50 protein-coding genes and 2 tRNA genes (2 of these 52 running past the window's edge) are annotated in these 57,671 nt (G+C 45.9%); 34 read left to right on the top strand and 18 right to left on the bottom strand.

The features are described 5' to 3' along the window. On the top strand, positions 1-525 hold the end of the coding sequence (locus ACHZA1_RS11890; protein WP_320052099.1) for an InlB B-repeat-containing protein. Its footprint begins 669 nt before the window's first position; the window shows 525 of its 1,194 coding nt (coding positions 670-1,194); its start codon lies beyond the left edge, outside the window; its stop codon occupies positions 523-525. A 110-nt stretch (positions 526-635) separates the two neighbouring features. Here ACHZA1_RS11890 and ACHZA1_RS11885 read toward each other — a convergent pair whose 3' ends face one another. From ACHZA1_RS11885 to ACHZA1_RS11865, 5 genes are read right to left on the bottom strand one after another with little or no spacing between them, the layout of a single operon-like run. Beyond that, positions 636-1,412 (bottom strand): ABC transporter permease, encoded by a 777-nt coding sequence (locus tag ACHZA1_RS11885; protein WP_320052098.1) that lies wholly within the window; start codon positions 1,410-1,412, stop codon positions 636-638. Between the two features lie 3 nt (positions 1,413-1,415). Then, complete coding sequence (locus ACHZA1_RS11880) at positions 1,416-2,036, bottom strand: ATP-binding cassette domain-containing protein (RefSeq protein ID WP_320052097.1); 621 nt, start codon at positions 2,034-2,036, stop codon at positions 1,416-1,418. A 28-nt stretch (positions 2,037-2,064) separates the two neighbouring features. Further along, complete coding sequence (locus ACHZA1_RS11875; protein WP_320052096.1) at positions 2,065-2,739, bottom strand: CAP domain-containing protein; 675 nt, start codon at positions 2,737-2,739, stop codon at positions 2,065-2,067. A 51-nt stretch (positions 2,740-2,790) separates the two neighbouring features. Continuing rightward, a complete protein-coding gene (locus ACHZA1_RS11870) occupies positions 2,791-3,582 on the bottom strand; it encodes a glycosyltransferase family 2 protein (RefSeq protein WP_320052095.1) in 792 nt (263 codons plus the stop codon). Between the two features lie 24 nt (positions 3,583-3,606). Next, on the bottom strand, positions 3,607-4,407 hold the full coding sequence (locus tag ACHZA1_RS11865; RefSeq protein ID WP_320052094.1) for a DUF5672 family protein: 801 nt from the start codon (positions 4,405-4,407) through the stop codon (positions 3,607-3,609). 266 nt (positions 4,408-4,673) lie between these two features. Between ACHZA1_RS11865 and gpmI the strand changes: the two genes are divergently transcribed. Both gpmI and ACHZA1_RS11855 read left to right on the top strand, forming a co-directional pair. After that, positions 4,674-6,191: a 2,3-bisphosphoglycerate-independent phosphoglycerate mutase gene (gene gpmI / locus ACHZA1_RS11860; RefSeq protein WP_320052093.1), complete on the top strand. Its 1,518-nt coding sequence runs from the start codon at positions 4,674-4,676 to the stop codon at positions 6,189-6,191. Between the two features lie 166 nt (positions 6,192-6,357). Continuing rightward, positions 6,358-6,624: a hypothetical protein gene (locus ACHZA1_RS11855; protein WP_320052092.1), complete on the top strand. Its 267-nt coding sequence runs from the start codon at positions 6,358-6,360 to the stop codon at positions 6,622-6,624. Between the two features lie 143 nt (positions 6,625-6,767). On the opposite strand, the gene ACHZA1_RS11850 is transcribed toward ACHZA1_RS11855, so the two are convergent. After that, the gene (locus ACHZA1_RS11850) at positions 6,768-7,496 is read right to left on the bottom strand and encodes a DUF6261 family protein (RefSeq protein WP_320052091.1); all 729 of its coding nucleotides are present in this window, start codon (positions 7,494-7,496) and stop codon (positions 6,768-6,770) included. 972 nt (positions 7,497-8,468) lie between these two features. On the opposite strand from ACHZA1_RS11850, the gene ACHZA1_RS11845 reads away from it, so the two are divergent. Genes ACHZA1_RS11845 through ACHZA1_RS11830 form a run of 4 tightly spaced genes read left to right on the top strand, consistent with a single transcriptional unit; the run spans position 8,469 to position 11,467 of the window. Then, positions 8,469-9,044, top strand: a complete 576-nt coding sequence (locus ACHZA1_RS11845) for an energy transducer TonB (protein WP_320052090.1) — start codon at positions 8,469-8,471, stop codon at positions 9,042-9,044. 9 nt (positions 9,045-9,053) lie between these two features. After that, positions 9,054-9,743: an energy transducer TonB gene (locus ACHZA1_RS11840; RefSeq protein ID WP_320052089.1), complete on the top strand. Its 690-nt coding sequence runs from the start codon at positions 9,054-9,056 to the stop codon at positions 9,741-9,743. Then, entirely contained in the window at positions 9,743-10,450 is a 708-nt protein-coding gene (locus ACHZA1_RS11835; RefSeq protein WP_320052088.1) for an energy transducer TonB, read from the top strand. Before ACHZA1_RS11840 ends, ACHZA1_RS11835 begins: the two co-directional genes overlap by 1 nt. Positions 10,451-10,453: 3 nt before the next feature. Beyond that, positions 10,454-11,467 (top strand): radical SAM/SPASM domain-containing protein, encoded by a 1,014-nt coding sequence (locus ACHZA1_RS11830; RefSeq protein WP_320052087.1) that lies wholly within the window; start codon positions 10,454-10,456, stop codon positions 11,465-11,467. A 66-nt stretch (positions 11,468-11,533) separates the two neighbouring features. Here ACHZA1_RS11830 and ACHZA1_RS11825 read toward each other — a convergent pair whose 3' ends face one another. From ACHZA1_RS11825 to ACHZA1_RS11810, 4 genes are all read right to left on the bottom strand, one after another. Next, positions 11,534-12,226 carry a hypothetical protein gene (locus tag ACHZA1_RS11825; protein WP_320052086.1) on the bottom strand — a complete coding sequence of 231 codons (693 nt, stop codon included), beginning with the start codon at positions 12,224-12,226 and terminating at the stop codon, positions 11,534-11,536. Positions 12,227-12,557: 331 nt separating this feature from the next. After that, entirely contained in the window at positions 12,558-13,214 is a 657-nt protein-coding gene (locus ACHZA1_RS11820) for a CAP domain-containing protein (RefSeq protein WP_320052085.1), read from the bottom strand. A gap of 209 nt (positions 13,215-13,423) precedes the next feature. Further along, positions 13,424-15,610, bottom strand: a complete 2,187-nt coding sequence (locus ACHZA1_RS11815; RefSeq protein ID WP_320052084.1) for a glutamine synthetase III — start codon at positions 15,608-15,610, stop codon at positions 13,424-13,426. 390 nt (positions 15,611-16,000) lie between these two features. Further along, a complete protein-coding gene (locus tag ACHZA1_RS11810; protein ID WP_320052083.1) occupies positions 16,001-16,453 on the bottom strand; it encodes a hypothetical protein in 453 nt (150 codons plus the stop codon). Between the two features lie 476 nt (positions 16,454-16,929). Between ACHZA1_RS11810 and ACHZA1_RS11805 the strand changes: the two genes are divergently transcribed. Both ACHZA1_RS11805 and ACHZA1_RS11800 read left to right on the top strand, forming a co-directional pair. After that, a complete protein-coding gene (locus tag ACHZA1_RS11805) occupies positions 16,930-18,129 on the top strand; it encodes a DUF4105 domain-containing protein (RefSeq protein WP_320052082.1) in 1,200 nt (399 codons plus the stop codon). Between the two features lie 69 nt (positions 18,130-18,198). Beyond that, on the top strand, positions 18,199-20,178 hold the full coding sequence (locus ACHZA1_RS11800; RefSeq protein WP_320052081.1) for an OmpA family protein: 1,980 nt from the start codon (positions 18,199-18,201) through the stop codon (positions 20,176-20,178). A gap of 706 nt (positions 20,179-20,884) precedes the next feature. On the opposite strand, the gene ACHZA1_RS11795 is transcribed toward ACHZA1_RS11800, so the two are convergent. From ACHZA1_RS11795 to ACHZA1_RS11785, 3 genes are all read right to left on the bottom strand, one after another. After that, positions 20,885-21,694, bottom strand: coding sequence for a M48 family metallopeptidase (locus ACHZA1_RS11795; protein ID WP_320052080.1), 810 nt, complete (start codon positions 21,692-21,694; stop codon positions 20,885-20,887). Positions 21,695-21,816: 122 nt separating this feature from the next. Then, positions 21,817-21,889: transfer RNA gene (locus tag ACHZA1_RS11790), tRNA-Phe, on the bottom strand. Between the two features lie 77 nt (positions 21,890-21,966). After that, positions 21,967-22,042, bottom strand: a tRNA-Phe gene (locus ACHZA1_RS11785). A gap of 218 nt (positions 22,043-22,260) precedes the next feature. On the opposite strand from ACHZA1_RS11785, the gene ACHZA1_RS11780 reads away from it, so the two are divergent. The 3 genes from ACHZA1_RS11780 to ACHZA1_RS11770 all read left to right on the top strand — a co-directional run bounded on the left by ACHZA1_RS11780 (position 22,261) and on the right by ACHZA1_RS11770 (position 25,203). After that, positions 22,261-23,481 carry a pitrilysin family protein gene (locus tag ACHZA1_RS11780; protein WP_320052079.1) on the top strand — a complete coding sequence of 407 codons (1,221 nt, stop codon included), beginning with the start codon at positions 22,261-22,263 and terminating at the stop codon, positions 23,479-23,481. Between the two features lies 1 nt (position 23,482). Next, positions 23,483-24,124: an O-methyltransferase gene (locus ACHZA1_RS11775; protein ID WP_320052078.1), complete on the top strand. Its 642-nt coding sequence runs from the start codon at positions 23,483-23,485 to the stop codon at positions 24,122-24,124. Positions 24,125-24,696: 572 nt separating this feature from the next. Further along, a complete protein-coding gene (locus ACHZA1_RS11770; RefSeq protein ID WP_320052077.1) occupies positions 24,697-25,203 on the top strand; it encodes an RNA polymerase sigma factor in 507 nt (168 codons plus the stop codon). Between the two features lie 200 nt (positions 25,204-25,403). On the opposite strand, the gene ACHZA1_RS11765 is transcribed toward ACHZA1_RS11770, so the two are convergent. The 4 genes from ACHZA1_RS11765 to ACHZA1_RS11750 all read right to left on the bottom strand — a co-directional run bounded on the left by ACHZA1_RS11765 (position 25,404) and on the right by ACHZA1_RS11750 (position 36,959). Beyond that, positions 25,404-26,510 carry a DUF4861 family protein gene (locus tag ACHZA1_RS11765; RefSeq protein WP_320052076.1) on the bottom strand — a complete coding sequence of 369 codons (1,107 nt, stop codon included), beginning with the start codon at positions 26,508-26,510 and terminating at the stop codon, positions 25,404-25,406. 1,979 nt (positions 26,511-28,489) lie between these two features. After that, entirely contained in the window at positions 28,490-29,014 is a 525-nt protein-coding gene (locus ACHZA1_RS11760) for a hypothetical protein (RefSeq protein WP_320052075.1), read from the bottom strand. Further along, on the bottom strand, positions 29,011-32,724 hold the full coding sequence (locus ACHZA1_RS11755; protein WP_320052074.1) for a DUF6443 domain-containing protein: 3,714 nt from the start codon (positions 32,722-32,724) through the stop codon (positions 29,011-29,013). Before ACHZA1_RS11755 ends, ACHZA1_RS11760 begins: the two co-directional genes overlap by 4 nt. Before the next feature lie 14 nt (positions 32,725-32,738). Further along, complete coding sequence (locus ACHZA1_RS11750) at positions 32,739-36,959, bottom strand: DUF5977 domain-containing protein (protein WP_320052073.1); 4,221 nt, start codon at positions 36,957-36,959, stop codon at positions 32,739-32,741. A 441-nt stretch (positions 36,960-37,400) separates the two neighbouring features. Between ACHZA1_RS11750 and ACHZA1_RS11745 the strand changes: the two genes are divergently transcribed. The 22 genes from ACHZA1_RS11745 (at position 37,401) to ACHZA1_RS11640 (ending at position 56,813) form a co-directional block, all read left to right on the top strand. Further along, complete coding sequence (locus ACHZA1_RS11745; RefSeq protein ID WP_320052072.1) at positions 37,401-37,802, top strand: type II secretion system protein; 402 nt, start codon at positions 37,401-37,403, stop codon at positions 37,800-37,802. Between the two features lies 1 nt (position 37,803). Next, entirely contained in the window at positions 37,804-38,253 is a 450-nt protein-coding gene (locus ACHZA1_RS11740; RefSeq protein ID WP_320052071.1) for a prepilin peptidase, read from the top strand. Further along, on the top strand, positions 38,247-39,680 hold the full coding sequence (locus ACHZA1_RS11735; protein ID WP_320052070.1) for a GspE/PulE family protein: 1,434 nt from the start codon (positions 38,247-38,249) through the stop codon (positions 39,678-39,680). The genes ACHZA1_RS11740 and ACHZA1_RS11735 overlap by 7 nt, the downstream gene beginning before the upstream one ends. A 2-nt stretch (positions 39,681-39,682) precedes the next feature. After that, the gene (locus ACHZA1_RS11730; RefSeq protein ID WP_320052069.1) at positions 39,683-41,563 is read left to right on the top strand and encodes a type II secretion system protein GspD; all 1,881 of its coding nucleotides are present in this window, start codon (positions 39,683-39,685) and stop codon (positions 41,561-41,563) included. Between the two features lie 3 nt (positions 41,564-41,566). Further along, entirely contained in the window at positions 41,567-42,694 is a 1,128-nt protein-coding gene (locus tag ACHZA1_RS11725; protein ID WP_320052068.1) for a hypothetical protein, read from the top strand. Between the two features lie 6 nt (positions 42,695-42,700). Next, positions 42,701-43,210, top strand: coding sequence for a hypothetical protein (locus tag ACHZA1_RS11720; RefSeq protein ID WP_320052067.1), 510 nt, complete (start codon positions 42,701-42,703; stop codon positions 43,208-43,210). Positions 43,211-43,237: 27 nt separating this feature from the next. Continuing rightward, positions 43,238-44,224 carry a hypothetical protein gene (locus ACHZA1_RS11715; RefSeq protein ID WP_320052066.1) on the top strand — a complete coding sequence of 329 codons (987 nt, stop codon included), beginning with the start codon at positions 43,238-43,240 and terminating at the stop codon, positions 44,222-44,224. Between the two features lie 12 nt (positions 44,225-44,236). Next, positions 44,237-44,731, top strand: a complete 495-nt coding sequence (locus ACHZA1_RS11710) for a hypothetical protein (protein WP_320052065.1) — start codon at positions 44,237-44,239, stop codon at positions 44,729-44,731. Positions 44,732-44,747: 16 nt separating this feature from the next. Next, on the top strand, positions 44,748-45,257 hold the full coding sequence (locus ACHZA1_RS11705) for a hypothetical protein (RefSeq protein ID WP_320052064.1): 510 nt from the start codon (positions 44,748-44,750) through the stop codon (positions 45,255-45,257). Beyond that, positions 45,238-46,455, top strand: a complete 1,218-nt coding sequence (locus ACHZA1_RS11700; RefSeq protein WP_320052063.1) for a hypothetical protein — start codon at positions 45,238-45,240, stop codon at positions 46,453-46,455. Before ACHZA1_RS11705 ends, ACHZA1_RS11700 begins: the two co-directional genes overlap by 20 nt. After that, positions 46,452-46,805, top strand: coding sequence for a hypothetical protein (locus ACHZA1_RS11695; protein WP_320052062.1), 354 nt, complete (start codon positions 46,452-46,454; stop codon positions 46,803-46,805). The genes ACHZA1_RS11700 and ACHZA1_RS11695 overlap by 4 nt, the downstream gene beginning before the upstream one ends. Further along, a complete protein-coding gene (locus ACHZA1_RS11690) occupies positions 46,795-47,304 on the top strand; it encodes a hypothetical protein (RefSeq protein WP_320052061.1) in 510 nt (169 codons plus the stop codon). Before ACHZA1_RS11695 ends, ACHZA1_RS11690 begins: the two co-directional genes overlap by 11 nt. Further along, the gene (locus tag ACHZA1_RS11685) at positions 47,280-48,416 is read left to right on the top strand and encodes a type II secretion system F family protein (protein ID WP_320052060.1); all 1,137 of its coding nucleotides are present in this window, start codon (positions 47,280-47,282) and stop codon (positions 48,414-48,416) included. Before ACHZA1_RS11690 ends, ACHZA1_RS11685 begins: the two co-directional genes overlap by 25 nt. 38 nt (positions 48,417-48,454) lie before the next feature. Beyond that, a complete protein-coding gene (locus ACHZA1_RS11680; protein WP_320052059.1) occupies positions 48,455-49,330 on the top strand; it encodes a hypothetical protein in 876 nt (291 codons plus the stop codon). Positions 49,331-49,339: 9 nt separating this feature from the next. Further along, positions 49,340-50,203: a hypothetical protein gene (locus ACHZA1_RS11675; protein WP_320052058.1), complete on the top strand. Its 864-nt coding sequence runs from the start codon at positions 49,340-49,342 to the stop codon at positions 50,201-50,203. Further along, positions 50,200-51,141 carry a hypothetical protein gene (locus ACHZA1_RS11670; RefSeq protein WP_320052057.1) on the top strand — a complete coding sequence of 314 codons (942 nt, stop codon included), beginning with the start codon at positions 50,200-50,202 and terminating at the stop codon, positions 51,139-51,141. Before ACHZA1_RS11675 ends, ACHZA1_RS11670 begins: the two co-directional genes overlap by 4 nt. Next, positions 51,138-52,130, top strand: a complete 993-nt coding sequence (locus ACHZA1_RS11665) for a hypothetical protein (RefSeq protein ID WP_320052056.1) — start codon at positions 51,138-51,140, stop codon at positions 52,128-52,130. The genes ACHZA1_RS11670 and ACHZA1_RS11665 overlap by 4 nt, the downstream gene beginning before the upstream one ends. A 528-nt stretch (positions 52,131-52,658) precedes the next feature. Next, entirely contained in the window at positions 52,659-53,099 is a 441-nt protein-coding gene (locus tag ACHZA1_RS11660) for a hypothetical protein (RefSeq protein WP_320052055.1), read from the top strand. A 27-nt stretch (positions 53,100-53,126) separates the two neighbouring features. After that, positions 53,127-54,197 (top strand): hypothetical protein, encoded by a 1,071-nt coding sequence (locus ACHZA1_RS11655; protein WP_320052054.1) that lies wholly within the window; start codon positions 53,127-53,129, stop codon positions 54,195-54,197. A 2-nt stretch (positions 54,198-54,199) separates the two neighbouring features. After that, positions 54,200-55,132, top strand: coding sequence for a hypothetical protein (locus tag ACHZA1_RS11650; RefSeq protein ID WP_320052053.1), 933 nt, complete (start codon positions 54,200-54,202; stop codon positions 55,130-55,132). A gap of 7 nt (positions 55,133-55,139) precedes the next feature. Then, positions 55,140-56,147 (top strand): hypothetical protein, encoded by a 1,008-nt coding sequence (locus ACHZA1_RS11645; RefSeq protein WP_320052052.1) that lies wholly within the window; start codon positions 55,140-55,142, stop codon positions 56,145-56,147. Positions 56,148-56,342: 195 nt separating this feature from the next. Next, positions 56,343-56,813 carry a hypothetical protein gene (locus ACHZA1_RS11640; RefSeq protein ID WP_320052051.1) on the top strand — a complete coding sequence of 157 codons (471 nt, stop codon included), beginning with the start codon at positions 56,343-56,345 and terminating at the stop codon, positions 56,811-56,813. 629 nt (positions 56,814-57,442) lie between these two features. On the opposite strand, the gene ACHZA1_RS11635 is transcribed toward ACHZA1_RS11640, so the two are convergent. Beyond that, positions 57,443-57,671: the 3' end of a hypothetical protein gene (locus ACHZA1_RS11635; RefSeq protein WP_320052050.1), read on the bottom strand. It continues 875 nt past the right edge of the window; 229 of the gene's 1,104 nt are visible here — the last part of the coding sequence; its start codon lies beyond the right edge, outside the window; it ends in the stop codon at positions 57,443-57,445.

Raw genomic sequence — 57,671 nt, 5'->3', positions numbered from 1 at the left:
GAGGCTACGCTAAAGATTAAGAGCAAGACCTACACCATGACCTACAACCAGCTCAACCAAAATTTTGCGGATGTAGCCGCAGGCACCCCAATAGCGGTGGAACTTACCCATAAGAGCCTCAGCAAGCCGCTGTCGGTAACCATTACCACCCCCGAGAGCTTTACTCCAGCCGCCGAAAGGCTCTTCCTCTCGACCGAGAACAACAACAAGCTCACCTGGAAGCCGCTGCAATGCGCGGGGTACTACCGCAGGGTGCTGGTGGGCAACAGTTCTGGCTGGGTGGAGTTCCAGCAAGCCTTTAGCCTGACCACCCAAACCGAACTAACCTACAGCGCCAACGAGCTGCTCAACGAAAACGAGGTGGTTACCAGCATGCCCTACACCCGCTATGCGATAACCGTTTTACCGGCAAACGCAGTTACCAACCTCGACGGCTTCTCGGCCAACAGCCGAGTTGTAGCCATGGGCTCCGAGAGCAAGTGGGTAACCAACTATAAGGACGCCAGTTTCTGGGGTATCTGGTAGGCACACCTCCCCTTTTATGTATATTAAAAAGGCCAGCAGGATATCCTGCTGGCCTTTTCGTATAGTATGTAGAGTACACAAACGCCCTATTACCCACATTCCAAGCCGCGCTACCGCCTCAGCATCCCATACCCATCGAACACAAAGCGGTTGCAAATAAGGATGGAGAGGATAACCGTCAGCAGCGTCGACACCATAATCGTAATCATGATCATGATCTGATACTTGATGGCCACCATCGGGTTGGAGCCGCCCAAGATCTGCCCGGTCATCATCCCCGGCAGCGAGATCAGGCCCACAACGGCCGTGGTGGCAATGGTGGGGTTGAGCGACTTCTTAAGCGCATCTCGCATAAAGCCGGCCAGCGCCTCGCCCCTTGTGGCCCCGTTGGCCAGCGCAAAGCGGTAGAGCGTTTGCTCGCGCGTAAGGCTATGGTAGTAGGTGTTCAGCGCCACGATATCGTTGGAGAGGCAGTTGCCGATGAGCATCCCGGTGATCGGGATAAAGTAGCGGGCATCGAAAAGGAAGTCGAGCCGAACCACCACGCCCAGAAGGTACAGATCGACCAGCAGCACGCTTGCCCCAATGGCAATAAGCACCGGGATGAGGAAAAGCTTTCGGTTTAGCTCGCTGCGCTTAACCACCGTAAAGGCGGCCACCACCACCATCGCCACCACCCACAGGATGTTAACCCAGGCGCTGTTCCACCTAAAGATGACGCCGAGATAGGCCCCCACCAGCAGCAGTTGAACGGTCATTCGCGCAATGGCGATAAGGGTGCTGCGCACCAGCCCCGTCTGGTAGTAGCGAAACACCAGCAGCGGGATGATGATAAGGAGGTAGCCTACTCCCAAGTCGATCCACGAAATATCATGTACACCTCCCATAGCCTACGATTTTAGGTTGATAACCGTATCCATTGCGGCCAGCCACTCCTCGTCGTGCGACGAGGCAATAACCGTTACCCCTTCGAGCCTTTTTACAAGGTTGATGATGGCCGCGCGCGACTCGCCATCGAGCGCCGAGGTGGGCTCGTCGAGCAGCAGGATATCCTTTTTAAGCAAAAGCACGGAGGCTAGAGCAACCCGCTGCTTCTGCCCTCCCGAGATCTCGCTCAGCGACTTTTCGAGCAGCGAGGTATCAAGCAGCAGATCGCCGAATATTCTTTTTACATCTTCAGATGATGGCCTTAAATGCTTATTGGCACGAAAGGTATAGGGATAGAAGAACAGCTCCTCCACCGTATCTATTTTAAGCGACAGCTCCTGTGGAAGCCACGAGATCTGCTGGCGTATGGCGTCGATATTCTGCTCGTTGAGTTTGATCCCATTTACCGCAACCCTACCCGAATAGGGATACACAAACCCCATAAGCAGGTTAAGGATGCTCGACTTGCCGCTACCCGAAGGTCCCGACAGGGCAACCTTATCGCCCTTCCGAGCGGTGAACGAAAGGTTTGATATTACCTGCTCATCGCCGTAACTAACCGAGAGGTTTTCGATTTGGATCATTTATTTTAGGCGCTAGATGATACAGCGATTACTTCTTCTCCTCATACCCTCCTGCAAAGTCTAAGGTGCACATGGTTCCATACTTTGGGTGAGAGCCAATGGCAACACCAACCACCTTAAGTGTTCTATTCAGTATGCTTCGCCGATGCCCCCGCGAAGGTACGCCATCGTCTACCAAAAGGCTAACCACGATGGCTTGGGCATCCCTATTTCCGTAGTCGATATTCTCGCCACAGGTCGTCAGCCATTGGCCGTAGCGCCCCATCCGATCCCATGGCGACGAGCCATCGGTTCCTGTATGCCCAACGCTCCCTGTTTTTCCCTGATCCTTGACGTGATCGCGTGCAGCAAGGCTCATCCCCTTCGAGGGAGCTAAGAGCCCCATCGGAGCAATGCCCATCATCTCCTTCACGCACTCGTCGATGGCGGCTGTGCCCTCCTGAGTCAGAATCCGCATGCTATCGGCGTTGTAGTACATGCGCGAGTTTCCCGAGACGGTAAAGCGCTTCTTCATTGGTAGAATAACCTCTAGGGCATAGCGCTTGGGGTTGCTACGCGCCTTATTCATCTCAAAAATAACGGCCCTTTCCTGAGCGCTTAGGTAATCGGCATTCTTTGCCGTATTTAAGCTATCGGGCCACGATGGCTGTCCAGAAGTAATTCCAGACAATAAAAAGATGGTAAGTGCAAGAATTCGTCCCATAACAAACCGATTCTATAAAACAGCAGGAAAAAAAAGACGTTTAGTGTTTAATTATTTTTGAGATAGAAATTTTTCGCAATCATTTTGCCCTTGCATTTTATACTCCCAAATTTTAGAAATAGAGGCAAACTTATAATGCGCAATCAAAGCGGCATTAACAAAGCCCGCTCTACCATCTAAAAAACCGCCTTTTATAAAGTAAACCTTAAAAAATCGATGAAAACAATGAAATAAGCAGCTAAGGATGCTATAGTTTTTTCCTTTTTCTATACTTTTTTGAATCTCTTTATCTGAATAAATATTGGTTTTTTCAAGTATGCTTGTTATAGAAGAGTCCTGAAGGTGTATAAGCGATAAATCCTTCCTTTTAGATGGGATCTGACTTACTTGTCCATCTATTTTAGGACGAGAGTGGATATGCGAAGGCCAGTCCGCTTTACTTTTTTCAAAAAAACGCAGCTGATAATCAGGATAGGATGCCCGCATAAATTTCCCCATAAAGAAGTTTGCTCTACTTACCAGCAACCCTGTTGGACAATCCTTTTTAGTAATAATGTTGTACAAGTAATTACGAAGATTATCTGTAACCAACTCATCAGCATCAAGAACTAGAACCCACGGATTTGAGGCTGCAGCAATAGCAAAATTGCGAGCAGGCTCTACATAACCAGTACGTTCGTGCATTACAATTTTACAACCATAACGTTGGGCAATTTCGAGAGTATTATCATCACTATACATATCACATATTACAATCTCATCGAAATTCAAAACAGATTTAATGCATTGTTCCAAAATAGAGGCTGCATTAAATGTATTTATCACTACAGAAATTCTACTCATATATTTTTTTTTCAAGAAGAAAAACTAGTATCTATTAATATTATTGGAATCAATAATTGGCTGCCAAAACTTAATTGACCGTGCCTTATTCCAGCCATGAGCAGCCATTGGTAGTTTTTCACCGGTTAGCTTATAAAGCCTTTTAGGATTAATGTCGAAAGCAAATCGGAGTGCTTCTTGTGCGGTTGGCGTTTTATGCTCAAGCCCATTCTTGCTTGGTTCTATACTCCAAAATACATCCTCATTAAAAATGTGGGATGTCTGATTATTCAGATAGTGCGTTATCTGATCCTTTAAAGTTACCGCTAGTTCTAGGTGACGGCTGATCTTTCGTAGGGAGAAACCGCCATTCCCTACTCGATTGCGTGTTTCAAAGCGATAAACTCTATTTTTTTCACCATAAAGGCAACGCGAAAATTTCATCTTTACATAATGAATGTAATGGCTGAGCAAGCTATTTGAAATCCAAGGGGCACCAACGTAATCGTAGCCTTCATTGAGCCAATAATCCAAATCATCATAAAAGATATACACGTCAGGCTGAACAATGAGCATGTATTCATCCCCCTGAAATCTGGAATAGAATTCTGTAGAAAGAAGTAGCCTATTATAGCCCTTTATAGATGCAAAATAGTCGGTATCAAACTCCTCTATGCTGTAAAAGGGATATTCCTTTTCGAGTAAATCCGTATCTAGCCCTCGTGGCTTAACCATTGTAATATTACGAGCACTAAGAATTTTGAAACATCTGTCAATGGAAATCTTCTCAGTATCACTTAATGAAGACTTATAAATGGGGACAACAACACGCACCTTATTTGACATGGCTCATTTTGAATTTACATTCTTTTCTACCTAAAGAATGTACAAAAGTACACTTTCAGTTGAATTAAGAACCAAAGCCACATAAATACAGACTCCCCAAACACCATGACATAACAAATTTGCACACTCCAAACCCGTTTAACCTTATTAAACCAAAACAGCGTCAACCTATGCTTTATGATGCTGTTTGTCCTCTGCAATAATCCATTTTTGTGGCTAAATTTGCGCGATTGCACGGATTACATTACAGAAACTCACATACACACATGGGAAAGAAAGTTCTCCTGATGATCCTCGATGGCTGGGGTCATGGAAAGCACGACAAGGCAGACGCCATCTTCAACGCCCACCCCGAATTCATTAATAGCCTAGAGGCTAAGTACCCCAACGCCGAGCTGCGCACCAGCGGCGAAGACGTGGGATTGCCTGAAGGCCAGATGGGCAACTCGGAAGTAGGCCACCTCAACATTGGTGCAGGACGCGTGGTGTACCAGGACTTGGTAAAGATCAACATCGCCTGCCGCGACAACAGCATCCTTAAGAACCCCGAAATCGTTAGGGCCTACAGCTACGCCAAGGAAAACGGCAAGCAGGTTCACCTTATGGGCTTGGTTTCGAACGGTGGCGTTCACAGCTCGATGGACCACCTCTTCAAGCTAATCGAAATATCTAAAGAATACGGCATCGACAAGACCTTCGTTCACGCCTTTATGGACGGTAGAGACACCGACCCCAAGAGCGGAAAGGGCTTTATCGAGGCGCTAGAGGCTCACATCGCCAAGAACACCGGGGCGCTGGCTACCATGATTGGCCGCTACTACGCCATGGACCGCGACAAGCGCTGGGAGCGCGTTAAGGAGTCGTACAACCTGATGGTACACGGCACCGGAACGCCAACCACCAACATGGCAGAGGCCGTTCAGCAGTCGTACGACGCTGGCGTTACCGACGAGTTCATCAAGCCGGTTGTTAAGGTTGATGCTGCCGGAAAGCCCGTTGGCTCCATCCAGGAGGGCGACGTGGTTATCTTCTTCAACTTCCGTAACGACCGCGCCAAGGAGCTTACCATCGTGCTTACCCAGCAGGATATGCCCGAAGCCGGCATGAAGACCCTTCCGCTGCAGTACTTCACCATGACCCCATACGACGCCAAGTTCCAAGGGCTACACATCATTTTCGACAAGGACAACGTGACCAACACCCTTGGCGAGGTGGTGTCGAAGGCGGGCAAGAAGCAGATCCGCATTGCCGAAACCGAGAAGTACGCGCACGTGACCTTCTTCTTCAGCGGTGGCCGCGAGGCCGAGTACGAGGGCGAAAGCCGCATCCTTATCCCATCGCCAAAGGTGGCCACCTACGACCTGCAGCCCGAGATGAGCGCCTACGGCGTGAAGGATGCCATCGTGGCCGAGCTTAAGAAGGGCGAGGTTGACTTTGTTGCCCTTAACTACGCCAACGGCGATATGGTGGGCCACACCGGCGACACCTCGGCCATCACCAAGGCCATTAAGGCTGTTGACCAGTGCGTGAAGGAAACCGTGGAGGCTGCTACGGCCAACGGCTACACCGTACTCATCACCGCCGACCACGGTAACGCCGACAACGCCGTTAACGAGGATGGCTCGCCAAATACCGCGCACTCGCTGAACCCTGTTCCATTTATCGTGGTGGATAAGGACATCAAGAGCGTGAAGAACGGCAAGCTGGCCGACATCGCCCCCACCATCCTTAAGCTGATGGGCATCCCTGCGCCTGCCGAAATGACCGGTACTCCGCTCGTGTAGATTTTTTGACTACAGCGACATAAAAAACCCGCGCCACCGTAACTGGGACGCGGGTTTTGCTTTTCATCCACCATCCCCGAAAACCCGCGCCAAAACCTCAACCAAACCCGCCCCACCTACGTATAACCACCGTAAAGCAAGATGTTGTTCCATAAAGCGCGAAGCCATGAAAGCACCAGAAAAACCCATGCGAATTGTTTACGACTTAGAGGGGCGCGCCTACTACGTTCCCGAGAAAGCCGTAAGCAGGAAGGTTAGAAGGGCCAAAGCTACGCACCACCGCCACCACGAGTGGGGCATGCTTCCACCTCCTCCAGCACCAGAATGGATGGCCCACGAACACCCAGCTCCAATGCCACACTCCGAGGCTCATATTATACAGCTGACCCGCAAGGTGCCACAAGTACGGCATAGGGTTCGCCACGCCGGATAGGCGCTGGAGCCGATAGCATAACCTGTAAGCTTAGGCGACACCCTGTAGGGATGCCGCCTACTTTTTTATCCCCCCAAAAAAACAACGGCCCACCCTTGCAGGCAGACCGTTGAACACTAAAACATATAATTGTAGGGCAGTACTTACTTGGTATCCTTCTTCTCGTCCTTCTTCTCGTCCTTCTTGGCCGCGCTGTACTTCTGGCGGATGGTGAGGTAGCGGCTGTAGATCTCCTGCTGCAGCTGGCGCCACTCGGGCTTGCCGCTGAACTCGGCGTTGAAGAGCACGTACTCGTAGTAGCGGTTCACCGAGACCTCCACCTTACGCCGGAGCGTGGTAGCGGCAAGGCTGTTGCGGAAGGCGGCAACGTCGGTCTCGCGGTTGCTCCAGAGGGCGTCGAACTCGGCCGCGGCAGCCTTGAGCTCCACCACGTACTCGTCGAGGGCCAGCTCCTTTACCAGCTGCGCATTCTCGGGCTCGCCGAGCAGGGCGATCAGCGAGATCACCTGAGAGGACTCCTTGGTGTCGGGCAGCTCCTGAATCCCCCTAAACTTGGCCAGCCGGCCGCTGAGCACCTCGGCCTTGGCCCGCTTGGCGGCTGTGGGCGAGTAGAGCATCCCATCGAGGCTAACAAATAGCCCTACCGCCGCATCGTCGCGGCGCTTGTCGGCGGCGCGAGCCTTGGTCGTATTCTCGCTCGCCTTATCGCGCAGGAGGCTACCCTTAAACTCGCCGTAGCACACGTTCAGGTGCGCAAACGACTCGTGGGTTTGGGCCTCGGGGATAGCACATTTACCGGCCTCTTCAATACTAATTCTACAGACACTGCTGATGTCGTCATTTGCAAAACGATTCATGGTAAGCTTACTCATGTCACACTTCTTTTTTGAGGGTTTTACATAAAGTCATAACTCTTATAGTCGTAACTGAATACTCCTTGAAGCTTACATTAGCGCTTTCGGCTGCCCATTTGTACTACTGTACATCTACAAGAGTACTTCCGCCTACCCGTTTGTACTCTTGTACATTTACAATAGTACTTTTGCCTGCCCGTTTGTACTCTTGTACATTTACAATAGTACTTCCGCCTACCCATTTGTACCGTTGTACATCTACAATAGTACTTTTGCCTGCCCGTTTGTACTCTTGTACATTTACAATAGTACTTCCGCCTACCCATTTGTACCGTTGTACATCTACAATAGTACTTCCGCCTACCCGTTTGTACTCTTGTAAAAAAAGCATTACCCCATTGGGCCTTTAAGCGCTATTTCAAAAAACTCTGATTTCCCTAGATGCGGAAGGATTTCCACGAAGATAATAGCGCCCTGCGCCTGCTTGTCCATCTCGTAAAATATCCTTAGCCGTATCGTTATTCGAAAATCTAAACGTGAAATTACTTAACCATTTTTAATTATGCAAATAATTCTTAGCTTAATATTGCGGATTTCTTACTTTTTTTTCAAAAAATACCTTCAAGCGCCCTACCGGTTGGGTCTGGCGCAAATTGGGGTGAGACGAAGAAATCCGCCCAACGGCATCGGCTTTTGGGGAGGCGCGCCAGGGATCTCGCTTTTTAGGATATGCTAAACGTTGGAATCACCCCTAAATCCCCCAAAGGGTACTTCGCGGCAGCTCAACCATCATGGAAAATCTCGGACTCCTTTTCGGCTTCTGGCTACGGTACGTGCTGCGCCGTAGTTCCCTTTAGTGGGTCGGGGGTGAATACGGCTAAGCTTTACGGCAGCACCTAGGCGATAAATGCAGAAGCAAAATTCCTAGGAGGCGCGCCTATTCGCCTGCTTATTTTCGATATATTTGGCCAATCGGATACCCTGACGAATATGCAAAACCTTACGGCAACCCTACGGATTAGGCGACTTGAGCTCGCAGCCTCGGCATACGGCCTGCTGTTTTCGCTCACCCGCAACCGCCGCTTCTTCGACCGAAAAATCAAAACCGGCATCCTGCTGCTCTCGCTGCTGGGCCTGGCCGCAAGCGCCGAGGGGCAGGCAACGGGCCATCCCACGAAAAAGGCAAAGAGAAGCAAGGCGGCTACCGCCAAAAAGGATACCGCATCGAGCGACGAAGCCGTGTTCTGCTACGCCGTAGAGATGATGCCCGCGTACAAGGGTGGCACCGACTCGCTGTTCGCCTTCCTAGCGCGCAACACCCGATACCCCCAATCGGGCATTGAGAATAAAAAGGAGGGAACGGTTTACGTCCAGTTCACCATAGACTCCCTAGGCCGCGTTGTTAACCCACGAATACTTAAAGGGATTGATCCGGACTTCGATGCAGAGGCGCTCCGCGTGGTTCGCCTTATGCCGCCATGGATACCAGGAGAACTACTTGGGAAGAAAGCAAACACTGACTATACCATGCCGATAAAGTTCAGGCTAACCGATGTAAAAAAGTAAAGGTTGCCCATGAAAAAGATCACCCTCTCCGCCCGCATAAAGGGGCTGCAGCTGCGCTCGCGCTGGTACGGCCTGCTCTTTGCCCTCACCCGCAACCGCCGCTTCTTCGACCGAAAGATTAAGGCGGGGGTGCTGATGCTATCGCTGCTGAACATGATGGCGAGTTGCGGCACGCCACCAACCGGCAAAACGGATACATCGAGAAACTCCGCTAAAAAAGGCACAACCTCAACTCAGCCTACAAGCAAAACGGTGGTAGATAATGATCCTTCACACTACGCTAGGCAAGCAAAAATCGGTAGTGCAGCAAAAGAAAGAATCTTTGATGAATCAGAGGTATCATGCTATATGGTGGTAGAAAAAATGCCATCCTTCCCAGGAGGACAAGAAGCCATGATCAATTTTCTAAACCAGAACACCCAATACCCATCAGCAGCAATAGAGAAAAAGATGGAAGGCACGGTATTCGTACAGTTTATTGTTGACTCTACCGGAAAGATAGAGGAGCCCAAGGTTATTCGCAGCGTCTCACCGGAGCTGGATAACGAGGCTCTAAGAGTTGTACGGCTATTTCCCCACTGGAATCCAGGAATTATGATGGGTGAGAAATTAAGGGTTGGGTATACCATGCCGTTTAAGTTCGTCTTAGAAGAGGCGACCCAGGCAAAAAAAGATACCACCCAAACAAACCAACGGTAATGAAGAGAATCACCCTCTCCGCCCGCATAAAGGGGCTGCAGCTGCGCTCTAACTGGTACGGTCTACTCTTTGCCCTCACCCGCAACCGCCGCTTCTTCGACCGAAAGATTAAGGCGGGGGTGCTGATACTCTCGCTGCTAAACCTGGTGGCTGGTTGTGGCAACCAAACCAACGAAAAGCCTGCCTCATCGCAAAAAGAGCAGTCATCAAAGAGGCTCACAAAAGCAGATACACCCAAAAGCATGGTAAGCAAGGGCATCCCCGTCAAATTCGCACCACCCCAGATAACCTGCTACGATGTTGAGGTAAAGCAAAACCTAGTACAACCAGACACCACTGATTTGACAGTTGGTTGCTATGCTCCGATTATTGAAGAAGGGCCATCTGTTTATTCTACGGTTGAAGATATGCCCGAATTCCCCGGAGGAGTAGATGCCATGATGCAGTACATCAAGGAGAGGGCAATCTACCCAGACTCTCTCGAAGATGATAACATAGTGGGAACCGTATTCGTAAGGATGGTTATCAATAGCAGAGGAAAAATCGAACAGCCAACCATAATCAAGGGCATCACTCCCGAAGTCGACTCGGCAGCCCTCCGAATTGTACGTCAAATGCCCCGCTGGGAACCCGGCTGGAAAGAAGGAGTACCCGTTAACGTGTACTATACCATCCCCGTTAAGTTCAACCATAAAGTAAACGAATAACTGATGAAGCTTTCGCTCAACACCATCACCTTCGAGTCGTACTCGGCCTGCAACCTGCGCTGCGTCTACTGCTACAACACGTGGAAGCGCCCCGAGGGGGATGCCCCCTTCCGCTACTCGCACCGCCAGGCGGTAAAAACGCTTAAGGAGATCTACCGCCAGGCCGACATCACCCAGCTGTCGATAACGGGCGGCGAGCCGCTGCTCAACGAGTACGTGGCGGAGCTCATCCTTACGGCCAAGCTAAAAGGGTCGAAGGTGTCCATCATCAGCAACGGCAACGGGGTAAAGGATGGCGACTACACGCTATACAGGGATCTGGACGTAGACCTGTTTCTGATGCCGCTTCACGCAGCCTCCTCCAGCATTCACGACTCGATGACACAGGTTGAAGGCTCGTGGCAACGCAGCCTCAGCTCTATCACCTCCTGCGCGGAGATGGGCTTCTACGTTGTGCCCGTGGTGGTGCTAACCCGGCTTAATGCACCTCAGATAGAAGAAACACTGCGCTTCATCAGCAACTTGGGGCTAAAACGGATTATGGTGAACCGCTACAACATCGGAGGAGCAGGCATCAACCACCAATCGCTGAGCCTCGGCCACGATGAGCTCCGCCAAGCATTCGGGAAGATAAACCGCATCTCGGAGGAGCTAACCCTGAACGTATCCTCCAACGTTTGCACGCCGTTTTGCGTGCTCAACCCCGCCGACTACCCCAGCATTGCCTTTGGCGCCTGCAGCCCCGATCCGTTCAGGCGCCCCCTAACGGTCGACGTTATGGGCAACCTGCGCACCTGCAACCACTCCCCAATTGTTGCCGGAAATATCTTTAAGGATCGCATTGAGGATATCGTAAATACGCCCTACATGAAATCGTGGAACGACACAACACCAACCTTCTGCGAGCAATGCGCAATGTACGCCCAATGCCGCGGAGGATGCAGGGCAGCCTCCGAGCAGCTTGGCTTAACCCTTCGGCATGTTGATCCCTTAGTTACAATGCAAGAGTCGCTATAAACCAAAAAGGGGCTGCCCAACACATGTTGGACAGCCCTTTTTTTTGTCGCGATAGCTGCTGTTCTGCTAACGGCGAGCAGCCGTAACCAGATCTTCTAACTTCAGCGTTTTGCGGGTAAACACAAAGCGGCACTTCTGAAATCCGTTGGTAGGCCAGCCGCCCCAGACAACCGTATTACCTACCAAATTCTTGTAGTTGTATATCGCCTCAGTCTGCTTGTCTAAAGTCCAAATCATGGTATCCTTCCCCTCAAAGTCCACCGCCACATTCATAAACTTGTGGTAGATGGTCTGCTGCAAGAAGCTGGCGTTTACGCCCAGCAAGCTAAGCACGCTGGTAAAGGCGCTACCTCCAGCAATTGCCGTAGCCTGCAGCTTTGCCTCAACGGTAAAGTTGTCAACCTGCCCCTCGCCCACAAAAAACTCGCCGGTGTTAAACCGAAAGCTGGTGTAGTCAAACAGCTGATCCATCTTGCCAGCCACCTCAGCCCACTTCGAGCCGCCGTACACGATGTAGGTAAACATGGGTCCCATGGTACCCACCATACCGTTGTCGTCGGTGAGCTGAATGGCGGTAACCGGGAAGCTCACCTTTTGTGTGATGTCTATTCCCTGCTCATCGGTTGCCTGGGTAAGCACCCAGGTGCCCTGCATCTGCTGCTTGGTGGGTGGCGTAATCAGGTTGTTCAAGTCGCAGCTGGTAAACGCCGCAGCAGCAAGCGCCACAAGCAAAATCCTTCTAAAAATAGTCGTATGCATGTTGATTGGTGATTTTTGGCCAGGCATCTTCCGAGCGCGGCAGCATCAGTAATAGTATTAAAAGTTTCCCAAGCGGCAGCATTCATCAGCCCTGCCCGCTTTTCCGACAGCCGGCAAATATACACAAATCCAACAGCCCCCAAATAGGTCTTTACCCCTAAAATACAGCACAAAAAAAGCAGGAATCGAAAAGAAGCCCCGCAACAGAATAGGCAGCAAGAGGCGCTTTACGCCAAACCAGCCCTTCGCCATAAAGCACCCACTACCTACAAATAAAAAAGGAACGTATAGCAACGTTCCCCTTTTATTGGTAAGCACAAGACATCTGGCGCTACTTCATGGGCTTTGCAAACTCCTGCGACCAGTACTTGCCGTCAAGCGCCACCCCCATCTCGGTAAACAATCCGTTCATGATGTTTTTGCAGTGACCCTCGCTGGTCAGCCAAGCGCTTACTACCGCCTGCTCGGAGGGATAGCCCATGGCGATGTTTTCGCCAATAGCCGACCAGTTATAGCCTACACCCGTAATTCGTGTGGCTGGAGTAGAGCCATCGCTGCCGGTATGATCGAAGTAATTGTTCTTAGTCATATCTTGGCTATGGATAAGCGCAGCCTGTTCCAACTTATCGTTCCAGGTAACGGGGGGCACGGGCTGCATGTAGGTCGATCCGCAATTGCACCCCTTAGCGCGTGCATCATTTACCAGCTGCAGCAAAGCAGCCTTATTCACTGTTGATGTTCCAGCGGTTGATCCGGTGGAGCTCCCCGTACCTGTCCCGCTAGTGCCCGCCCCAGTGGTACTAGACCCACCACCGCTTGTGGTAGTCGTGGTGGTACTTCCCGTGTTGGTATTCGGCGTCGTTGTATTGGTGGTGGCGGTAGTCGTTGCCTTGCTCGGAGCAGGAACCTGCTCGTCGTCTGTTGTACAGCCAATGAAACCCGCCAGCAGGGCTAGCATCAGCATTACTAGTACGCTTTTCTTCCTCATTGCTACGATTTAAAATTTCCCAAATGTATCATAAGTCACGCCACAACCAGCTAGCAGCAAGCGCATTTAGCCAACGTTCGCACTCTATAGCATACGCAAAGCTAAACTAGAAGCAAACAAAAATCCCACAGGAAGCCTTCACGGCTTGCTGTGGGAAAGGACGGACTATAAACCTAAAGCTGACCTTTTAGGATGCTTTAAAAAAATTATCAGATTAGTAGCAGTAGTTCTCTGTACTTAGGAAGAGGCCACAGCTCATCGTCGATAAGCGTTTCCAGCTTATCAATGTGGTAGCGAATTTCCTCAAAGTAAGGCAGCACCTTGTAGTAGTAGTGCTGAGCCTTTGCCTCAAGTTCTTCGGTATTGTTAGCCACCTTACGCTCCTCGATCATGTCGTGCACCTTGGTACGGATTACCATAACGTGCTCCGAAAGCATTTTCAGAGTATCGATCTGAGGACCCGAAAGCGCTTTGGCTTCATCACCTAGCACCTCCTTCAACCCCTTAAGGTTTTCGATAAGGGTATTTTGATACTTGATAGCCGTTGGAATGATGTGGTTGATGGCCAAATCACCCAGCAGGCGCGACTCGATCTGAATCTTCTTAGCCACTGCCTCTAGGCGAACTTCGTAGCGAGACTCAATTTCGGGAATAGAAAGGATGCCGAACTCTTCGAATAGGGCGATAGCCTTAGGATCGAGATATGCCTTAAGGGCAACGAGCAGGTCCGAAACGCTGGCAAGTCCTCGGCGAGCAGCCTCGTCTCTCCACTCCTTGCTGTAGCCATTTCCTTCGAAGCGGATCTTCTTGGTCTCAACAATAATTTGGCGAAGCACCTGAAGGATGGCCTCATCCTTCTTTACGCCCTTTTCGATAAGCGCATCAACCTCGATCTTAAACTTAACCAGCTGCTGAGCAACTGCAGTATTAAGCACCAGTAGTGGCGATGCTACGTTGCTTGTCGAACCAACAGCACGGAACTCGAAGCGGTTTCCGGTGAAGGCAAATGGCGAGGTACGGTTACGGTCGGTATTATCTAGTAGGATATCTGGGATACGACCGATATCCAGCTTAATTTCGGTTTTTTCGTCTGGGCTAAGCTTCTTGTCGGTGATTCGCTCCTCAATCTGGTCGAGGATATTCGAAAGGGTTGTACCCAAAAATACCGACATAATTGATGGAGGAGCCTCGTTGCCGCCCAAGCGGTGCGAGTTCGAGAAGCTGGCAATACTGCTAAGCAGAACTGGAGCATGCTCGTCTACAGCCTTCATGGTATTGATTAGGAAGGTCAGGAACTGCGTATTGGTTTTTGGCGTCTTTCCAGGAGATAGCAGGTTGGTGCCGTTGTCGGTCATCATCGACCAGTTGGCATGCTTACCCGATCCGTTGATGCCCTTAAATGGCTTCTCGTGGAAAAGAACACGAAGCTTATGGCGGCGAGCGATGCGGTGCATCAGCGTCATAAGAAGAAGGTTATGGTCTACAGCCAAGTTGGCCTCTTCGAACATGGGTGCACACTCATATTGGTTAGGGGCAACCTCGTTGTGGCGAGTCTTTAATGGAATTCCCAACCTATACGATTCAACCTCGAAGTCTTCCATAAAGGCTTTAACCCTGTTAGGAATAGAGCCAAAGTAGTGATCCTCGAGCTGCTGGTCCTTTGCCGAGATGTTCCCCATAAGGGTACGTCCCGAAACCATAAGGTCTGGACGGGCAAGGAATAACCCCTCGTCAACAAGGAAGTACTCTTGTTCCCAGCCTAGGGTTACATTCACCTTACTTACATCCTTATCAAAGTATTGGCACACTTCGGTAGCAGCCTTATCGAGCGCATTAAGCGACTTGATGTGAGGCGTCTTAAAGTCTAGAGCTTCGCCGGTATAGGCTACAAAAATTGTGGGGATACATAAAGTTCCTTCGAGAACGAATGCTGGGGATGATGGATCCCAAGCGGTATATCCACGAGCCTCGAAGGTGTTACGGAGACCTCCACTAGGAAAGCTTGAAGCATCAGGCTCTTGCTGAACAAGCATCGAACCCTTAAAAGTCTCGAAAGATCCACCGTTGCGAAGAGGCTCGAAGAACGAGTCGTGCTTCTCAGCTGTTGTATCATTTAAAGGTTGGAACCAGTGTGCGTAGTGAGTTGCTCCTCGATCCATTGCCCAAGCCTTCATGCCTGCAGCAATCTGATCTGCAACCTTACGATCAATTCTACGACCTTCTTCAACTGCACTTATTACTGCATCAAAAGCCTCAGGAGAGAGGTACTGACGCATCTTAGCGCGATCAAATACATTTTCGCTGAAATACTTCGAGATATTCTCGCTACTCGGTGAAAACCGTTCAGCTTTTTTACTTGCAAGCTCTGTTAGTGCTCTAAAACGAAGTGTTGCCATAACCTAAATTTTTAGTTCCGGGTTCAAAAATATACATTTTACATCAAGCCCTGTCAATTTTCAACCAAATTCTCCATGTTTTAGTGTTTTTTACGCAACACCCCCATTTAACAAAAGCAACACAAAGCCAATTAAACATCTTTTTGCTTAAACACCCCCTATTTCGCTCCAATAATTGCACTTTTTAAAACAAACAATACATTACTGATTTTATGCATCATACAAACTAGCCTATTTCAATTAAAAAGGGGAACCCCATAAATAGATAGCCCCTTAAAGCTTTTAAATGCATTTTTACTTACAACCCCTCACATTTAAAACCTTCTTCTCAAATTGATGCATTTTACCACAACCACCCCCATATAATATAAACGTACATGCGTAAAAGAATCAAGAGTTAGGTCTGTCGAGTTTAAATCGAATGCGCAGGACTCCATTTTCAAAATCTGCCGACACAAGCCTAAACGTCCCAATTCCTTTGGTCGATGCTACATGAGGGCCTATGCAAGGGCAGCTATCAAAGTCGCCTATCTCCACGATGCGCAACAGATCACCAGCATCCTCTGGCAATCTGGAAAGATCAAATTGCGCTTCAGCCTCTTTCCTATCCATAAATCGAGTCGACACCGTTAGGTCCATATGAATAATACGGTTTACCTCGTCGCTAATGCCCTGTTCTTCGATAGGCGTAAGACTTCTCCCAAAATGATAATCGCATTTCGACTTTTTCTTCTCTATATGGTTGCTAAACGAGCGCGATATTCCAAACCGTCTCACCATAACCTGATTCAGTATATGTTCAGCGCTATGCATTTGCGGGTTATAGTTCTTTTCACTTGCCATTTTCTTTCTGTTTTTTTTACGAATCTAGCATTTCCTGTTGTCAGATTTTAAAAAGTAAAGTTATTCGCCTCCAATTACAAGAATTTTATGCCATACGGCACAAAATACACGATCAGACACAAGAAAAATAAAGCGACTACATACCACTGTAATTCTATTCATTACATCATGCAACACTCTTTTAAAAAATATTTTTTACACTACGACTTCTTTTTTTTACTTAAAAAAGTTAATTAATAAACAGAAATCATATCTTTGCACGCAGATAAGTTAATGAAAAGTTATTTGGCTGTTGGTCATGTATATTTAAGTTTAGGTAGCAAAACCTTTCAAACTTTCTTATAGCTAAACCTTAACAAAAAAAAGCGACCGCGGAGTAGTGGGCGCTTTTTTGTTTTTATCTCCTTTTCAAGGTACTGGATATCCTAATTCTTTCTCTATCTTAGAATGCTTTTTTGAAGTAAACCTTCATGGAAATGACAAGACGTTTTTTACTAATTGCAAGTATTTTATTTTCAAGTATTTTTCTCAAGGCAGAGAGCTATAGAAATATAACAGTAAGCCTGTTAACGGTATCGCCAGGAACCGAACTTTACTCACTTTTTGGGCACAGCGCCATTCGAATCCAAGATCCGCTGCAAGGTGTAGATGATGTTTATAACTTTGGCACCTTCGATTTTGACACCCCCAATTTTGGCCTAAAGTTTGTTTCTGGTCGCCTCGATTATATGCTTGCCAAAAACACCTACTCCCAAGTTTACCAGAGTTACCTTTGGGAACAGCGAGCAATGACAGAACAAGTTCTTAACCTAACAAGTGATCAAAAGAAGAAGATTATCGGCTTGTTAGAAAAGAATTATCTACCTGAAAATCGATTCTACAGGTACGCCTTTTTAGATGACAACTGTGCAACTCGCATAAGGGATGTCATTGAAGATGGACTATCCGACAGCACTGTTTTTAGCCAAGCCAAAACCAGCTATTCTAAACTAACCTACCGCCAGCTTCTTAGACAGTTTCTAACAGACTTCCCTTGGGTTAGCTTAGGCATAGACCTCGCAATTGGTCTCCCTGGAGATAAGGTTACCGACAATCGGGAGAAAATGTTTCTTCCAGAATACATGAGGCAGCTAGTCGAAGTAAGCACCCTAAAAAATGGAGAAAAACTGGCTAGCGAGACTCGTTCTCTGCTCACCGACATCAAGGAACCCTTCGAAACTATAAATTTTATTACCCCAATCTCCATATTTTTTGCGATGCTTACGCTTTCGCTAATAGGATTCTCCTCAAAACAATTTTCACGAATATTCAGTTCGGTATTCTACTTTGTACTAGGAGTACTGGGCATAGTGCTTCTGCTTACCTCTTTCGCAACAGACCATACTGCGCTAAGGAATAACCTAAACCTACTCTGGGCATTGCCATTCAACATCATAATGTTTCGTGCCGCAGGGAAACAGGCCATTAGCAAGTTTGCCCGTTACTACTTTCTTTCGGTAGGAGCTATTGCTGCACTCCTCCTTATTTTTTGGGGTAACTTCCCTCAAGAATTTAACAAAGCGCTTATACCTGTCTTTATTACAATCGTTGTAACCTCTGCTCAAATAGGCATTCAACGTTATGTTCCCAAAGAAACAGGGAAATCAAGCTGTACAAGAAAGAAATTATTTGTATAACCTCTTTCTCACAGAATCTAAACTCTTACACGCTATATTTGAAAAAAGATAGCCACTAACAGTAAAACTATGATTAGAAAAGCATCCGTAGTAGTATTAATGCTGATTTGCTTAGGTATATCAGCACACGGACAACAAGCCCCACTTGACAAGGCTAACGCATTGTTCAATGCAGGTGCCTACTCTGAGGCTATCAAGACATACCGCAATGGTGATTTTGTGCTGCTGCTACCCAAGGAAAGCCGTGGCGAAGTTTTCTTCAAAACGGCCGAAGCATATCGACTCATAGGACAATATCGTCAAGCCGAGATATACTACGAAAAGGCACAGGAAAAAGGCTACAAGGCTCCTGAGTTCTTTCTAAACTACGCCAAAGTGCTGCTTATCAACGAAAGTTACGAAAAGGCGCTTAGCAATTTCGAAGAGTATAAGAAGCTAAAGCCTAACAGCCCTGCGGTTAGCATTGGGATTCAATCTGTAGAGTTAGCCCAGAAGCTGAAGAAAAACCCAACCAGCTACGTAGTCGATCCACTACCTTTTATTAATGGTAAAACCAACGATTTCTCGCCAGCCATAATCCCCAACGACCCCAAGAAACTCTTCTTTTCATCCTCTCGCGTTGCATCAACTGGAATCAGCACGCATAGCGCCACTGGAGAAGAGTTCTCAGACATCTTCGTCTGCGAACTTGACAACCGAGACAAATGGGTTGACCCAAAACCAGTCGCTGGCATCAACAGCGATGTTGAAGAAGCCACGTGTACCTTTAACCAAGATGGTTCGGAGATATACTTTTCGCGTGCGCGCATCGCCAAACGCAAGCAAATGGGCTGCGAAATTTATGTGGCAAAAATGGAAGGTACCCGTTACGGGAACCCAATACTAATTCCTATTGCCGCAGATAGCGTAATAGTAACCCACCCCTCGCTTTCTGCTGATGGAAAAACGCTTTACTTTGCATCAAACCTAAGCGGTGGCATGGGTGGATTGGACATTTGGAAGGTTACCCGCGACAGCGATAAAGGCGAATGGGGAAAGCCCCAGAATTTAGGAGCAGAAATCAACACTGCAGGAAACGAAGCGTTTCCATACATTCACCCTGATGGGACCCTTTACTTCGCATCAAATGGTCGCCCTGGAATGGGAGGATATGATATTTTCATCTCCAAACAGCAAGGATCGAGCTACGTTGTCGAGAATATGGGCTACCCCATTAACTCTTCGTCTGACGATTTTGGCATTACATTCCTCCCCGGGAAAGAAACTGGATACTTTACCTCTCGCCGTCCTGGCGGCAAAGGAGAAGATGATGTGTACATGTTTCACCTTCCCCCTATTGCCATCAACATCGCAGGAGCAATTGTTGATTCTAAAAACAAAAAGCCCCTAGAAGGATCAATCGTCAAGATGCTGGGCAACGACGGCTCCACCGTTAACACCCAAACTGGCGGTGATGGTACGTTTAAGTTTATGATGAAACCCAACACCGACTACATCGTCATCGCCACCAAAAAGGGATACCTAAACGGCAAGTACAAGGTCAACACCTTCGACGTAAAGGGAAGCAAGGAGTATCTTCCCACAATAGAGGTAACCTCGTACGAGAAGCCTATAGAAGTGCCAAACATATTTTACGATTTCGACAAGTGGAACCTCAAACCGGAATCGACCGCCGCACTGGACTTGCTCATCGAAACGCTTAACGACAACCCATCAATTATCATCGAGATGGGTAGCCACACCGATAGCCGTGGAGGATTAGAATACAACTACAAGCTATCTCAAAATAGAGCCCAAGCAGCGGTTGACTACCTAATTGAGAAAGGTATTCCTACCGAAAGATTGCGGGCAAAAGGCTATGCATCATCGGCACCTAAGGTTGTCGACGAGCAGCTTGCCAAACAGTATCCCTTCCTCGCTGTAGGAATGGTGCTAAACGACCAGAACATTGCCAAACTCGATAGCGATGAAAAGAAGGATGTAGCCCACCAGCTAAACCGCCGCACCGAGTTCAAGGTAATCTCCACCACCTACATCGCCAAGGAGTAACATCTTCTTGCCTCCCAGGAGGACGAAAAAACACAGACTAGGAGGGTGCCAGAATTGCGGGCACCCTCCTTTCTGTTTGTGCTGAAGATGATGGATTACCTCTTGCGCAGCCCAATTCGAGGATATCCGCACGTGAAAGTACTCTTGTACCCTCTTAGTCCCAGACTTTCATACGTGAAAGTGTACTTTACTTTTGTATTCATAAGACTTTCACGCATGAAAGTCTATGTTTTAATTTTATATCTATCACTTTCATGCATGCAAGTCTATGATATAAATGAATAAATCCGACTTGCACAGCTGTAAGCCGACGTTTCACCCACGAATCGTAGACTTACACGCAGAAGAACCCTCAGCCATCCCTTCGCTTGCCGACTTGCAGGCCTGAAGTGTCAGCATTGGACTACGCTTGCAATCAATTCAGACAAGGAAGAATCCTCAAGAAGCGAAGTATTCATTCGAACCGAATAATGCCTCAAACTGCAGTTATGATGTGCATTTGCGCGAAGACTTGCCCCCTACAGAAGCGCGGAAACACGCGTTAACGAAGTGTTATTGGATGGGCTCCTGCCATAAGGCCGCCCCACCGCCCAATGGTAGTTTGAGGCAGGCACACCTTCCATCAGCACCAGCCAGCAAGCAAAAGAGGATGCCCAACTGCGTAGGCACCCTCTTTCAACGTCCATCCGCGCCACCAGCGCGCCTGCTATTTTTTTGCGGGAGTGTAGTACTTCATGATTTCGGGAAGATCTGCCCGGATCCTGTCGATACGCGCCTGCTCGGCAGGGTGCGTCGAAAGGAACTGAGGGGGCCTACCACCGCTGCTCGATGCGGCCATCCGCTCCCAAAAGGCAACAGCCGTTTCGGGGTTGTAGCCCGCCATGGCCATAAAGATTAGCCCCATCTTGTCGGCCTCCAACTCGTGGCTACGGCTGTAGGGAAGTATCACGCCAACCTGAGCCCCAATCGGGTAAAGAAGTTGAAAGGCCTGCTGTGTTTGCTGCGTTTTGCCGCTCAGCAAAATAGAGCCCACCTGCCCGCCCAAATCCAGCGCCATTGCCTGCGACATGCGCTCACCGCTATGGTTGGCTATTGCATGGGCTATCTCATGCCCCATAACTACGGCAATACCGTTATCATCCTTGCATATGGGAAGGATACCAGTATAAAAGGCCACCTTCCCGCCAGGCATGCACCAAGCATTAACGGTGGTATCATTCTCTATCAGGTTGAACTCCCACTTAAAGCCCTCCAACTGACCGGCCATTCCATGCTCGGCCATATACTGCTCCACAGCCTTCTGAATGCGACCGCCGACCCTTCTAATCCGATCAACTTGAACCTTATTTGTCGACAGTTTCGACTGCTCCAGTGTTTGTTTGTAGTTTTGCTCTCCAAGAGTTACCATTTCGCCAGACGACACCAACGAAAGTTGCCTTCGACCCGTTACCGGAACCGTCGTACACGCCGTAACGAATATACCTACGGCTGCCGCGAAAACAAGTAGTCTTTTCATGAGTTGAATTAATAAAGTATTTTCTTCGAACGTGTTTACCAGGCAGGAACAAATATAAGCCGAATAAAGGAATGTCGCTAACGGACGAAAAATAAAAAAGCCCAAACTTTCGTTTGGGCTTGTGGTGCCACCAGGAATCGAACCGGGGACACAAGGATTTTCAGTCCTTTGCTCTACCAACTGAGCTATGGCACCTTAACATCTATATGGCCCAGCACAAAACCGCCCCAATCACTTCAAAGCAAAAGCGCAACCTTTTCGCTGCGCTTTGATGGTGGTGCCACCAGGAATCGAACCGGGGACACAAGGATTTTCAGTCCTTTGCTCTACCAACTGAGCTATGGCACCATCGCTTTTGTATGAGCCTTCTTTCAAAGACGATGCAAAGGTACTTCTAATTTTCAATTTTGCAACACCCGCATCGCTTTTTTCCCGTTTACAGAACCAGCGCATAGCAAGGCTACAGAATTAGGCATACTCTCAGCAAAACCACCGAAAGAAATGGGTGCTAAAGCCGGCGCCTTACTTTTAAGGCTAATATTGCTACCTTTGCTCAAACTTCGCTTATGGACATTCAGATTTTCCATCTTTCCAACGGAATTCGTTTCATACACCAATACAATAACTCGGCAGTCGCCCATTGCGGCCTAGTTATCAACACCGGAACCCGCGATGAACTCTCCAACGAACATGGGCTGGCTCACTTTATTGAGCATGTGCTTTTCAAAGGAACAAAAAAAAGGAAAACCTTTCACATCAACTCTAGACTAGAGGATGTTGGTGGAGAATTAAACGCTTACACCTCCAAAGAGGATACGGCCGTTCATGCAACTATACTAAAAGGTGACTTCGAAAAGGCAGTGGAGCTCATCTCCGATATTGTTTTCAATTCCATCTTCCCTCCTAAAGAACTGGAGAAAGAAAAAGAGGTTATCCTAGACGAGATCAACTCGTACAAGGATAGCCCTGCCGATCTTATATTTGACGACTTTGAAGATTTACTCTTCAATGGAACATCTCTCGGGCATAACATTCTTGGCACAAAGAAGCAACTCAAGCGATTCACCCGAAAAAATATTCTAGATTTCATAGCCCGAACATACAATACCAACCAAATGGTCTTTTCTAGCATCGGCAAAATACGTCCCGAAAAAGCGCTTAAAATTGTAGAAAAGTATTTTGGAGGAATACCGGCAAACCCAAGGCAGTACGTCAGAAATGGCGTGCTACCCTACCAACCATTTACGAAGGCAATCTCGAAAAACACCTACCAAACACACTGTGTCATTGGCCAACGCGGTTATGCCTACTCCGATGAGAAACGCATTCCGCTTCTACTCCTCACCAATATTCTTGGAGGTCCAGCCCCCAACTCTCGCCTTAACCTTGCACTACGCGAAAAATACGGTCTTACCTACAACGTGGAAGCATCTTTTACCCCATATACTGATACAGGAACCTTTACCATTTATTTCGGCACCGACAAAGCTAACTTTGATAAGAGCCATGCGCTAATTTTTAAGGAGACAAAGCGACTACAAGATGATAAACTAGGAACGCTACAACTTCACAAAGCAAAGAAGCAAGTCCTAGGCCAACTCGCTATTTCAGGTGAAAGCAACGAGCAGGTTATGCTTACCAATGCCAAAAGCCTTCTCGTTTACAACACCATCGACAGTATGGAAACTATAGCGGCCCGAATCAACGCCATAACTTCCGAGAGACTAACAGACATTGCCAACGAGATATTTGACGCAAACAACCTTTCGTCCTTAACATACAACTAAAATGCTAGCAAAAGACATAGATGTTGAGCGTTACATGCTCAACCATACGACTCCAGAAGACCCCATACTAACAGAATTGAATAGGAGGACCCACCTTCAGGTACTACAACCACGCATGGTCTCCGGACACTTGCAGGGAAAAATATTAGAGATGATCAGCTTCATGATAACACCTGAAGCGATTCTGGAAATTGGAACATTTACGGGCTACTCTGCCATCTGTCTTGCCAAAGGACTTGCACCAAACGGCATTCTTCACACCTTTGAGATAAACGACGAACTAGAAGAGTTTGCTGCCGACTTTATTGCAAAAAGCAACTTGACTGATAAAATTATACAGCATATAGGTTCTGCACTCGATCTTGCCCCATCGCTAGAAATCAAATTCGACCTTATTTTCATTGATGGCGACAAGCGAGAATATCCACAATACTACCAAATGGCTAAACAGATGGTTAAACCTAAAGGGTATATCCTAGCCGACAACGTATTGTGGGATGGCAAGGTAGTAGAAACTCCTACACCAACTGACGACTACTCTAGGGGAATAATGGAATTTAACCAAATGGTACAAGACGATCCTCAGGTTGAAAACGTAATTATGCCCTTCAGAGATGGAATGACACTAATTAGAATGGTATAATTCCACCTAATCAAGTAACCTCCCCTTCTTCAAAATACTGGGATCTGGCAAAATATCAAGTTTCAAATATCTGCTTAACAAAAACCTTGCATTTGTTAAGGGTTCCATCGTTTTGCTTTAACTCGTCACACACTCAAACTCATCGTGGCTTATTTTCGCATACGAACACATCTAACAATAGCGCTTTAAAACTGTCTAGAAAATAATAATACACAGCCCTCCCTTGAACAGTTAAGTCATAGATATACAACTCGTAAAAGAATTCTTACAGTTATTTCTCACAACCAATTTTTCGAGAAAATAAAATGAATAACGTTTATTAGCTTAAATAAATTGAATTCACCCTCCGTGTATTTGTAATTTGAGACAAAAGCCCCCTGCGGCAAATTTTTATTTAGAATTAATTTATTCGAAGAATTTAATTCTTTGGTTTCGTGCTCAACATGGCTGTTGTTATTTAGACTAATTCTCAGAAGAGGATTGGAAATAGGGAGTATGCAGAAATGTTTTCTTAAGAAAATGTACATTTGCTAACGGTTATATTGATTTAGTTTAAATAAAAACCAACATCCATGACTGCAGCTGAATTTAGTACCCAATTGCTCAACTTAGAGCCAAGTCTTGAACGCTTCGCGTACAGCCTCACTGCAAACAGAGAGGATGCAAAAGACTTATTGCAAGAAACATTCCTCAAGGCGTTGACCTACAAAGACAAGTTTGAGGACAACACCAATTTGAAAGCATGGACCTTCACCATTATGAAGAATACCTTCATAAACAACTACCGCAAAAACATAAAGCAGAACACAACCTTTGATACTAGCGATAATCAGTATTTGATGAATAGCAAACCTGATCAGGTTAATCCAGAGGCTGAGTTTTCGCATAGCGAGATTAGCAAGAAGGTAGACCTGCTTGAAGATGAATTTAGAATACCATTCCAGATGCATAATTCGGGGTTCCAGTATAAGGAGATTGCAGAAATGCTTAACCTCAAGATTGGAACAGTTAAAAGCCGTATATTCTTCTCTCGCCAAAAACTGATGGGTTCTCTTAAAGATTTTGAGTATAAATACTAAGATCAACAAAGGAATGGGAGGCTCCCACTCCCATTCCTTTACCAGCCTATTCTTTCTGCCCTCCCGTGCTTTGGACTTCATCTACTAGCCGCTATACAGGTAGACGTGCGTAAACTGGCTTCACGACAATATCCTCAAAGCATCGGAAAAGCATTGAGATGGCATCAACAAGAAGCAACCGCTTCAGGTGAATGTTGCATCTACCTAACTTTAACAACCAATGGCAACCTTAACTTCTTTGCAAAGGTATCAACGTAGGCAAACCACTCGGTTGAGTTGCGGAAACCTGCTTTGCTCCACGACGCACCCGCATAGTAGCAAAACGGCTTGGTGTAGGTGGCCGTGCAGAGGTGATGCCCCTGCTGGACAAGCGTCCGAACATCACTACGAGGAATTACGACGGCAAGCGCTGTGTTGCCATTGCTCCCGTTAATTGGTTCCCAGTAGGCCAACCAGCCAAGGGCGTCATCCCCCTTAACCTCGCCCCCATCGCGCGAGATAATGCCCGCTGCAACCTGCTTGCCAACCATATTGTTGGAGTAGAGCTCACGGATACAGCTAAGGTTTGAGTTGGCATCGAGAGTTATCAAACGCGACTCCTGCACCTGCTCGCCGCTTACTTCGAATGGCTTGTAGGTTAGCAAAACGCTTACGCGGATTGGCCCGTTGGCCAGCACCTTAGCCGAGGTGTAGTTGTTGCCCAGCCACAACTTGCCATCGATCCATGGAGCCATGGCCCCAGCGCCCAGCGTGCGGCCTACCTTGTAACAATCGAGCCCATCGCCATGGTCGGTGTGGTAATCGGCGCTCTTGTACCACTTGTTGATGATAAGGCTATCGGTGCGTTTTACCCATACATCGATGCCATTACTAATCTCGCCGGTAGCCTCGAGCGCAGGCCCATATACGCGAAAGGCGATGCGGTTATTCTCCCATGCAAAATCGTCCATGCGCTCAGGTACGGTACGTCCGAACACCGTTGGGGCAAACGTGGGTGAAGCCTGCTTCCGAATGGTGTACGTTGTCTGCGAGTGTGGCGCAACATCAACCTGAAAAATGAGAAGATCGGCATTAGAAGAGTCGCCGGCGACAAGCTGATGAGCCGTGACCTCGCCACTGGGGGTGGTGATGGTAATACCTACCGAGGTAGCCGACGGGTACTTCGCCTGAATGGTACTCCACGGAACCTCTACGGTCTCCTTCTCACGCTTCAGGTCGCTTGGATTTTGGACAGTAACCAGCAGCTGCCGGCCACAGGAGGCTAGCAGCGCTGCCACTACTAGTAGATACAGATTTTTAAGCTTCATACGCATACATTTCAACGTGTCTCCAGTTAAACTATTTTCACTGCCGATGTCTAGAGCATCGGCCTATTGCTCTCCAAAAATTCTAGCGGCTAACGACATTGCTCCATAGTAGCCAACATCGAGGAAGTAGCGTGAGCGTGCTACAGAAACAAACTGGTTGGGCTGGCCTAGTGGGAATTCGGCAGGTGGAAGCATGGCCATCGTTACCGATGCTACCCCCTTTGTATGCGTCCCTACAACCGACTAGGGCTCTGCCCCAACCTCCCACCTTGCAAGAACTACGCAGCCGTGCCGCCCATGCAAGGTAGCAAAAAGAGGAACGAGTACAACCCAACAGAACAGTGTAAGATGATCACACACCTGAGGCCAACCAAACTTGGCACCTTCGATGTTGCTTGAGTATTATTTCTGTTTCCCAATGCATACCTCCCTCAACACCCTAGGTATTTCGCTTAAAAAAATATAAGCACAAAATTCAGCTAAGCCTTGAATGCTGCTTATGATTTTAGCCGCGAGCTTTTATTCTTTTCTATCCTTTTTGTAGGGCAAAAAGGATCAAAAACCCTTAGCACGAATTAACTCGCTCAGTCGCGGAGGAATGGCGCTACCTCAAATGTGGTAATAGCCCTAAGACCGTTACAGCATTGAGGAACATTGTGGAGGCGACCTCGCTCAAACAGGGATTCGTGCCAGTCTGGTATGGCTACGCCATGGTGTCTACGGAAGAAGGTTGTTTGGTGATACTACTTTTGCCTGCCGTTGTTAAGCGAGCTAATATGGGAAACCTTTTTATTCTGAGGTTTATAAAGGCCTTTTCTAGAACAAGAATCTTAAAGGCGAAATCCCTGCTCAACACCCTAGCTTACGGCCATGAATGATTTACTTATCTCGTCCTAAAAAGGTTGACAGCTTATACTACACAAAACGCCATAAGGGCATTCTGCTTATTGCCAAGATTCAAGTTTGAAGCGCAATTTTAGGTTTCACGAATTCTCTTCCAGATATCGCTAATGGTGCAAATACGACTAAACCTCATACCGCCCGCCTGCCAGTTTGCCAACTTGTCAGGCGGTGTAGGTTCGCTCTTCTTCGCTCAAGGTTCGGTGTAGCCGCTACCCTAACGCTGTCATTTTGGCACAACCGTATAACTACTCGACCATCCCATATCCGTAGATATAATTTCTATGCTTTTAGTAGAACAATAGCCCCACCATATAGGGTAAGAACATTAATACCGTGCCTCCTTTAAGTAGCCCCTTCTGTCTCCCTCTATGCTACTTTCCCGTAGCTTAGGGTAATGAAAAAGTAGTTTATAATATGAAAAAAGCAGTTCCATTCCTTTAGAAAGGAACTTCAACCTACAAAAAAAATAGTTTCAGCGATCAAAAAATAGTTTGAAACTACAACGGCAATGCTGGTAGTATGCCGCCGAAGGTACAAACAACCTTTTTATTGTACCAGCAACAAAAAAGGTGTTTGAGACTACTTTTTTATACTTTGGAGTGACAGTTTTATTGTGGGTACAACTTTTTTTATGTTTCAACCTGCGGTTTTGTAGCTGAAATCTGCGGTTTTACTATTTGCACCTGCAGTTTTAATGGTTTTATCTGCGATGCCGAGGCATGAAGCTACAATAAGGTTATTGCAAACCTCGGCAATATAACAACAGACAGCTGATAGATTATTTTTTGCTTAACTCTTCCCAAAAAACATCTCCACCCTATAGCACAAAAGCCGCCCAGATTTCTCTAGGCGGCTTTCTCTTTCGTTTTATTGCGGTCTTAGACCGCTTTTTATGTCAGACGGCATTACAAATGCCGCCTAGCCTCGTTCGCTGATTAAACTTCTCTCAGCAAGGTTAACTCAGCATAAACTAAATTTCGCCAAACATACTTCGCTGATTAAATTTCGCTCAGCAAATCACACCTACTATTAGTGATGGATTTGTTTATAATTGACAAACTAATTGCTTCTTAAAATTACATTTTCAATTTGTCTAAAACATCCTTTTCAAAAGTAGCTTTAGCATCCTTTTTTTCTTCGGATGATAATTCCCAATTTCGAAAGTTTAAATTTATTTTATTCATAAAAAGCACTCTTACTAAACATAAATCACAATTAAATCCATTTATCCATTCTCCTTTATTTGCAATATCCACAATGAATATCATTCTATTGTCAGTTGATTTTATATACCATTCATCCCTTTTATAATCCTTATTTACAGTTGTCTTTTGAAAAACATATTGTTGGTTATGTCCGTTAAAAGATGTATCTATAAAAATGAATTCTGAAAACATTTTATGGTGAATTAGTTGAATTTTACTTATAATGCTACTATCTAATCTATTTTCTGGATATCTTTCCCAGAAATAGTTTAGTCTTTTAATCATAACTTTATCATTGACATAAAGTCTGCTATAACATTTTATAACCGTATCTCCAGCTGAAATACAGCCTGTCATACTTACAATTAATGTAATCAAAAATAATCGTAGAATCATCTCTTTATAATTTTGCATGTTCCGTAAATCAGGGATGGCAAAATAATAGCTTTAGGTGCAGCTGCTGCACCTAATCCTATTCCTATTAAATCGCTTTGAAAACTTAACCATGGATTACTGAATAAATGTTTTGTCCCTAAGTAAAGTGATTGCGAAATAAAACGAATATCTGCAGGCAAAGCTCTAAGTGATGTAAATAATCCATTAGCTCCTTGAATTCCTAACTTTGCATAACTTACATCATGTATAAACCCGGGATATTCTAAGAATGTACCATTAGGAACAGGACCATAATAATCGACTACATCTCCGATTGCATTCAGACCCGACGGATTATTTGGTCCAGAAAAAGATGTTCTGTTCCCTTTTGATCCAAAACCAATATTGTTGCCTATAGTTTCATCTTTATAGCACACTGCATCACCATATCCCTTTTCATATTTCGCTCGCATTTTATCCTCCCAATGAGTAAAGGAGTCCGTAAAATTAGCAACATCACTTAAATTAGCCAACATCCCCAATCCATAGCCAAGATTTTCTAATTTACTATTACCTTTTTCCCCAATGTATCCCCAATCCTGTGTTCCAAAATTGTAGGAGGCGCCTCCAAGACTAATACTAGGTTGCATCCTTCCTCCACTTAACATAGACATCCCCAATGAATAAGACATTGAACTATACATAGCCCCCATAGTATTTGCCATAAAGCCGCCTGTAGATATTGCAACACCAGCATAGCCTGAAAATCCACCGATAACAGCACCTCCAAGCATATAACCATAGGTTTGCCAATTAGAAAAATTATATCCATTGGCATGTGCTATCTTATGACCAGTATAACCACCTGCAGCAGCTCCAATAATTATAGCAGCAATTAACAATGGATTATTTCCATCAGGATCTATGAAAACAAGCGGATTGTTCATACAATAGTTGTATGGTGATAAACCGCTAAATTTTTCTGAAGCATTATCCACCGAATGCCACAATCCAAGTTCCGGATCATAGAATCGTGCACCAAAGTTATAGTAGCCAAAGGGAACGCTACCGACCATCTGGTCCTGCAGCTCCTTGCCGTTGTAGAGGTAGCGGTTTATGTTGGGGTTAACGTTATCGAACGACTTACCGAATGGGTAGTAGTCGGTTGCCTGATCGACCACCAGAGTACCATTGCCTGCCTTATGGAATACCACGCGTACGTTGCCTAGATGATCCTTTAGGTAGTAGCTATATATCCCACTCGCCAATACAACGCCTTCGCTATGCTGCGCAAGGCTAAAGGCGATGGCGCTGGTACTTGTCTGCTTTTCGTACACCATGCTGCCCACGTAGTAGCGAACGTATCCGTTAGGAGTTTTGGTTAGCAGCATTTCGGCATCGGCATCGTACTTATAGGTAATTGCTAGGGTACCTGCACTTGTGCTAACGGTGCTTGGTAGGTTAAGCTCGTTGTAGGCTAGCTTATACCCATTTTTACCATCGGTGGTGGCATTTCCGTTAGCATCGTAGCAGTATGCAGCACCATTATTTACGCTTCGCAGCATGTTTCCTATATAGCTGTTGCTGTAGGTGCTTGCCGCACCGCTCCCGTTGGTTCGGGTTAGCCCTGCAATGTTGCCATTCAGGTCGTAGCTTAGGTTTCGCTCAACGTAGTAGTCTTTTGCACTAAGGGTTTCGCCATCGCCATAGCTGGTCGCTTTAAGCCTATCCAATCCATCGTAACTAAAGCCGTAACCCTTCTTCTGCTTTACACCACCAGTATTTTGGCTGCGCCATACCATGGAGCTAATGCTACCGCCGTACTGAGCGGTAGGTGCGGCGGAGCCTACCTTGTCAGGTTTGTCAAAACCTAATCTATATGCAAAAAGACTTGTGCTGCTCTGATAGTCGGGGCTATTAACCTGTATAAGTCGACCATTAATGTCGTACTTGCAACTATCCTTCTGCGAGGTTCCCCCATATACCTTTTCTCGTACATTACCCAACCTGTCGTAGGTGTAGCTGGCAACATTCTCTTCCGCTCCTGAGTTGAACTTCACATAGGTATTCTTTAACGAGCCGTTGTCGTTGTACTCGAAGCGTTTCTCTAGGGTATTGGTAAGCCCTGCCACCTGCTGGGTTTCACGGGTATTGGTTACACCACCCGCAAAATTGTACTGCGTGGAAAGCACTAGCTTTTTCGATACGCCTGCTTCGAGTATTCCCGTTTCTACCGATTGGATTACATGCCCCTCCCTATCGTAGTAGGAGGCGGCAATATTCCATTCGTTTGTTCCTAAATTTTTAAACCGGGTAACTGTAGCAAGGCCTACAACCACATCATCCTTCTTACGATAGCTTAGTGTGACATCGTAGCTAGGGCAGCTAGGCACGTTGTACGTTTCGTAAAAGGTGTACTTTATAGGTTCGAGCGTACCATCGGCGGGCTTTGGGTAGCTGTTGGTGGTATATGCATCCCCATTCTGAGAATCGAATAGAGGGTAGCCTCCGCTACCATATACGTTATCCAGCTTTGCCTGCATGGCAAGCTGATTAGTAATGCCATTGGTAACAAAACCTGTTTCTACCACCCTGTTTTTATCATCGTACCTGCTGTATAGCCATTTACCTTTAGCCCTTAAGCTTCCATCTTGTGTTGCAGCAAGCCTATCGTAGCTGTCGTATGCCATATAGATGCTGTCAACACCGGGTAGCTTTTTGCAGGCTATGCGACCAAAGTTGTCGTATCGGTAGCTGTAGGCGTAGTTGGCATATATGTCACCTGTCCCAAAAGAAACGCTAAATCCGGGTTGCCCCACAAATCCAGGCTTTAAAGTCATGCTAGCCGTTGGCATAAGCTTATAGGTACTACTGCTAGGAGAGCTTAGCTCATTAGAACCGTTTAACTCTCCAGAAGAAACAGCACCTCCAGAATCCAAATATCTTTTAACAAACTCGGGAGGCAGCACCCAGACAAGCCTATTCAAATCGTCGTATACGTAATCGGTTGTTGCATTAAGCCCGTTGTAATCTTTTACCGATCGAACAGTAAGCCCATCAATGGTTTTATAGGTAACGCTAACAATTCCATCTGGATCTTTGGCTTCTATTCGAAGCAAGTTATTTGGGGAATAGTAACGTGATATTTTAGGTTTACCAGCATTATCAAGTTCCCAAATTGGAACCTCATTGGAGGCATTAACCCCATTTTTCATGGTAACGGTATGCCCATTACCCATTGAAAGGCCGTCTCCAGGTGCACTTTGTTCTACGGGGATATTTAATGGCGATCCATCGTAACGAACCTCTGAATATGGTTTAGCACTTGCACCGTATCTGAATAAATAAAAGCTGCTCTGTTTTTGTAATATATTATCCACATATTCTCCTTTTCGGGAATCCTGCGAAAAAGGCAAAAACTGCATTGACTCTCTCCCCATATCGTCATACCTATTAAACGATACTAGATCAAGATATGTCTCTGAAGAATCGATAGCAGCAACTGCAACCGTATGGTCGGTTCGCCCCAACCCGTCAACATAACTTACAGTAGCTCCCTGACGAGGAACTGGAAGAGATCTTAGCGCGTCGATACTTTTCACGGAATCGAGAGGTGCTAATCTTAATACATAATTTTTGTTCGACGTAGGATATATTTGTGCATTAGCTGTAATACTCAAAAATATAAGCAGGCTTATCCAACCAATTTGCTTTATAGTCTTTGTTGTCATATACTTAATATTTTCTATTTAGTACTAATTCCTGCTTGATTTACTGAAATTACAACCTGCTTACTTCCACTACCAAGCGTCACACTTCCAGATCTTGCGGCACCCTTATTTTCTGTACAACTTATTTCTAGCCCATTATCGCCATAGTCTATTGCAGTTGAAATAAAGTCGCCAACAACTGATGTAACCTTATAATCGGAATTTGCCTCAACCTGAACTCGCTCCCAATGCCCATGAACCTCGATTTCTACAGAATTTACATCTGTTTTTAAAATTCGAGGAATGCAACTACCATGAGTATTAGCATAAGCCTGTCCATTTTTCGCAATATCATCCTTGGCCTTTTGGTTTGCATCGTCTTGGCTTATTGATGAGAAATAAGTATTAGAAGGTACCCGATAAGCAATACATTCATTGCTAAAAAAAGAGCCAAAACCGTCGTTCTTATAAAATTCTTGAGACATTTCTATATTACCGTACTTCTGAATTGAGTAGTTAGGAGATGGTTCTAATTCATATGTTGCACTAGTATGAATATGCCTCCTACGAATTGCGCCTCTATCACCATCTGTGTCCGTATAATCATCTGAAATCAGTATATGATAACCAATAGAAAAGGACGCCCCTGTACATAATAATTCATTATGTTCTATTTTATCAGCCGCGTAACTCTCCTTTTCAGTTAAAGTATATTTTACAGGAAAATTTAAAACAGAAGCAGGTTTGGTTAGTTGCTCATCATAAAAAAAACTAACTTTTATATCTGCATAGGTTGATTCCCTAATTTTATTTATGTTTTCTACATCCAACTTTACATAAGGTTTTGTGCATAGCCCTACCATATTTCCATAGTTCTGCCCATTATTATTAATATCATTTAAAGCTAGGCTATCTGCTTTTTCCTGACTAATTAATGATGAATACTTATTCGAAGGGACTCTATAGGTTACCATTGTACCGGTAGATCCTTGACAGTCTCTTTTTTGAAATTGCTTTGAAATAGCAAAATTTTTATAAACAATTGGTTCGCGATTAAATGTATTCGAACTGTTTGTTTCAGCAAAATTTAATATATTATCTTTTGAGTCACGCTTTAGTATAGGTACTCCAAAACTATCATATTCTGTTTTTACACAGTTTCCTCTTGCATCAATCTCTTTTACAACACCACCTTCCGAATTATACAAGGTATTTAAGATGTATCCTTTAGGAAATGTTTTATAGAAGTCACTTCTAATAGTCTTTATATACCCCATCAACGATACAGTATCTGATGTCTGAAGCATCGAAATAGAAATTGATTTAGATGCCAGATAGGAAATAAAATCATCATAATTAACATCTATTAGTTTTATTATAGGTAATCTACTGTTATAACCATAAACAACGCTTTCTATACCTCCACCTCTTTTCGTAATTTGTAGTGTATTACCCCAATTATCAACTTTATCAATTACTATATTCGTTTTTATATTGCTTTTATCACTAGATGAAGAAGATGTAGTTTTTGGAACTAAAGAGAATCCCTCTCCTCTAGGTACTCCAAAATCATTATACCCATTTACTGTGTATCCATTCGGAATTCCGTTAAGAGTCGATGATGTTTCAACAACCTCTCCTATTCTATGTTCAGAGCAAAGGAATAGCATAAAAGGGTTATTATCTAGAGGATAATAATCAAAAGGATACGTTATTTTTGTGGTTAAAATGCCTCGATCTGTCTTTTTTGTAGTTTCCTTTAAAAAGGAAGTGCCTCCTGTATAAAAATAGGAATAATCATTACTAAGCGGAGGCTGAACATATGTATTACTAATCTTTTCTGTTACAATTTCTTTCCCATTATAATTTCTTGTAGTTTCAATTTCTACAGGTAAAAAATCGTAATAGTAAAGTTTCTTAACACCTCCATTATAATAGGAATATGTATTAGTTGGACAACTTGAAATATTGTTCGCATATGAGCTATAAACAAAAAACTCGTTTTCCTTGCCGAATGTATCATAACGGTAGTTTGTTTTACAAACCAAAATCCCTGTTGAATCGTAATCAGTTTTCTCTAATAAAACACCTCTTCTAATACGATTACTTGATCCAGGATCAAACGCAGAAGGTGTAAATGAAAATGGCTTTTCATCTTTATACATAAAGGAAGTAGAGAATTTATACTCACTGTAACTTTCATCTTTGGAAACTTCTTGAACACAAGAATATCCTATATGGCTTTCATCCATGTTTATAGATGGGATTATTGAGTTTACCGAAAAGACTTTCTGTGCTATTCTTGATGCAGAGCCGTTATAGTACATATCTTCATAATAATACTTCGGCATAAAAGACAAAACTCCACTACTTCTATCACCGTATTTATTCCTATCTACATACCGATATTCTTTAGCATATATTTTTGAACCATCGTATTGAACAATATTTTTTATTCGCAGTCCCCCTGCTATTGAGTCTTTTTCACTAAGATTCGAAGCATAGGTATGTGGTTCATATACGTATTCTATGAAACCTCCAGTAGGAAATTCTATCTTCTTTAAAATACCGATAGAGGAGAATGATGCATTAGGATCCCTTTCTTTACTGTATTGTCCTAAATTCTGCATGTTTATAGAATATACATGCCCGTTATAGAATCCCCAGTGGTCAACCATTTTTGATAAAAATCCTGGAAGTTGATTGAACTTATTATAGTAAAACTTATATCTATTGGTTTTACAATTCGCAAATGCCGGATTACCCTTAATTTCTATTCGTATAAGATTTAATCTCTCATTAATAGTAGAACCCGTAGAATCGTTGTATACAAAGTTTGCTGTTGTATTGTCTTCGAATTTGATTGAATTAAGTTTATACCATTTCAACCCACTTAAAGGTTTGTTAACATCTGCATTAGGGTATCTATATGCAGAATTACTATTGTAGAGGTAATAAAATCTTTCAGAACTCTTATCTTTTATAAACTCATCAGAAGAATATCGAATGTCATTCGCAACACTCCGATTAAGTTCCGCAACTGTCCTACCTTGTGAATAAATTGTTGATAGATAGCATGGCGATATTAACCATCCACTAACCTTCCCTTCTTGAAATTGGAAAGCCGTGCATTTCATGTCACCAAGATAAATATTATTAGTAATGGTATAGTCACTAGACGAATATAGATCCATATCATCAGCCCTAGCGGCTATTGTTGTACCATCAGCATTGTAAAAATTTCCTATAAAATATCCTCTAGCGTACTTTAAGTTATACACTTCGACTCCATATTTATCAATCACCTTTGTTAAATGCCAAGCATTTGCAACCCATTGATTGCTCATGCTAATCTTCTTACTCTGCCCAAAAAATGGAAGAGTGTACTCAATTGCATTAGCATCGTAACCAAAGACATATGTTGTCCCCTTATCATCAATAAGCTTAAACCCATTGATTGTTTTCTTGTATTCTGCAATTCCATCTGGACTATATCGTACAAAAGGATAATCAAAATTCGAGCTGTCGTTATAGTCAAATACAACCTTAATATTTTGGGAACTTGATACTTTCCATTTACCATCGTTGCCCAAAAAAAATTGCCCCGTAAATCCTAAAAAATTAAAGATAAATACATCAGGCTGATAATCTTTTCCATAGACACTATAGGAATATAAATGTGAATATTTCGAAGACTTATCAGCAATCACTTTTAAAGAACTCTCATCATTTTTGAACTGAAGCAAGTCCTTGCAATTTGAAAAGTAATTAGCCCAAAGCAATTTGGAAGTGCCGCTTGTTGGATCGTCTAGTAAACAAATAATAGCAGCCTCATCAGGCCAATTGTTTACAACCCTAACAATACTTCCTCCTGCACTCAGATTCCAATTCTGTCCTACCCATGTAGGATGCTGTTCTGGCCTTACTCCAGAACCATCGTAGCTTAGAGCAATCGGTAGAGTAATCCCTCTTTCATTTAGGTTTCTAATTGGCACATTAACGGCAACTGTTCCTGTATAAAGATTTACCGGGTTGGTAACACCCATTCCCATTCCTATTGCATTCGGGCTAGGGATACTGCTAGGCTGAACAACGCCTTGGGCGTTTAACTTGTAAGCATTCAAACCAAGCATCAAACTTAGAAATAACTGAAATACGAGAATTAAACATCGTGCATTCAGCATCAAAAATCGAGGTGCGAACCTCGGGAAAAGCCTAGATCCATTATCTGGCTTACTCGGAAAAATACGATTCATATATAAATTATTTACAAGAATTTACCAACTGTTACAAATCCAATGCTATTCATCGAAATGCAACTCGTACAACATAAAGACTTGAAAAGTTTTCACAGAAATACTGGTAACAGAATATAAACCAGCGAATCGCTCCCCATCTCAAGACGGGTCGTACTTTTTTTTAATGTTACACGATAGTTACAAATCGATGCGAAATTAAGCATTCACTATTTTCCAACAACTCGTCGCACTTCTTTTTTTAATATTCTTCAAAACATCTCTACCTATCGCTTGCCCCATGCCAACATGTCGTTATTTCACATTTGGCTACACCCTACATCCTCCGTAGAAAACCGTAGAATCATTGCAGAATCTCCTGCTGCCATTTTGGCAAATTCTTACTTTTCAGATCTACAATCCCCTTATTTTTCTACCTTTGCCGTTAAAATACTATTAACGATGCCAAAACGTAAGCTAAAGGCCTTCTCGTTACCAGAGCTGTTGGTAGTGCTGGTAATTATTGGAATACTTGTTCTGCTTGCCCTGCCAAGCCTTACTCCCTTAATTTCTAGAGCCAAGAGCACAGAGGCTCAGCAGCAGCTGGCTTTCCTGCACTCGCTGGAGAAGACCTACTTCTACACCTACTCGCGCTACTCCTCCAACCTCGAGGAACTGGGCTTCGAGCAGCAGGTGCTCACCTCCGATGGGGGAAACGCCAACTACCGCATAGAGGTGGTGGAGGCATCCGACCGCACCTTTAAGGCCACTGCCACTGCCGTAGTCGATTTCGATGGCGATGGCACCTACAACGTATGGGAGGTAGATCAGGATAAGAAGCTCAAGGAGGTAACCAAGGACTGATATGCTGGTATTGCTTACCCTCGCGCTTATACCCATTGCCTACACCGATTTCAAGTATAGGAACGTATACCTATGGGCCATACTCGCCTATATGGCGGTGGCGCTTGGCTTCTTCTTTGTACAAAGGCCGATAACGCCTACCGAGTTCGCCATATCCTACATACTGGTAGCAGCCGTCACTATTGCTTCGGTTAGCTTTACCTACCTCCGTCTACGAAAAAGGCTAAACGTTAAGGATATTGCCGGAAGCGGCGACCTACTCTTCTTCGCTGCCATTCCTTTGCTGCTACCCATCAAGCAGCTGCTGGTATACCTCATAGCGACCTGCATAGCAGGTTTGCTCCACTATTTGGTGGTCCAGAAGTTCTGCTCCAGAAAGATTACCATACCGCTTGCCGGCTGGGGTGCCGTATGTCTTGCTTCATTTATGATAATCCAACGCGTATGGTAGAGGAAGTCATCTCCCCCGAGCTGGTGAAGGAGCTAACCGCCGCAACCGCATGGCGGTATCGGATGGTACCGTACGATAAAAAGGGAGGTATCCTCCACTGCTACTCTGATAGCATTTCTCCGCAGCTGGAGCAGGAGCTGGGAATTGTTGTAGGAAGCACAATCTCCGTATCCATCCTAGCCTCTGCGCAAGTTGATGCTCTTCTAAACGAGCACTACGGCTCTGCCGCCGTAGGGAAAGCATCTACCAGCGCCAAACTATCCGTTGGAGGGGGATTTACCCACACCAACGAGTTCCTGTTTGGGCTAATCGCCGAGGCACATGCCTCCAGCTCTAGCGACATCCATATTGAGGCCTATGAGGAGGAGTGCCGCATACGCCTCCGCATCGACGGCAAGCTGGTGCAGCGCTACACGCTGGCCAAGGACACCTACCCGGCCTTCATCAACCAGATCAAGATTCTGGCCAACCTCGACATCTCGGAGAAGCGCCTGCCTCAAGATGGACGTATCCTCTTCAACCGCGATGGAGTAAAGCTCGATCTACGCGTCTCCGTTTTGCCCTCCATATACGGCGAAAAGGTAGTACTACGCTTGCTTACGCGTAGCATCGAGCTACTCGACATTCACAACTTAGGGCTAAACGACACACAGCTGGCGCACTACCTAACAGCCATCCGAAAGCCGCATGGGCTCATCCTCATCAGCGGTCCTACGGGGTCGGGGAAAACCACCACGCTCTACGCCACGCTGCGCGAGCTCAACTCCGAGACGGTGAATATTCTCACCATCGAGGATCCGGTGGAGTACACCCTACACGGCGTAAATCAGGTGGCGCTTAAGGATGAGATTGGGCTAACTTTCCCGGAGGCGCTTCGCACCTTCCTGCGCCAGGACCCCGACATCATCATGCTAGGAGAGATTCGCGACCCCGAAACAGCGCAGATGGCCATACGTAGCGCCCTTACCGGCCACCTCATCTTCTCCACCATCCACACCAATTCGGCCTGGGGAACGGTGGCCCGCTTGGCAGACATGTCCATCCCTCACTACTTGGTTGCTGATACGCTCAACATGGTAATTGCCCAACGCTTGGTGCGCCTGCTCTGTCCGCATTGCAAGAGGAAAGTCTACGTAAGCGAGCTCAACCACACTTTTGCGTATCTGGTAGAGGATTCATCTGCGGTTATCTACCAGCCTGTTGGCTGCGATGCCTGCCTCCATACGGGCTATAAGGGGCGAAAGGCCATCTACGAGGTTATCCCCATAGACCGCGAGTTAACCGAGCAGGTAAAGCAGGGAAACTTCAACGTATCGGAGCTGCTAAGGCAGAAACAGATAAAAACATTACGGGATAGCGCGCTGGAACTGCTAAGCGCTGGAGCAACCTCCCTCGACGAAATTGTACCTATACTAATTGAGCTATAAAAATGATCCGAAAGCTTACCCTAATCCTATTGTTCGCTCTTTCTTTTGCAACGCTTACACCACTATATGGGCAGCAGGGTGCAGACAGCCTTAAGGCACGGCTAGACACGCTTGCCAGGCATGTCCCTGAGCTGAACTCCGTTGTCGATATTTCGGTGGCGCGCATGCCCCTAGGCGAACTGTTCCGCTCAATTGCCCGCTCGAATAGCATAAACATCACGGTGAAGCCTGGCATCGAGGAGTCGGTAGCGGCCAACTTTGTGGGCGCCAAGGTTACCGACGTGCTCACCTACCTCATAACGTCCTACAACCTCCAGTACGATATTGTGGGATCGATTATATCCGTTTCCCCCCGCAAAGAGGTGCCCATAGCTCTTCCTAAGGCAACGATTAGCTACAACAGCGATCGTAAAACAGTTACCTATAGCCTAAACGGCGAATACCTTGCTTCGGCAATGGAGCGTTTCTCCTCGGCCTGTGGGGTTAATGTCATTGTTTCCAACGCTCTTGGCAGTAGAAAAGCGCAGGGATTCGGGAACAACCAAACACCTGCAGCAGCAGTGAAATCAATAGCTGCAGCCAACGATATGGAGGTTTACCAAAACCGCGATAGCGTATGGGTGTTTAGCCAGCCTACGCCCCAACAAAATTTTGGAGGCACCGGAAATACATGGCGTCAGCCTTCTGCCATGTACGGATCTTCCCCCATCTCGGTTGATTCGTTGGGTCGGGTAACAATAAACGGGTCTAATCTTTCCATAGGAGATGTTGTTGTTGAACTCTGCAATAAGCTGAAAAAGGGGTACTACTTCTTTACGCCACTAACCGGACAGGTAAACCTTTACCTCTCTCACGTTCCCTTCGACGACCTGCTGAACGCCATGCTAGAGGGCACTAAGTTCTCCTTCAAACTGGAGAATGGCTACTACGTGTTCGGAGATAAAAATAGCGCCGAAGTATTCGACTCCCAGGTGATACAGCTCAAGTATAGAACCGTAGATAAGCTGGACTCCTTTATTCCCAACTCGATCCGAGAAGGACTTCAAATCCAAACCTTTGCCGACCAGAATAGCTTTATCGTATCGGGCTCCGGCATAGCGGTACGCCGCTTCACCGACTTTGTCAAGCAGATTGACAAGGTAGTTCCGCTGGTTACCATTGAGGTTATGATCGTTGACGTCTCCAAATCTTCAGGAATAAGTACAGGAATCGAGGCTGGATTGGGGCAGGCCGCAGCTAAAACAACCGGATCCATTAGCCCAGGAGTGGACATGAAGCTGAGTACCTCCTCCATTAACAGCCTAATAAACGGTTTTAACGGTTTTGGAGTCGTAAAAATCGGTAAGGTAACGCCTGATTTCTACCTAAACATAAAGGCTCTCGAAGAAGCCGGAAATATCGATATCAAATCTACCCCTAAGTTATCCACCCTCAACGGTCACGAGGCAACGCTGAAAAACGGACAAACCAAGTACTATAAGGAGGTTAACAACAACTACTTTGGCACACAAAACCCACTTCAGTCGACCTCCTATACGTGGAAGGAGATTAAGGCCGAGTTTGAGCTGAAGATTACCCCTATTGTAAGCGGAGATGAGCAGATTACGCTCAACATAGAGATAACCCAAGGTGATTTTACCCCGCGCGAGTATGCAGATTCTCCCCCAGGAACAACCAATCGTAGCTTTAAGTCGCAGGTTCGCATCCGCAACGAGGAGATGGTGCTACTTGGCGGACTCGAAAGAATTTCTAAAAGCGATAATTCCAAAGGTCTTCCATTCCTAGCCCGAATACCCGGGCTTAAATGGCTGTTTGGCTCCAACTCCAACTCAAAGGCGGAAAGCAAGGTAAACTTCTTCATTAAGCCAACCATAATTTACTAGACAATGCGGCTGCCTCACGCTTTATACTCCCTAAAAAGAATTCACATCGCTGCATTCAAGATTGCTGACGATGGGCTGCCTGCATTTCTAGCCTTTGAGATATTCTTCCAGAAGGGGGAATACCATCTTAAGCGCCTTGGCAGCATTAGCGATATTCCGAAAGGAGCGCCAACGGTGCTGCTTGCCTACGGTAGCGGTGTAATCACAAGAATTACCAAGGAGCAGGAGACACCCTTCGAGGAGCTTATTCCTCAACACCGCCAATCTGAATTTACTCATTACTACCTCCCTGTTAACGACTTAAAGGTGACTTGTTTTGGCCTTAACAGCCTATTTGATAGCGCTACAGCTTATGTGGAACAGGCTAATATTGTGAGGCAAGGATTTGCCACCATCGAGGGCCTTAAGGGGGCAATGCTCATCAGCCAGGATGGCTTAGTCATTACCCTTCCGGGCGTAGTTCTCGAAAATCGACATGGGGCATTATCGCTATCCCCTGCATCAGAGGGCATCCCTCTGCGATTCATGGGAGAAGATTACCTTCCAGAAGAGCTTTCGGCGCTGCTTGCCGGCATATCCCTACTATCGCACCGAACAGCGCTGAAGCTATCCTACCCCGATTCGTTCGAGTACTTTACGCTCAAGCGCTCTCTATATAGGATTTACGGCATGATACTCAGCGTAATATTTGCCATACTGATGTTAAACTACCTTCAGTACAGTGGTCTTCAGCAGCAACACCCCATGATTGAGAGCGAAATCGGCTCCATGAAGCTCCGCATTGCAGCTGCAAAAGCGCAAATAAAAGCATCAGGCATTACCGAATCGTCCGTAGCCACCGGAAATCTCGCGCTGTTATCCGATCGAATTGGCATCATCACCCCTGCTGGCGTAACCCTCACAAGGGCATCGTTCAACCCGATAAAGGGGCAGGTTGAGGCTGGTGATATAACAGAGGTTCAGAAAAAGATCCTAGAAATCTCGGGCACCGCTCAGGCTTCCTCTGAGGTAAACGAGCTGCTAGGCAGAGTTGGCAAGGAGCGCTGGGTAAAAAAATGCTCGCTATCCGACCTCTCATTCCTCAGCGATAAGGGATTCTATCGCTTCACCATTGTAGCACAAATAAAGTAATGCGCCATGGATAGAAAAAGTTCCAACACCTACCTGCTGCTCAGCGCCCTTTTGCTGATATTTCTATGCAGCTTAGGATACAGGGCCGCCATAGAGCCGCATATGAAGCTGAAGGAAGACGTTAGGATTCTTTCAGCCATGGGCGATACGCTTAGCAGGCTAAATAGCCAGCTTCGAAACGCCAATAGACATGCGGCTGCAGAGTCATCCCTAGATAGCACCGAAAAGGGGTTTGCAGGATTGGTTGCACTTTGCCGCCAGCAGGGAGTCGTGATTGTAAAGAATAAGCCCGTAGAGGTTCGTAGTAAGGCTGATCTAAAGGATATCCTGATTGTAGATCTAGAGGGAGGGTACATTTCTCTGATACGGGTGCTCCACCAAATTGAATCTTCCCTTAACCTTGGACAAGTCGTATCCACCTCCTACTCAACCCAATTCGACATGCTTAAAAAGCGTCAGCACCTTATCTTACGGCTTGTTTTCGCCGTTTCGGAAAAGAGTTTATCAAAAGAATAGCTAGCTCTTATCAAAAACATTTAGGAAATGAAAAATCTTAAAATAAAACCCCAACGATTAGGCTTACTAGCTGTAATTTCGCTAATGTGCGCTGTTACCGCCTGCCACGATTTTTTCGAAAAGAATATTGAGGACAACGTGGTTCTAATGGTCTCACCAACCGACGGGGGATCATCCCCCATCTACTTACAGAAATTCATCTGGAAGCCAGTCAATGGTGCTCGAGAGTACCACATTCAGCTGGTTACCCCCTCATTTGATAAGCTTAGCCAAATAGTAATGGACACCGTTGTAGCCTCCACCAATCTTATGGTAACGCTGACTCCAAATAAGTATCAGATGTCTATTTATGCGCAAAATGCAGGGTATCAGTCAAAGGTTACCACCATCTCCTTCGATATTACCGAATCGTATGACCTAAGCCCACAGGAGATGAATCCAACCCAACCCACCAACCTGTCGGCCACCAACGCAACGGCCATTACCTTTAGGTGGGATACCATTACTGGTGCCACCAGCTACAGCTTCGAGCTGTTCGATGCCAACGGAAAGACGGTTGGAGGAGCAATACCTGTAACCACCAACTCCATTACCATCCCTTCGTCTGATACCAAGATTGAGCAGCTAACCGAGCAGGCCTACTCGTGGAGAATTTTTGCCCGCAACGAGATTTCCGACTCAAAGGCGATCATCTCCCGCTTTACGGTAGACAGAACGGCTCCTGTACAGCCTAAAACGCTTCAGCCCAATGAATCGGATACAACGAAAGTGGCAACATCCCTATTCTCATGGACAAAAAATGCCGATACAGGAACACCTATTGCCGACTCTATTATTATAGCTAGCGACCAAGGCTTTGGAACCATCGTCAAACGAGCGCTATGTACCAATAACAGCTTCAGCTACACGTTCCCTAGTTCGGTGGCCACCTACTTTTGGAAGCTAAAGCAGTCGGATGCTGCCGGCAATACCACGGAAACGCAGCCCCGCAAGCTGCTAGTTCTACCCCAATAATCGGAGCCTACCATGGTTAAGAAGAGCAAGGCAAGTACCTACATCTTACTGATTCTGGTGGTCGGTATTTGGGGCGTTGTAGTTTACCGCATCGTAGAGGCGCGCAAGGGCGATTCGTTTGCACCATCCATATCGTTATCCGCTAAGGGAAGTAAGGCCGATTCGGCCTATACGCTGAAGCTGAGCTACCGGGATCCATTTCTAAACACTCCCGGACAGCAGCCTCGGGCAACACCGAAAGCGATTGCTAAACCCCAGCCTATCGTTGTTAAGCCCAAAAGAGTAAGTTACGCATCGCTGCTAGGCGCTGTTCGTAGCGCCGTAACCTACAATGGGCTAATTGCCAACCGTTCCAAAAGCGGGTTAATGGGCATCGTACAGGCTAACGGCGAGGTTGTATACATTAGAAACCAATCCTACATCGATTCGCTTACGGTAACCCATATCTGCAAGGATTCGATAACGCTAAAAGGTCGCTACTCCTATACCATTCGTAAAATTCAGTAACCATCCGATTACAGCCATGAAGAAAACAATCGTTACTTACATTGCAATCCTCCTTCTTGCCACATCGTGCAGCACTACAGCACCTGTACCGAATAGCAGTATAAGGTATGTTTCCTATAGCGACTCTACTGCAAGATTTAGCATTGGAGACGAGGAGGTGCAATCCGTAAAATCGCCAAGTACAATCTACTACTCCTACCGCAAAAACGCCATTCACTCCAACGAGGGTGCCATTGATGGCTACCCGCTGCATGGCGACTACATAGTTTACGGTAGTAGCAACAACCTAATCTGCAAGGGGCATCTCAAAAACGGGGTAAAGGTAGGCGAATGGATTCGCTGGGATAGCAAAGGCAAGATCATCAGCATGGTGAAGTATTCCAATGGGAAGCTGGTAAAAGTACTACTTCCAAAACCTGTAAATACAAAGAAGCGGAAAACCGCTGCTAAAGTGGCTAGCGATACCTCAAAACGTCAATGGTTCCGAATATTCAGGAAAAGTAGCAATGCTAAAAAAAACGCTTAAGGCTGGCGTACTCTACTACACGCTATTCGTAGCGCTGGTCATGCTGCTTACTGTTGGGCTCTTCATCCTGATATTCTACCAGGAGAACTTCCTTACAGCCAACATTAAGCGCTCAGAGCGCATCAACTCCTACTTTTCATCAGCCCTCACACTAGCGCTTTCAAATCCCGCTAGCGGTAGCTTCACCAGGAGCATTCTGCTATTCGAGGAGGATAAGGAGTCTAGCGTAACCATTGCACAGTCGGAATGGGGTATGTATAGCGTCCTAACACTTTCCCTTGCGGAGTTTCCAAAAATTGCTTCCAAGTCGTACCTCATCGGAATTACCCCTAACGACACTATTCGACAGACGGGACTTTACCTGCGCAACAACTTCTCCTACCTGTCCGTCTCGGGAAGTACAATTCTTACCGGAAGAACCTACCTTCCCTATTCGGGAATTGCCTCGTCCTCCATAGAGGGTGTTGGCTACACGGGCGATTCGCTGGTTTACGGCAAGAAGTTTTTCAGCTGCGACTCGCTACCTACCGCCTTTAGCAGCCGCCTTAGCCAAATAATAGATTGGGTTAAGGAACTAAAAGAGGAGGATATTTCCCTATCAGAACCTGTTGCAGCCCCCTTCTCAAAAAAGCCAAGAGCTATAGGTGTACCTCATCTGCTATCCCGCTGCAGCCTGAGCGGGAATATCGTCATACGCTCAGACGGAAAACTTACTCTTTCGCGGAATGCGCAGCTGAAGAATGTAATCGTATACGCTCCGACGGTTTACGTGGAAAGCGGCTTTAGGGGCATCTGCCAGATATTTGCCACCGATACGGTTATCATCCAGAAAGGAGCTACGCTACGCTACCCCAGCGGTATCGCCATCTTCTCTAAGAATGGGGGATACCTGCAGGTGGATAGCACCTCCCGTATCTACGGCTACGCCATCGTTCGTGGTAACAACAACACCAAAGTAGGGTTGCGCATCCGATCGAGCGCCTCCATCTTTGGCTACGCCTACTGCAGCACCAAGGTGGACCATCAGGGGGCCATCTTCGGATCGCTTTACGCCTACGGGTTCGAGTTCCGCACGGGATGGGGGCTGTACACCTCCTCGCTGCTCAACGCCAAGGTGCTGGGCAACGAGTTATCCCCGAGCTACGTCTTTCCCTATGTTACACCAGGTCGTAAGGCCGTAATCGCCAAGCTGCCATGATCAAGCTAAAGGGATCGACCATTGTAGAGGCAATCGTGTCGGCGCTCATCATCCTCATCACCTTTGGGCTGGCGCTAACCATCATGGTGCAGCTGAGCGCCAAAAAGGGCGGCACCGACTACTACAGCGCCCGCCTTGCTATCGACTCGGTAATGAGAGAGGTGTCCACTACTAGGCAGGTGTCGCCACAGGTGCTCTCGTTCAGCTGGGGTAACCTCTCCATCGATGAGCCTAAGCCCGCCGAGAACGGCTGCTTCCTGCTAACCATGAGGGCCACCTCCACCCAAGGCGCGCTGCTCGATAGGCGCACCACCATTGTAGACTCAACCCTTACCCGCCATGAGCCGTAGCCAGCTAAAGGCTTTTACCATACCGGAGCTGCTGGTGGCCATGCTGGTGAGCGCCATCGTGCTTATCGCCGTACTCTACGGCTTTCAGCTGGTGGGCGGGCTGCTCGTATCCACCCAAAAGCGATCGTTGGCCACCACCAATGCTGTCGTACTCTACGCCGCCTTGGGCAACGACTTTGCGCGCGCCGATTCTATCGTGCAGCGCGGCGATACGCTGCTCATCTGCTCCGACTCGCTTAGGGTTCGCTACTACCTCGATAGCGCTAGGCTTATCCGGCAGCAGCCGCCAAGGTTAGACACGCTCTCATCGGCCACCATCCTTAGAAATGTAGGCCACCATCCACTGATGGAGCAGTACGTTACGTCGGTTAGCCTATCGGTATCCATAAACGGGAGACCGTCAACCTTCACCTTCGAAAAGCAGTACGACCCGTCGGCGCTATTCGAGGCTCACTCCTCAACCATCGAAAAGAAATGGGAATTAAAGTATCGGAAGTAGGCAGAGCTGCACAAGCACAGCCAAAGGGTCAATCCTCAAAAGGAGGAAAAGGCTTTTCCGTAGAGTCGCTTTTCAGGCAAAAGCTCAACGATAAGCAGAAGGAGCGCTTATTCTCGGAACTCTTCGTGTTGCTATCCTCCGGTCTCGATATCGGCAAGGCCTTCATCATTCTGCAGGCCGACACTCCCAAGAAGCAGGAGCGCGAGCTGCTGGAAGGCATACTTAACCAGATTATCATCGGAAAGAACCTCTCCGAGGCAGTTGCACAAACGGAGCTCTTTAGCCCCATCGACTCGGGCGTACTGCGCATTGGAGAGGAGACGGGTAAACTTTCCGACTCGCTCAGCTTTCTATCCGACTACTACGCCAAGCGCATACAGCGCCTTAAGCTGGTTACGGGCGCGCTGTCGTACCCGGCCATCGTGTTTGCCACGGCGCTCATGGTGGTCTTCTTCATGCTCACCACCATTGTGCCCATGTTCGAGCAGGTGTACGCCCGCTTCAACTCCGACCTGCCGCCCATCACCAAAACCATCATTGGCATATCCAAGCATATGTCCTCCTTTAGCATAGCAGCGCTAGCCGTTATTTTTGCGGTAGCCCTATCGGCCTACCTGCTTCGCAGCAACGGCACCTACCGCCGTATAACAGCCCAGCTGGCGCTGCGCATTCCCGTGGTGGGGGGCATACTCGCCAAAACCTACCAGGCCACCTTCTGCAACCTGATGTACCTGCTCACCACCTCAAGGGTGCCCATCCTCGACAGCATCCGCCTAATGGCCGACGTCATCCAGTTCTACCCCTACCAGCAGGCCTTTGCCCAAATTCAGGAGGAGCTGATTGTGGGCGCGCCGCTCTCGCAAACCATCGCCAAGCATAGGATATTCGAAAGCCGCCTGGTGGCCCTTGTGCGCGTGGGCGAAGAGGTAAACAAGCTCGACGATATGTTCGGTAAGCTCTACCAGCAGCAGACCGCCGAGCTCGAGCACCGCATCAAGATCGTAGGCAACGTCCTCGAACCCATCCTCATCATCATCGTGGGCATCTTCGTGGCCTTCGTGCTGGTGGCCATGTACCTGCCCATGTTTAGGCTGGGGAGTACAATTAACTAAAAGAATAAAACCTTCATTAAACCGAAAAGTAAATCCTCATGAAACAGACTAAAAAGCTATTGATGGTATTCCTTCTACTATCCTGTTCCTATCTTTCTAATGCTCAAGGATGGACTAACAATTCTGGATTCCTATACTACAATCAAGGGAATGTAGGAATTGGAACATCAATATCTTCACCAGCAAACTTACATATTGGAAAACAGGAAGCGCCTGCACATTCGACAGGAGAAGTATTAAGGCTTTCACTTCAACCATATGGGCATACTGGAGGACCATGGAATTTCATTAGCAGAGATACATACAGTTCTGCATTTCTTGATTTTAAATACAATGGTTTGCCAATCTTATCGCTAACTAGCGATGGTACTGTGGGGATAGGAACATTGACCCCAGGTGCAAAATTAGACGTCAATGGTATTATCAGAACCTACAACAAAGATAACGCCACAGCAAATTGGGATAACTTGAGCCTTTGGTCAGATGGAGAGCATTCATATATTTATTCCTATGGAGATGAAAAGGGGTTATATCTTAAATCTAACAATGGTAACAAAATCATACTTGATAGCTTCGTTGGAATTGGTACGTATACACCTCAGAATGCCCTTGATGTCAACGGCACCATACGCGCCAAGGAGGTAAAAGTAACGCTTGATGGTTGGAGCGACTTTGTCTTTAAACATGACTACAACCTCAAACCTCTTTCTGAAGTAAAACAGTACCTCAACGTTAATGGGCATTTACCCGAAATACCTTCCGAAACAGAAGTCAAGCAAAATGGAGTTAATATGGGCGATATGCAGGCAAAACTACTTCAAAAGATAGAGGAACTAACGCTTTATATGATAAAGATATCCGAGGAAAACGAATCACTTCGCAAAGAAATTGAGACTTTAAAAGCAAAACAATAAAAATAAACTATGAAACGAACAACTCTCTGTCTGCTGTTTCTACTAGTAACCACTTTGGGGTTTACGCAAAACTACAACCCGGTTATCAACTATGCCTATAATGGAACGCCTACCTATGGCGTTAAGATAAAGACAAAATTACCATATACGAATGGTACACAAATGCCTACTATAACTATAGAAGGATATAATTATGGTAGTAGTAAACCTATTGGACTTAACTTAGTATGGTATATCTATGATGGGATATTTTGGTATCCAAAAATATCATCTTGGGGAGCATACACGCCTATGGTAAAGCTTGCCAATGAAAATGGCTTTGTATCAATCTTCATTGATGATAGGCAATACTACAATCGCTTTACTGTGAGAGCCTATGCAAACGGGATGGATGAGATTCCTAGCTGGTTTGCAAACTGGTCAATTGTAGATGAACCAATAAGCGGGACAAATATTGTAACAGTACCCTACGCCAATGCATTTGCTGGTAACATTACCTTTCCTAACGGGGTTTGGAATGAAGATGGAAATGTTGGGATTGGAGTTTTTTCACCAAAGAACAGGCTCGACGTTAACGGCACCATACGTGCCAAGGAGGTGAAGGTGGAGAGCGGCTGGGCCGACTTCGTATTTAAGCCCGACTACCAGCTAAAGCCTCTAGCAGAGGTGGAGCAGTTTATAACCGCTAACGGTCACCTACCAGAAATCCCTACAGCCAAGGAGGTGGAGCAGAATGGCGTTAGCCTTGGCAAGATGAACGCCAAGCTGCTGCAGAAGGTGGAGGAGCTGACGCTGTACATTATCAATCAAAATAAAAGGATTGACAGTCTAATTATTGAAAATAAAAAACACTTAAAAATCAATCATAAATGAAAACAAGAATCATCTTTTTATTTATTCTACTATGTCAGTCTGCTGCATCATTTGCACAAACATACACTGACCAAAATGGATTAAAAACATTTATAACAAATTCATTAGGAGCCAACGCAGCAGTACCCCAACGCTACCAAATAGCCACTGTTGGGTATAACTCTTACCATTGGCAACCTAACGGGATGCTAATCATCGAACTATTTAGCAAATATTTTGGTACTGGTTACGAAAAGTACTTTGTTGAAATTGGCTATAACCAAGGAACGCAAGGCTCATCTTCAGTTATCTACCTAGCCGATTCTAAAGGAGTTAATCACTACGCAAAAGTAGTATTAGGAGAACCATACGATTTGAATTCAACTTATGGTGGTTACCAAAACAAAGCTATACCTGTATACTTAGATGTAAGATTTTATTCTGACTACATAGCCAAAATAACCTTTCAACAAAATAAGGTTGATGAAGTAAGCGGTGTTAACCAAATAAAATTGGTGGAATCTCCAACACCAACTACGATTCCTGATTTTGATATTTCATCAACAATCACAACTCCTTCAAATATGCTCATCAATGGAAATGTAGGTATTGGAACAAATCCTTCTTCAAATAAACTCGACGTTAACGGCATCATCCGCGCCAAGGAGGTAAAGGTGGAGAGCGGCTGGGCCGACTTCGTATTTAAGCCCGACTACCAGCTAAAGCCTCTAGCAGAGGTGGAGCAGTTTATAACCACCAACGGTCATCTGCCCGAAGTGCCTACCGCCAAGGAGGTGGAGCAAAATGGCGTTAGCCTTGGCGAAATGAACACCAAGCTGCTGCAAAAGGTGGAGGAGCTAACGCTGTACATCATTAAGCAGAACAAGGTTAATGATGAGCAAAACAAAGAAATACAGCAGCTAAAAAAACAACTAAATAAGCTTTCTACAAAAAGATGAAAACGAAACTAATATTTCTCATCACACTTATTTCTACGGTATCCTTTGTTGCTAAAGGGCAGCTACAAGGTTCTGAAACTTCCGAGAACCATTCCCTTTATAAGGGAACCTTTGTTGTTAATGGCGATAAGGATACATTTTATCCCGTAATTTTTAAGTATGGAAATCAGGATAGAATTAACCATCTTAGAATCTTTCGTGCCTACTACGAAGCAGGTCCCAATGAGCTAAGTCCAACCCATAAAGGAGGGCTTACCCTCGAAATAGATCTTAACTATGGAAATTGGGGAGGCTCTACCTACAATTGGCGAATCTCCGATTTAAGGCAAACCTACCATGAGACATTTGCCGATGCTACACATTCGATGCACTGTATGGGATTTACCATTTGGCTTAGAGGTGGGGGATTTGTATATCATTACGAATCAGATTACCCCTCCAGTTTGCAAGTTGCATACAACAATGACATAATCTATAATTCTTCCGATCCTAATCATCCTGAATATACTGTAAAAGCAGGCAATCCTACAACAACAATAAATAGGGATAATATCAACAACCACCTTTTAACCCCTTCATTTATCAAGCAGGGCAATGATATTCTTTACACACAGGGCAACATCCTCATCGGCAAAACCTCCCAAGCCAACCCGGCCTATAAGCTCGATGTCGCTGGCAAGGTACGTGCCGACGAAATTACGGTAAACACCAGCGGCGCCGACTTCGTTTTTGAGAAAGGCTATAACCTTCGCCCTCTTAATGAGGTGGAGGTATTCGTAAAGGAAAACAAGCACCTGCCCGATGTTGCCCCTGCCACCGAAATGCAAACCAACGGCGTTAGCATTGGCGAAATGAACGCCAAGCTGCTGCAGAAGGTGGAGGAGCTGACGCTGTATGTGATTGAATTGAATAAAGCAAACAGAAGATGCAACGAAAAGATAAAGCAATTAAGACTTCATTTAAACAAAGTATCAAAAAGGAGAAATTAAGCAAGCATGGGAAATTATACTAAAACAGTAAGGGGAATACTTCTATCTCTTTACATAGTCCTTTTTGGAGGAATTGCCTCCTTAAGAGCACAAAACAACAATTATTTTGAAAAAACATTTTTTATTTCATTTGACAATGGCCAACAAAATCAGGTGGCATTTATAAAATTCCCAAAGATTCACCTATATGGGACTTTTGAAGTAACAATAACAGGAGGTTACAACTACCAACTGAATATTGGTAAACTTACAAAGCGATATATGATGTTAAGGAATGCTAGTAGCGATTATCTTACTCAGTCTACCGAGGTTGTTGCGGCTTCTGGAGAATTAGCAAATCAATGGAAATTGGGGGATTTTGACAATACAACTTCACAGATTCCTATTTATCATTTGTCAAATAAAGGGAATTGTATCGTTGTTCGAATAGAAGGGGCGCTAATACACCCCGAAAGTATTGCATCCATCAACAGTTCATTAACCGTAAGTGAACCTGTTGTTTCCCCTAATTCGGAAACTCGTGATTATATGAGTATAATGCAGGAGAGGGTGGGCATTGGCACCCCTAACCCTCAGAATCTTCTCGACGTTAACGGCACCATACGCGCCAAGGTGGTGAAGGTGGAGAGCGGCTGGGCCGACTTCGTATTTAAGCCCGACTACCAGCTAAAGCCTCTATCCGAAGTGGAGCAGTTTATAACCGCTAACGGTCACCTACAAGAAATCCCTACCGCCAAGGAGGTGGAGCAGAATGGCGTTAACCTTGGCGAGATGAACGTCAAGCTGCTGCAAAAGGTGGAGGAGCTGACGCTGTACTCCATTGCACAGGAGAAAATTTGCACAGAACTAAAGCAAAACCTTACCAAACAGGAAAAATTAGGTTTAGAGTTGCAGATGGAAATAAAAGAACTAAAAGAAATGGTAAAGCAGAAATCCAGCAAAAACAAAATGTCTAACCGTTCATATTAATTACCATTTGAAAATAAAAATACTCTCATGATGAAAAAGAAAGTACTTCTACTCGTATCTGGCTTATGTCTTGCAATGAGCCTAAACGCACAAATTCTATGCGTACCAAATGGAACAAGTGGTATCGGAATATCAACAAATGGGAATGTCGGAATTGGCACATCCGCCCCTTTACTGCCTCTTACTGTAAATGGCGATATTGCTGTAGGCTTAGACAATGAAATAACATCTGGCTACGGAAATAAACTGAATTTTCTTGGAGCTGCAAATAATACAGATGTTTTATGGCTTGCAAGGTATAATAACGGAGTAAATAATTCGGAATTACGGGTAAATATTGGAGACGACTATGGCTCGGCTGTAGATAAATTTCATATAGGAGTGACAAGTTGGGATGGAGGTATTTGGAAAAGCGTTTTTGTAGCACAAGCAGATGGCAATATCGGTATTGGAACCACAAATCCAGACTCTAAATTAGTTATATCTGACGGAAATAATGGAGTCAGTATTCATGTGGGAGAAATATCTGGCATTGGATTTAATCGGAACGTTAGAGAAGGTACAATATTTAATCCCAATATTTCAGGTTGGCAACTAACTTCGAGAGACGAAAGATTCTCATTAGAAGGATATAACGGTGCGGCCTCTTCTCCTTTTAATGTTTTGAAGAATGGCAACATCCTCATCGGCAAAACCACCCAGAAAAACACCGCCTACAAGCTCGATGTGGAGGGCAAGGTACGAGCCGACGAGATTACGGTAAACACCAGCGGCGCCGACTTCGTTTTTGAGAACGGCTACAACCTTCGTCCTCTTAATGAGGTGGAGGCATTCGTAAAGGAGAACAAGCACCTGCCCGATGTTGCCCCTGCCGCCGAAATGCAAACCAACGGCGTGAGCGTTGGCGAGATGAACGCTAAGCTGCTACAAAAGGTGGAGGAGCTGACGCTATACCTAATAGAACAAGGCAAAATAAGCAAAGAATTTAAGCAAGAACTAAAAAATCAAAAGCAAATAAACGCTCAATTGCAGCACGAAATAGAACTCTTGAAAAGCAGGAATTCAACCTTCAACAATAAACGAAAAATCTCTCACTAACGATGACAAACAAGAAAACACTACTTCTACTTGTTGGAATATTTCTTATGCCAGTTCTAAAAGCACAAACTCTTTACGTTCCAAATGGAACAAGTGGTATCGGAATATCAACAAATGGGAATGTAGGGATCGGGACTTCTCTTCCAGCCTATAAGCTAGAGTTAAATGGAACTGGCACAAACGCTGGAATACATCTATTAAAATCAGATGGCGTACCTGCATCTTGGTATATTCATCCTGGAAGATTAGGGAATGGAGAATTCTCAATTGGTGATGACAATCAATATCGACTGGTTATTGGAAATCAAGGCAATATTGGTGTTGGAACCACCAATCCATCGGCTAAACTTGAAGTTTATAATATTGCACAATCAGGACATCTCTTACTTTCAACAAATGATAATCCAAGTGCTGATGCAACGAGGATAGATATCGATTTTAAGGTTGCAGATAGAGGACATACTGTAGGTCGTATTGCTTCGTACTACGATAATTCCGCAGGTGGTGGATACGGTGGTCTTAGGTTTTATACGAGATATGCTGGATTCCTTAATGAACGATTTCGAATTTCATCTAATGGCAACATCCTCATCGGCAAAACCACCCAAGCGAACGCCGACTATAAACTCGATGTGGCCGGTAAGGTACGAGCCGACGAGATTACGGTAAACACCAGCGGAGCCGACTTCGTTTTTGAGAAAGGTTACAACCTTCGCCCTCTTACTGAAGTGGAGGCATACGTAAAGGAAAACAAGCACCTACCCGATGTTGCCCCTGCCGCCGAAATGCAAACCAACGGCGTGAGCGTTGGCGAGATGAACGCCAAGCTGCTGCAAAAGGTGGAGGAGCTGACGCTATACCTAATAGAAAAAGACAAGAAGATTGAGGATTTGCAAAAACAGATTAATGAGATAAAGTTTCAACTAAAAAAATAGCAATACCATGAAAAAAGCATCGCTAATCTTCCTACTTGTACCATTTTTAACTATTCATTCTTATGCTCAAAGCAACACAGCACCACTCCCAGATGGTAATACAAAAATTGGAGGACACCTTTGGGCAGGTGCTGGTAATGAGGTATGGACTGACGCGAAAGATCTATACTTCAATTTTAGAGGCTCTTCTGCTATTACATATTTCTGGAATTTACAAGGTTCAACAGGTCATCCAGTGGTATCTATTTTTAAGGATGACAGGGTTGGAATAGGGACAAGCTCCCCTTTTGCACAACTAGACATAAATGGGTTACAGGGAACTGTTGATACCCGAACTTTTAGGGTTAAATATTTTCAGAATGACAATCAGTATGTTGGTGGTGCAGAGTTATCTGGAATTGCACATGTTCGTGGGCGATGGACCGCACTATATACGGCTCAGGGAAACGCTTCTTCTGCTGCCTTTTTTGACGGTAATGTAGGCATTGGAACAGAGTCACCAACTTCTAAGTTGGATATTCTACAAAGTTCTAACACAGACTGGGGCGCTCAAATTGTTAACAACGGAGGGCAAGGTAAGGGGCTTAGAATAAGGTGCGCTTCAGGCGATATAACGCCAATAGCCCAAATGGAAGATAATTATGGGAATGTTAGAATGGTCGTTCAAAGTAAAGGCAACATTGGCATCGGCACCTCTACCCCTCAAAATCTCCTTGACGTTAATGGCACCATCCGCGCCAAGGAGGTGAAGGTGGAGAGCGGTTGGGCCGACTTCGTATTTAAGCCAGACTACCAGCTGAAGCCCCTATCGGAGGTGGAGCAGTTTATAACCACCAACGGCCATCTGCCCGAAGTGCCTACCGCCAAGGAGGTGGAGCAAAATGGCGTTAACCTTGGCGAGATGAACGCTAAGCTGCTGCAAAAGGTGGAGGAGCTAACGCTTTACCTTATTGAGCAGAAAAAGGAGATAGAGCTGCTGAAGCAAAAGCTGGCCGATAAGAGCTCGAAAGAATAGCGATATAGAGGGCTACTGGAACAGCTGGTGGCCCTCTACTCTTAGGCTCGCGCTTATCATCCTAGCCTTTTGAAATGAAACGCTTGGTATTTTGTGATTATTAGCTTTAGTCGCGTGGTTGCTGTGTTTTGTTTTTTAATATCTGCTAATTTTACGGCGTTATTTACAACAATTAACTCGTTAACTATTTAAGCAATGACCAACAAAGTATCAGCCGAGATTACCGAGGCAATGATGGCCGAGTTTAAGCAGGACATCGAAAAGATTAAGGCCAAGTACCCTTGGTTTATCAGCCTAACCCCCGAAGAGCGCAGCGCCAGCATCCGCATTGGCGACAAGTCGAACACCTTAGTGTCGAAAGTGCTAGAGTACAACGAATCTCACCCCGAGTACATGCCCGTTTATGTAGATAAGGTAGAGATGAAGAAGGACTTTAAGCTTTGGGGAGATCTTACCACCATGGGGCGCACCAGCGCACTTCTTACCGAATCGATTAACGATACCGCCATTCAGGCTGGCAACGAGGCCATGGAGGCAGCGCTCGCCTACTACAACTCGGTACGCGATGCCGCCAAACATGGCGCTTCGGAGGCGCAAACCATCTACGACGACCTCAAGGCTCGCTTCCAGGGCCGTACGCCCAAAAAGGAAGCACCTAAGAAGTAGCGCTGCTACCACAAAAAACAAGACAGGAGGCTCCAACATGCCTCCTTTTTCTTTGCTTCCGAAGCTTGAAAAGAGAAATCCTCCGCTTCGGATAAGGAAACCGGGGGTTGAAATAACAAAACCAGAGCTTACAACTTCGACATTGCAGGTAAAAACAACAAAACCGAGGGTTCAAGCTATAAAGCTGCGGGTTAGAAGTACAAAAAAGTTCCCCCAACAATAAAACCGTTGTTTGCAGCTACAAAAAAGTAGTTTCGAACAACAAGGCCATTGCTGTAGCAACAAAAAAGTTGTTTCAACCCTCGACGAGGTTGTACCAGCTTTGCCGTTGCAGCTTGAAACTACTTTTTTGTTGCTGCAAGTTACTTTTTTAATGTATGAAGCTGCACTTTTGTTGCTGGTACAACTTGTTTCTTGCTGCATACTACTTTTGTGTCGTTTCAACCCTCGGGAAAGTAGCATTGAGGAAGAAATAAGTAGGATACATAGCCAAAGTAGGCGCCTTGCAGCTGCAAAGATGGGGACGTAAGTGGCGCTTTACCCTACTGAGCAAAAACAGGAAATCGAGCGGCTCATGCTGAACTACCAAAAAAAAAGCCATTGGACACCAATGGCTTTTTTTTAATCTGCTACCTCCGCTTTTTGAGGCGTGCTACCTCCTTATCCAGCCTAATTACATGGAGCGTTAGCTCCTCCACCTTTTTCAGAAGGGCGGCATTCATCTTCACCAGGTCTACCCCCTGCTCCTGCAGCTCCTTTTCCGAGGGTACGTCAGGTAGATGCCCATTTTCCTTTACGTAGGTCTCCACCTTGTTGAGTGGCATAGCCGAGTAGGCAGGGTCGAAAACGTAGTCGGGC

Origin of the sequence: uncultured Acetobacteroides sp. (assembly GCF_963667355.2) — a bacterium.
Taxonomy (GTDB): domain Bacteria; phylum Bacteroidota; class Bacteroidia; order Bacteroidales; family ZOR0009; genus Acetobacteroides.
This window is presented reverse-complemented; position numbering and strand designations above follow the sequence as displayed.

What these genes read in the sequence shown, in the direction of transcription:
- ACHZA1_RS11885 (WP_320052098.1), bottom strand. Translation starts at nt 1,412, where the DNA reads ATGGGAGGTGTACATGATATTTCGTGGATCGACTTGGGAGTAGGCTAC.
- ACHZA1_RS11880 (WP_320052097.1), bottom strand. Translation starts at nt 2,036, where the DNA reads ATGATCCAAATCGAAAACCTCTCGGTTAGTTACGGCGATGAGCAGGTA.
- ACHZA1_RS11875 (WP_320052096.1), bottom strand. Translation starts at nt 2,739, where the DNA reads ATGGGACGAATTCTTGCACTTACCATCTTTTTATTGTCTGGAATTACT.
- ACHZA1_RS11870 (WP_320052095.1), bottom strand. Translation starts at nt 3,582, where the DNA reads ATGAGTAGAATTTCTGTAGTGATAAATACATTTAATGCAGCCTCTATT.
- ACHZA1_RS11865 (WP_320052094.1), bottom strand. Translation starts at nt 4,407, where the DNA reads ATGTCAAATAAGGTGCGTGTTGTTGTCCCCATTTATAAGTCTTCATTA.
- gpmI (WP_320052093.1), top strand. Translation starts at nt 4,674, where the DNA reads ATGGGAAAGAAAGTTCTCCTGATGATCCTCGATGGCTGGGGTCATGGA.
- ACHZA1_RS11855 (WP_320052092.1), top strand. Translation starts at nt 6,358, where the DNA reads ATGAAAGCACCAGAAAAACCCATGCGAATTGTTTACGACTTAGAGGGG.
- ACHZA1_RS11850 (WP_320052091.1), bottom strand. Translation starts at nt 7,496, where the DNA reads ATGAGTAAGCTTACCATGAATCGTTTTGCAAATGACGACATCAGCAGT.
- ACHZA1_RS11845 (WP_320052090.1), top strand. Translation starts at nt 8,469, where the DNA reads ATGCAAAACCTTACGGCAACCCTACGGATTAGGCGACTTGAGCTCGCA.
- ACHZA1_RS11840 (WP_320052089.1), top strand. Translation starts at nt 9,054, where the DNA reads ATGAAAAAGATCACCCTCTCCGCCCGCATAAAGGGGCTGCAGCTGCGC.
- ACHZA1_RS11835 (WP_320052088.1), top strand. Translation starts at nt 9,743, where the DNA reads ATGAAGAGAATCACCCTCTCCGCCCGCATAAAGGGGCTGCAGCTGCGC.
- ACHZA1_RS11830 (WP_320052087.1), top strand. Translation starts at nt 10,454, where the DNA reads ATGAAGCTTTCGCTCAACACCATCACCTTCGAGTCGTACTCGGCCTGC.
- ACHZA1_RS11825 (WP_320052086.1), bottom strand. Translation starts at nt 12,226, where the DNA reads ATGCATACGACTATTTTTAGAAGGATTTTGCTTGTGGCGCTTGCTGCT.
- ACHZA1_RS11820 (WP_320052085.1), bottom strand. Translation starts at nt 13,214, where the DNA reads ATGAGGAAGAAAAGCGTACTAGTAATGCTGATGCTAGCCCTGCTGGCG.
- ACHZA1_RS11815 (WP_320052084.1), bottom strand. Translation starts at nt 15,610, where the DNA reads ATGGCAACACTTCGTTTTAGAGCACTAACAGAGCTTGCAAGTAAAAAA.
- ACHZA1_RS11810 (WP_320052083.1), bottom strand. Translation starts at nt 16,453, where the DNA reads ATGGCAAGTGAAAAGAACTATAACCCGCAAATGCATAGCGCTGAACAT.
- ACHZA1_RS11805 (WP_320052082.1), top strand. Translation starts at nt 16,930, where the DNA reads ATGACAAGACGTTTTTTACTAATTGCAAGTATTTTATTTTCAAGTATT.
- ACHZA1_RS11800 (WP_320052081.1), top strand. Translation starts at nt 18,199, where the DNA reads ATGATTAGAAAAGCATCCGTAGTAGTATTAATGCTGATTTGCTTAGGT.
- ACHZA1_RS11795 (WP_320052080.1), bottom strand. Translation starts at nt 21,694, where the DNA reads ATGAAAAGACTACTTGTTTTCGCGGCAGCCGTAGGTATATTCGTTACG.
- ACHZA1_RS11780 (WP_320052079.1), top strand. Translation starts at nt 22,261, where the DNA reads ATGGACATTCAGATTTTCCATCTTTCCAACGGAATTCGTTTCATACAC.
- ACHZA1_RS11775 (WP_320052078.1), top strand. Translation starts at nt 23,483, where the DNA reads ATGCTAGCAAAAGACATAGATGTTGAGCGTTACATGCTCAACCATACG.
- ACHZA1_RS11770 (WP_320052077.1), top strand. Translation starts at nt 24,697, where the DNA reads ATGACTGCAGCTGAATTTAGTACCCAATTGCTCAACTTAGAGCCAAGT.
- ACHZA1_RS11765 (WP_320052076.1), bottom strand. Translation starts at nt 26,510, where the DNA reads ATGAAGCTTAAAAATCTGTATCTACTAGTAGTGGCAGCGCTGCTAGCC.
- ACHZA1_RS11760 (WP_320052075.1), bottom strand. Translation starts at nt 29,014, where the DNA reads ATGATTCTACGATTATTTTTGATTACATTAATTGTAAGTATGACAGGC.
- ACHZA1_RS11755 (WP_320052074.1), bottom strand. Translation starts at nt 32,724, where the DNA reads ATGACAACAAAGACTATAAAGCAAATTGGTTGGATAAGCCTGCTTATA.
- ACHZA1_RS11750 (WP_320052073.1), bottom strand. Translation starts at nt 36,959, where the DNA reads ATGAATCGTATTTTTCCGAGTAAGCCAGATAATGGATCTAGGCTTTTC.
- ACHZA1_RS11745 (WP_320052072.1), top strand. Translation starts at nt 37,401, where the DNA reads ATGCCAAAACGTAAGCTAAAGGCCTTCTCGTTACCAGAGCTGTTGGTA.
- ACHZA1_RS11740 (WP_320052071.1), top strand. Translation starts at nt 37,804, where the DNA reads ATGCTGGTATTGCTTACCCTCGCGCTTATACCCATTGCCTACACCGAT.
- ACHZA1_RS11735 (WP_320052070.1), top strand. Translation starts at nt 38,247, where the DNA reads ATGGTAGAGGAAGTCATCTCCCCCGAGCTGGTGAAGGAGCTAACCGCC.
- ACHZA1_RS11730 (WP_320052069.1), top strand. Translation starts at nt 39,683, where the DNA reads ATGATCCGAAAGCTTACCCTAATCCTATTGTTCGCTCTTTCTTTTGCA.
- ACHZA1_RS11725 (WP_320052068.1), top strand. Translation starts at nt 41,567, where the DNA reads ATGCGGCTGCCTCACGCTTTATACTCCCTAAAAAGAATTCACATCGCT.
- ACHZA1_RS11720 (WP_320052067.1), top strand. Translation starts at nt 42,701, where the DNA reads ATGGATAGAAAAAGTTCCAACACCTACCTGCTGCTCAGCGCCCTTTTG.
- ACHZA1_RS11715 (WP_320052066.1), top strand. Translation starts at nt 43,238, where the DNA reads ATGAAAAATCTTAAAATAAAACCCCAACGATTAGGCTTACTAGCTGTA.
- ACHZA1_RS11710 (WP_320052065.1), top strand. Translation starts at nt 44,237, where the DNA reads ATGGTTAAGAAGAGCAAGGCAAGTACCTACATCTTACTGATTCTGGTG.
- ACHZA1_RS11705 (WP_320052064.1), top strand. Translation starts at nt 44,748, where the DNA reads ATGAAGAAAACAATCGTTACTTACATTGCAATCCTCCTTCTTGCCACA.
- ACHZA1_RS11700 (WP_320052063.1), top strand. Translation starts at nt 45,238, where the DNA reads ATGCTAAAAAAAACGCTTAAGGCTGGCGTACTCTACTACACGCTATTC.
- ACHZA1_RS11695 (WP_320052062.1), top strand. Translation starts at nt 46,452, where the DNA reads ATGATCAAGCTAAAGGGATCGACCATTGTAGAGGCAATCGTGTCGGCG.
- ACHZA1_RS11690 (WP_320052061.1), top strand. Translation starts at nt 46,795, where the DNA reads ATGAGCCGTAGCCAGCTAAAGGCTTTTACCATACCGGAGCTGCTGGTG.
- ACHZA1_RS11685 (WP_320052060.1), top strand. Translation starts at nt 47,280, where the DNA reads ATGGGAATTAAAGTATCGGAAGTAGGCAGAGCTGCACAAGCACAGCCA.
- ACHZA1_RS11680 (WP_320052059.1), top strand. Translation starts at nt 48,455, where the DNA reads ATGAAACAGACTAAAAAGCTATTGATGGTATTCCTTCTACTATCCTGT.
- ACHZA1_RS11675 (WP_320052058.1), top strand. Translation starts at nt 49,340, where the DNA reads ATGAAACGAACAACTCTCTGTCTGCTGTTTCTACTAGTAACCACTTTG.
- ACHZA1_RS11670 (WP_320052057.1), top strand. Translation starts at nt 50,200, where the DNA reads ATGAAAACAAGAATCATCTTTTTATTTATTCTACTATGTCAGTCTGCT.
- ACHZA1_RS11665 (WP_320052056.1), top strand. Translation starts at nt 51,138, where the DNA reads ATGAAAACGAAACTAATATTTCTCATCACACTTATTTCTACGGTATCC.
- ACHZA1_RS11660 (WP_320052055.1), top strand. Translation starts at nt 52,659, where the DNA reads ATGAGTATAATGCAGGAGAGGGTGGGCATTGGCACCCCTAACCCTCAG.
- ACHZA1_RS11655 (WP_320052054.1), top strand. Translation starts at nt 53,127, where the DNA reads ATGATGAAAAAGAAAGTACTTCTACTCGTATCTGGCTTATGTCTTGCA.
- ACHZA1_RS11650 (WP_320052053.1), top strand. Translation starts at nt 54,200, where the DNA reads ATGACAAACAAGAAAACACTACTTCTACTTGTTGGAATATTTCTTATG.
- ACHZA1_RS11645 (WP_320052052.1), top strand. Translation starts at nt 55,140, where the DNA reads ATGAAAAAAGCATCGCTAATCTTCCTACTTGTACCATTTTTAACTATT.
- ACHZA1_RS11640 (WP_320052051.1), top strand. Translation starts at nt 56,343, where the DNA reads ATGACCAACAAAGTATCAGCCGAGATTACCGAGGCAATGATGGCCGAG.